This window comes from Solitalea koreensis (assembly GCF_900182575.1).
Taxonomy (GTDB): domain Bacteria; phylum Bacteroidota; class Bacteroidia; order Sphingobacteriales; family Sphingobacteriaceae; genus Solitalea; species Solitalea koreensis.
Genome location: NZ_FXSZ01000001.1, coordinates 634,387 through 692,057, shown reverse-complemented (window position 1 = coordinate 692,057; position 57,671 = coordinate 634,387). Strand labels below are relative to the sequence as shown.

Annotated in this window: 56 protein-coding genes and 1 tRNA gene (2 of these 57 only partly in view); 26 read left to right on the top strand and 31 right to left on the bottom strand. The window is 38.3% G+C overall.

All coding sequences use genetic code 11. The annotated features are described in order from the left end of the window. Positions 1-559, bottom strand: the start of a protein-coding gene (gene thrA / locus FN756_RS03055; protein WP_142601338.1) for a bifunctional aspartate kinase/homoserine dehydrogenase I. The gene continues 1,880 nt to the left of window position 1, outside the view; the window shows 559 of its 2,439 coding nt (coding positions 1-559); it begins with the start codon at positions 557-559; its stop codon lies beyond the left edge, outside the window. A gap of 534 nt (positions 560-1,093) precedes the next feature. Between thrA and FN756_RS03050 the strand changes: the two genes are divergently transcribed. After that, positions 1,094-1,810: a hypothetical protein gene (locus FN756_RS03050; protein ID WP_142601336.1), complete on the top strand. Its 717-nt coding sequence runs from the start codon at positions 1,094-1,096 to the stop codon at positions 1,808-1,810. A 58-nt stretch (positions 1,811-1,868) separates the two neighbouring features. Here FN756_RS03050 and FN756_RS03045 read toward each other — a convergent pair whose 3' ends face one another. Next, positions 1,869-2,408 carry a C40 family peptidase gene (locus FN756_RS03045; RefSeq protein ID WP_246085406.1) on the bottom strand — a complete coding sequence of 180 codons (540 nt, stop codon included), beginning with the start codon at positions 2,406-2,408 and terminating at the stop codon, positions 1,869-1,871. Between the two features lie 284 nt (positions 2,409-2,692). Here FN756_RS03045 and pdhA point away from each other — a divergent pair, with 284 nt between their 5' ends. Both pdhA and FN756_RS03035 read left to right on the top strand, forming a co-directional pair. Then, positions 2,693-3,688 (top strand): pyruvate dehydrogenase (acetyl-transferring) E1 component subunit alpha, encoded by a 996-nt coding sequence (pdhA, locus tag FN756_RS03040; protein ID WP_142601335.1) that lies wholly within the window; start codon positions 2,693-2,695, stop codon positions 3,686-3,688. A 114-nt stretch (positions 3,689-3,802) separates the two neighbouring features. Next, on the top strand, positions 3,803-5,044 hold the full coding sequence (locus tag FN756_RS03035) for a pyruvate dehydrogenase complex dihydrolipoamide acetyltransferase (protein WP_142601333.1): 1,242 nt from the start codon (positions 3,803-3,805) through the stop codon (positions 5,042-5,044). Positions 5,045-5,131: 87 nt separating this feature from the next. Here FN756_RS03035 and FN756_RS03030 read toward each other — a convergent pair whose 3' ends face one another. Then, positions 5,132-5,509, bottom strand: coding sequence for a transposase (locus FN756_RS03030; protein WP_142601331.1), 378 nt, complete (start codon positions 5,507-5,509; stop codon positions 5,132-5,134). Between the two features lie 168 nt (positions 5,510-5,677). On the opposite strand from FN756_RS03030, the gene FN756_RS03025 reads away from it, so the two are divergent. Together FN756_RS03025 and FN756_RS03020 are read left to right on the top strand one after the other, a co-directional pair. Continuing rightward, the gene (locus FN756_RS03025; protein ID WP_142601329.1) at positions 5,678-7,456 is read left to right on the top strand and encodes a DUF885 domain-containing protein; all 1,779 of its coding nucleotides are present in this window, start codon (positions 5,678-5,680) and stop codon (positions 7,454-7,456) included. Positions 7,457-7,680: 224 nt separating this feature from the next. Next, positions 7,681-9,351: a beta-N-acetylhexosaminidase gene (locus tag FN756_RS03020; protein ID WP_142601328.1), complete on the top strand. Its 1,671-nt coding sequence runs from the start codon at positions 7,681-7,683 to the stop codon at positions 9,349-9,351. Between the two features lie 65 nt (positions 9,352-9,416). On the opposite strand, the gene FN756_RS03015 is transcribed toward FN756_RS03020, so the two are convergent. From FN756_RS03015 to lipA, 4 genes are all read right to left on the bottom strand, one after another. Next, complete coding sequence (locus FN756_RS03015) at positions 9,417-11,984, bottom strand: family 20 glycosylhydrolase (RefSeq protein WP_142601326.1); 2,568 nt, start codon at positions 11,982-11,984, stop codon at positions 9,417-9,419. A gap of 267 nt (positions 11,985-12,251) precedes the next feature. Then, the gene (locus FN756_RS03010) at positions 12,252-13,031 is read right to left on the bottom strand and encodes an anti-sigma factor (RefSeq protein ID WP_142601325.1); all 780 of its coding nucleotides are present in this window, start codon (positions 13,029-13,031) and stop codon (positions 12,252-12,254) included. A gap of 7 nt (positions 13,032-13,038) precedes the next feature. Continuing rightward, positions 13,039-13,584, bottom strand: a complete 546-nt coding sequence (locus tag FN756_RS03005; protein WP_246085405.1) for an RNA polymerase sigma factor — start codon at positions 13,582-13,584, stop codon at positions 13,039-13,041. A 3-nt stretch (positions 13,585-13,587) separates the two neighbouring features. After that, positions 13,588-14,472: a lipoyl synthase gene (gene lipA / locus FN756_RS03000; protein WP_142601323.1), complete on the bottom strand. Its 885-nt coding sequence runs from the start codon at positions 14,470-14,472 to the stop codon at positions 13,588-13,590. A 276-nt stretch (positions 14,473-14,748) separates the two neighbouring features. On the opposite strand from lipA, the gene FN756_RS02995 reads away from it, so the two are divergent. Continuing rightward, entirely contained in the window at positions 14,749-15,156 is a 408-nt protein-coding gene (locus FN756_RS02995; RefSeq protein ID WP_142601321.1) for an OsmC family protein, read from the top strand. A gap of 131 nt (positions 15,157-15,287) precedes the next feature. Here the strand turns inward: FN756_RS02995 and ytxJ are convergent, their stop codons facing one another. The 4 genes from ytxJ to FN756_RS02980 all read right to left on the bottom strand — a co-directional run bounded on the left by ytxJ (position 15,288) and on the right by FN756_RS02980 (position 17,311). Then, complete coding sequence (gene ytxJ / locus FN756_RS02990) at positions 15,288-15,617, bottom strand: bacillithiol system redox-active protein YtxJ (RefSeq protein ID WP_142601319.1); 330 nt, start codon at positions 15,615-15,617, stop codon at positions 15,288-15,290. 223 nt (positions 15,618-15,840) lie between these two features. Further along, complete coding sequence (locus FN756_RS14400; protein ID WP_185955164.1) at positions 15,841-15,996, bottom strand: hypothetical protein; 156 nt, start codon at positions 15,994-15,996, stop codon at positions 15,841-15,843. Between the two features lie 34 nt (positions 15,997-16,030). Further along, entirely contained in the window at positions 16,031-16,519 is a 489-nt protein-coding gene (gene ribH, locus FN756_RS02985; RefSeq protein ID WP_142601317.1) for a 6,7-dimethyl-8-ribityllumazine synthase, read from the bottom strand. Positions 16,520-16,624: 105 nt separating this feature from the next. Continuing rightward, the gene (locus tag FN756_RS02980; RefSeq protein ID WP_142601315.1) at positions 16,625-17,311 is read right to left on the bottom strand and encodes a tetratricopeptide repeat protein; all 687 of its coding nucleotides are present in this window, start codon (positions 17,309-17,311) and stop codon (positions 16,625-16,627) included. 88 nt (positions 17,312-17,399) lie between these two features. On the opposite strand from FN756_RS02980, the gene recF reads away from it, so the two are divergent. From recF to arsC, 3 genes are all read left to right on the top strand, one after another. After that, entirely contained in the window at positions 17,400-18,548 is a 1,149-nt protein-coding gene (recF, locus tag FN756_RS02975; protein ID WP_142601314.1) for a DNA replication/repair protein RecF, read from the top strand. Positions 18,549-18,590: 42 nt separating this feature from the next. Then, complete coding sequence (locus FN756_RS02970; RefSeq protein ID WP_142601312.1) at positions 18,591-18,884, top strand: DUF721 domain-containing protein; 294 nt, start codon at positions 18,591-18,593, stop codon at positions 18,882-18,884. A gap of 89 nt (positions 18,885-18,973) precedes the next feature. Beyond that, positions 18,974-19,315: an arsenate reductase (glutaredoxin) gene (gene arsC, locus FN756_RS02965; protein WP_142601310.1), complete on the top strand. Its 342-nt coding sequence runs from the start codon at positions 18,974-18,976 to the stop codon at positions 19,313-19,315. A gap of 51 nt (positions 19,316-19,366) precedes the next feature. On the opposite strand, the gene FN756_RS02960 is transcribed toward arsC, so the two are convergent. From FN756_RS02960 to FN756_RS14395, 4 genes are all read right to left on the bottom strand, one after another. Beyond that, positions 19,367-19,936, bottom strand: coding sequence for an anthranilate synthase component II (locus tag FN756_RS02960; RefSeq protein ID WP_142601308.1), 570 nt, complete (start codon positions 19,934-19,936; stop codon positions 19,367-19,369). Between the two features lie 100 nt (positions 19,937-20,036). Then, a complete protein-coding gene (locus FN756_RS02955) occupies positions 20,037-21,443 on the bottom strand; it encodes an anthranilate synthase component I family protein (RefSeq protein ID WP_142601307.1) in 1,407 nt (468 codons plus the stop codon). Between the two features lie 209 nt (positions 21,444-21,652). Then, entirely contained in the window at positions 21,653-22,096 is a 444-nt protein-coding gene (locus tag FN756_RS02950) for a cytochrome B (protein WP_142601305.1), read from the bottom strand. A gap of 630 nt (positions 22,097-22,726) precedes the next feature. Then, positions 22,727-22,840, bottom strand: a tRNA-Asp gene (locus FN756_RS14395). 126 nt (positions 22,841-22,966) lie between these two features. Here FN756_RS14395 and FN756_RS02945 point away from each other — a divergent pair. Both FN756_RS02945 and bamE read left to right on the top strand, forming a co-directional pair. Continuing rightward, positions 22,967-23,455: an Lrp/AsnC ligand binding domain-containing protein gene (locus tag FN756_RS02945; RefSeq protein ID WP_142601303.1), complete on the top strand. Its 489-nt coding sequence runs from the start codon at positions 22,967-22,969 to the stop codon at positions 23,453-23,455. Positions 23,456-23,459: 4 nt separating this feature from the next. Further along, positions 23,460-23,810 carry an outer membrane protein assembly factor BamE domain-containing protein gene (gene bamE, locus FN756_RS02940; RefSeq protein ID WP_185955163.1) on the top strand — a complete coding sequence of 117 codons (351 nt, stop codon included), beginning with the start codon at positions 23,460-23,462 and terminating at the stop codon, positions 23,808-23,810. A 456-nt stretch (positions 23,811-24,266) separates the two neighbouring features. Here the strand turns inward: bamE and FN756_RS02935 are convergent, their stop codons facing one another. The 4 genes from FN756_RS02935 to nagB form a co-directional block, all read right to left on the bottom strand. After that, positions 24,267-24,776 (bottom strand): O-acetyl-ADP-ribose deacetylase, encoded by a 510-nt coding sequence (locus tag FN756_RS02935; RefSeq protein WP_142601300.1) that lies wholly within the window; start codon positions 24,774-24,776, stop codon positions 24,267-24,269. Positions 24,777-24,909: 133 nt separating this feature from the next. Continuing rightward, entirely contained in the window at positions 24,910-25,893 is a 984-nt protein-coding gene (locus FN756_RS02930) for a pyruvate dehydrogenase complex E1 component subunit beta (protein WP_142601298.1), read from the bottom strand. A gap of 209 nt (positions 25,894-26,102) precedes the next feature. Continuing rightward, complete coding sequence (locus FN756_RS02925; protein WP_246085404.1) at positions 26,103-27,287, bottom strand: acyltransferase family protein; 1,185 nt, start codon at positions 27,285-27,287, stop codon at positions 26,103-26,105. A gap of 109 nt (positions 27,288-27,396) precedes the next feature. Next, a complete protein-coding gene (gene nagB / locus FN756_RS02920; RefSeq protein ID WP_142601296.1) occupies positions 27,397-29,316 on the bottom strand; it encodes a glucosamine-6-phosphate deaminase in 1,920 nt (639 codons plus the stop codon). A 126-nt stretch (positions 29,317-29,442) separates the two neighbouring features. Here nagB and FN756_RS02915 point away from each other — a divergent pair, with 126 nt between their 5' ends. Then, positions 29,443-30,645, top strand: a complete 1,203-nt coding sequence (locus FN756_RS02915) for an anhydro-N-acetylmuramic acid kinase (RefSeq protein ID WP_142601295.1) — start codon at positions 29,443-29,445, stop codon at positions 30,643-30,645. Here FN756_RS02915 and FN756_RS02910 read toward each other — a convergent pair. Beyond that, the gene (locus FN756_RS02910) at positions 30,642-31,901 is read right to left on the bottom strand and encodes an aspartyl protease family protein (protein ID WP_142601293.1); all 1,260 of its coding nucleotides are present in this window, start codon (positions 31,899-31,901) and stop codon (positions 30,642-30,644) included. The two genes, FN756_RS02915 and FN756_RS02910, sit on opposite strands and share 4 nt — an antisense overlap. Positions 31,902-32,038: 137 nt before the next feature. On the opposite strand from FN756_RS02910, the gene FN756_RS02905 reads away from it, so the two are divergent. Continuing rightward, a complete protein-coding gene (locus FN756_RS02905; RefSeq protein ID WP_185955162.1) occupies positions 32,039-32,842 on the top strand; it encodes an alpha/beta hydrolase in 804 nt (267 codons plus the stop codon). A gap of 116 nt (positions 32,843-32,958) precedes the next feature. Here the strand turns inward: FN756_RS02905 and FN756_RS02900 are convergent, their stop codons facing one another. The 4 genes from FN756_RS02900 to porX all read right to left on the bottom strand — a co-directional run bounded on the left by FN756_RS02900 (position 32,959) and on the right by porX (position 37,374). Beyond that, on the bottom strand, positions 32,959-33,657 hold the full coding sequence (locus FN756_RS02900) for a M15 family metallopeptidase (RefSeq protein ID WP_142601290.1): 699 nt from the start codon (positions 33,655-33,657) through the stop codon (positions 32,959-32,961). Between the two features lie 162 nt (positions 33,658-33,819). Continuing rightward, on the bottom strand, positions 33,820-35,046 hold the full coding sequence (locus FN756_RS02895) for an alanine dehydrogenase (RefSeq protein ID WP_246085403.1): 1,227 nt from the start codon (positions 35,044-35,046) through the stop codon (positions 33,820-33,822). A 128-nt stretch (positions 35,047-35,174) separates the two neighbouring features. Beyond that, positions 35,175-35,609: a tRNA (adenosine(37)-N6)-threonylcarbamoyltransferase complex ATPase subunit type 1 TsaE gene (gene tsaE / locus FN756_RS02890; RefSeq protein ID WP_142601288.1), complete on the bottom strand. Its 435-nt coding sequence runs from the start codon at positions 35,607-35,609 to the stop codon at positions 35,175-35,177. Positions 35,610-35,826: 217 nt separating this feature from the next. Continuing rightward, a complete protein-coding gene (gene porX / locus FN756_RS02885; RefSeq protein WP_142601286.1) occupies positions 35,827-37,374 on the bottom strand; it encodes a T9SS response regulator signal transducer PorX in 1,548 nt (515 codons plus the stop codon). Between the two features lie 198 nt (positions 37,375-37,572). Here porX and FN756_RS02880 point away from each other — a divergent pair, with 198 nt between their 5' ends. The 7 genes from FN756_RS02880 (at position 37,573) to FN756_RS02850 (ending at position 44,336) form a co-directional block, all read left to right on the top strand. Further along, positions 37,573-38,796 carry an HD domain-containing protein gene (locus FN756_RS02880; RefSeq protein WP_142601285.1) on the top strand — a complete coding sequence of 408 codons (1,224 nt, stop codon included), beginning with the start codon at positions 37,573-37,575 and terminating at the stop codon, positions 38,794-38,796. Positions 38,797-38,897: 101 nt separating this feature from the next. Next, positions 38,898-39,935 carry a UDP-3-O-(3-hydroxymyristoyl)glucosamine N-acyltransferase gene (gene lpxD, locus FN756_RS02875; RefSeq protein ID WP_142601382.1) on the top strand — a complete coding sequence of 346 codons (1,038 nt, stop codon included), beginning with the start codon at positions 38,898-38,900 and terminating at the stop codon, positions 39,933-39,935. 218 nt (positions 39,936-40,153) lie between these two features. After that, entirely contained in the window at positions 40,154-41,554 is a 1,401-nt protein-coding gene (locus FN756_RS02870; protein WP_142601283.1) for a bifunctional UDP-3-O-[3-hydroxymyristoyl] N-acetylglucosamine deacetylase/3-hydroxyacyl-ACP dehydratase, read from the top strand. Beyond that, positions 41,551-42,333: an acyl-ACP--UDP-N-acetylglucosamine O-acyltransferase gene (lpxA, locus tag FN756_RS02865; RefSeq protein WP_142601281.1), complete on the top strand. Its 783-nt coding sequence runs from the start codon at positions 41,551-41,553 to the stop codon at positions 42,331-42,333. Before FN756_RS02870 ends, lpxA begins: the two co-directional genes overlap by 4 nt. Then, positions 42,333-42,950 carry an ABC transporter ATP-binding protein gene (locus FN756_RS02860; protein WP_142601280.1) on the top strand — a complete coding sequence of 206 codons (618 nt, stop codon included), beginning with the start codon at positions 42,333-42,335 and terminating at the stop codon, positions 42,948-42,950. The genes lpxA and FN756_RS02860 overlap by 1 nt, the downstream gene beginning before the upstream one ends. 118 nt (positions 42,951-43,068) lie before the next feature. Beyond that, positions 43,069-43,629 carry an elongation factor P gene (efp, locus tag FN756_RS02855; protein WP_142601278.1) on the top strand — a complete coding sequence of 187 codons (561 nt, stop codon included), beginning with the start codon at positions 43,069-43,071 and terminating at the stop codon, positions 43,627-43,629. Positions 43,630-43,748: 119 nt separating this feature from the next. Beyond that, the gene (locus FN756_RS02850) at positions 43,749-44,336 is read left to right on the top strand and encodes a 5-formyltetrahydrofolate cyclo-ligase (RefSeq protein ID WP_185955161.1); all 588 of its coding nucleotides are present in this window, start codon (positions 43,749-43,751) and stop codon (positions 44,334-44,336) included. Between the two features lie 47 nt (positions 44,337-44,383). Here the strand turns inward: FN756_RS02850 and FN756_RS02845 are convergent, their stop codons facing one another. The 6 genes from FN756_RS02845 to FN756_RS02820 all read right to left on the bottom strand — a co-directional run bounded on the left by FN756_RS02845 (position 44,384) and on the right by FN756_RS02820 (position 49,139). After that, a complete protein-coding gene (locus tag FN756_RS02845; protein WP_142601275.1) occupies positions 44,384-45,406 on the bottom strand; it encodes a formimidoylglutamase in 1,023 nt (340 codons plus the stop codon). Positions 45,407-45,494: 88 nt separating this feature from the next. Then, positions 45,495-45,830, bottom strand: a complete 336-nt coding sequence (locus FN756_RS02840) for a hypothetical protein (RefSeq protein WP_142601273.1) — start codon at positions 45,828-45,830, stop codon at positions 45,495-45,497. 95 nt (positions 45,831-45,925) lie between these two features. Continuing rightward, on the bottom strand, positions 45,926-47,164 hold the full coding sequence (gene hutI / locus FN756_RS02835; protein ID WP_142601271.1) for an imidazolonepropionase: 1,239 nt from the start codon (positions 47,162-47,164) through the stop codon (positions 45,926-45,928). 29 nt (positions 47,165-47,193) lie between these two features. Then, positions 47,194-47,964 carry an exodeoxyribonuclease III gene (locus tag FN756_RS02830; protein WP_142601269.1) on the bottom strand — a complete coding sequence of 257 codons (771 nt, stop codon included), beginning with the start codon at positions 47,962-47,964 and terminating at the stop codon, positions 47,194-47,196. 93 nt (positions 47,965-48,057) lie between these two features. Further along, complete coding sequence (locus FN756_RS02825; protein ID WP_394344408.1) at positions 48,058-48,795, bottom strand: peptidylprolyl isomerase; 738 nt, start codon at positions 48,793-48,795, stop codon at positions 48,058-48,060. A gap of 5 nt (positions 48,796-48,800) precedes the next feature. Beyond that, positions 48,801-49,139 carry a hypothetical protein gene (locus FN756_RS02820; protein ID WP_142601268.1) on the bottom strand — a complete coding sequence of 113 codons (339 nt, stop codon included), beginning with the start codon at positions 49,137-49,139 and terminating at the stop codon, positions 48,801-48,803. Positions 49,140-49,391: 252 nt separating this feature from the next. On the opposite strand from FN756_RS02820, the gene FN756_RS02815 reads away from it, so the two are divergent. The 4 genes from FN756_RS02815 to FN756_RS02800 all read left to right on the top strand — a co-directional run bounded on the left by FN756_RS02815 (position 49,392) and on the right by FN756_RS02800 (position 52,337). After that, entirely contained in the window at positions 49,392-49,889 is a 498-nt protein-coding gene (locus FN756_RS02815) for a DinB family protein (protein WP_142601266.1), read from the top strand. A 169-nt stretch (positions 49,890-50,058) separates the two neighbouring features. Then, positions 50,059-51,177 carry a DNA polymerase IV gene (gene dinB / locus FN756_RS02810; RefSeq protein WP_142601264.1) on the top strand — a complete coding sequence of 373 codons (1,119 nt, stop codon included), beginning with the start codon at positions 50,059-50,061 and terminating at the stop codon, positions 51,175-51,177. 88 nt (positions 51,178-51,265) lie between these two features. Next, on the top strand, positions 51,266-51,541 hold the full coding sequence (locus tag FN756_RS02805; RefSeq protein ID WP_142601263.1) for a DUF4242 domain-containing protein: 276 nt from the start codon (positions 51,266-51,268) through the stop codon (positions 51,539-51,541). A gap of 202 nt (positions 51,542-51,743) precedes the next feature. Continuing rightward, on the top strand, positions 51,744-52,337 hold the full coding sequence (locus tag FN756_RS02800) for a DUF6249 domain-containing protein (RefSeq protein ID WP_142601261.1): 594 nt from the start codon (positions 51,744-51,746) through the stop codon (positions 52,335-52,337). Here FN756_RS02800 and FN756_RS02795 read toward each other — a convergent pair. Then, a complete protein-coding gene (locus FN756_RS02795; RefSeq protein ID WP_142601259.1) occupies positions 52,327-53,229 on the bottom strand; it encodes a LysR family transcriptional regulator in 903 nt (300 codons plus the stop codon). The genes FN756_RS02800 and FN756_RS02795 overlap by 11 nt on opposite strands. Positions 53,230-53,330: 101 nt before the next feature. On the opposite strand from FN756_RS02795, the gene FN756_RS02790 reads away from it, so the two are divergent. Further along, a complete protein-coding gene (locus FN756_RS02790) occupies positions 53,331-55,331 on the top strand; it encodes a urocanate hydratase (RefSeq protein WP_142601258.1) in 2,001 nt (666 codons plus the stop codon). A 488-nt stretch (positions 55,332-55,819) separates the two neighbouring features. Beyond that, positions 55,820-57,671 carry the 5' portion of a SusC/RagA family TonB-linked outer membrane protein gene (locus FN756_RS02785; RefSeq protein ID WP_142601255.1) on the top strand. 1,295 nt of this gene lie beyond the right edge of the window, so the window shows 1,852 of its 3,147 coding nt (coding positions 1-1,852); it begins with the start codon at positions 55,820-55,822; its stop codon lies off the right edge, out of view.

The window sequence follows — 57,671 nt, the reverse complement described above, 5'->3', positions numbered from 1 at the left end:
CGGGCAATACAGTGATGCGGCTTGACTGATTAAAGTACTGCCAGATAAGCAAGTTGCTGTTATCAAAATCCACATTGGCATTGCCATAATGGGCATCGGTTTTGATGAGCTCACGTGTGTCCTTTAAAGCAACATCTACGCCTTCCGCTTTTAGTTTTTCAGCGATAATCAACGACGAAAGCAATTCTCCGTAACTCATAATACGGTCAAGCGTTTTTTTCGAGAGCTCACCGATTAAGTACACACCTTCACAAATGTTATCTATTTCGTTTAAACGTTTTTTTACCTGACTAAGCACTGAACTTTGCGCTGAAACAGGAATGAGGTTACGAACTTCGGCTAAATGTCGCTCTTCCAATTCAACAAGTATGTGCTTATATTCTTCGTTGCCTGTTGAAGCAAGTTTTCCTGCTGAAATCAATTTATCCGTCACTCTTCCCAAGGCAGAAACCACAATTGCCACATTGCTCTGTTCGGCTTTTTGCTTAACAATTACTACTACCTTTTCAATGTTCTCTGCGGAGGCTACTGATGAGCCTCCAAATTTTAAAACTTTCATATGTTATTCGTTTTAAGTCGCTTCGCAACAAATCGAAGGCGATCGGATTATAAATAGCCTAAATGAGAATATAAATATATTCACCTTCAAACTTCATAATTAAAAAAGAGTGGATTTCGTAGAAAAGTGCCCATACGGGGCGCGGATAATATATACTTGACCCCCTAAGGGGTAATAATTGTAATTATTGTAAAAATGCCGAATACAGTTACAATGCTTGCAACTTCAATATGCTTGGCGATATTTAAAATTAATAATTTCAATTGTTCAGCGTTGTATTACAAACTTATACATTTTTTGCAAAACACAAAATGAATTTTAGCATTTTTAATAAACAGCCTGCATAATTTTAAAAATAATTAAAATATCGTTTGTTTTTGTTGAAAATATCAAAACGTTATCAGGCTCAATAGAACAGACTTCTTTGGTTCACAAGAAACTTTAAGCAAAATTTGTTTGACTATTTTTTTGAGATGGCTAAACATTTATTCTTCTCAAGTGGTTTTATTATTCAAAAGGAAAAGGAGCTGATCTATGATTACATGCTATACACTTCTACAAATTTTAAGTGATGGAGGTCCTATTTATGCAGAAACAAACTTACATAGAACCATTGTAGAGCCATTTAACGCTGCGTCAGGTTTGCTATTCGTTTTTTTAGCCATCTTCTGGTTTTATAAACTTAGAGGGAATTATAAAAAATATCCCTTTTTAAGCATTAGCTTGGTGGTTTTAACGATTGGGGCTATTGGAGGTACTCTTTATCATGCACTGCGCGAGTCAAAAGTATTCTTGTTGATGGACTGGCTTCCTATTGTAATCCTTTCGTTAATGGCCTCTTTCTATTTCCTTATTAGAGTTACAAAAAATGTAGTTCTATCTACTTCAATTTTTGCCCTGCTTATGGGCTTACAGTTTTTGATTTATAAACTTTCGGGAGAAGAAAATTCACATCTTAGCATTAACCTTAATTATATAACTATGGCAATTGTTATTGCGGGACCAACTATTTTCTTTCTTTTAATGCACAAGTTTTATAACTGGAGATTAGTTGCGATAGGCTTTACCGCCTTTGGAGTGGCCTTGTTTTTCAGAATTGCAGATAAATGGGCGATTTTACCGATGGGGACTCATTTTCTCTGGCATCTATTCGGGTTAATTGCCGTTAACTGTATGTTTCAATTTATTTATCATGTCAATACGTACGATGAACGTATTCTTATTCCAAGCCAGCAATCATTTTGGATTTAACTAAAAAAGGCCCCGATGAAGGAGCCTTGCTATATTAGGGTTTTAATACCTGTCCTAATTATTGTTGTTCTATTCTGCCGCCGGTAAAAAAGTAGCGCTTAAAGTAAGGGTCGTCTAAATTTCCTACTGAAACCCCTTTTGAAGAAGCCGAGTGAGCAAATTTTCCACCGCCCAAATATATTCCTATATGAGTAATAACTCTCGATTTAATTTTAAAGAACACGAAATCGCCTTCTTTTAACTCATCTTTCCCAACAGGGATCACATTTTTATAAATATCACGTGAACTTGCGCCGCCAAGGAATACATCATACACATAATCATAAACCTTGTTCACAAATCGAGAGCAATCGATTCCTTTACGCGAGTCTCCTCCAAAACGATAAGGGGTGCCCATCCAATTATAGACAAACTCGAATAGTTTAAGATTTGCTTTTGAGGCTACATTAAATCCAAAAAGTTGAGAATAATAGGTGCTTCCTAATGAATCAGGGTCAGAAATCTCTTTATTCAGAGGAGCTAGAGTTTTATTGATAGATTGACCGGAAACCGTGTTTACGGAAATAATACATATGAAAATAAGTAGGACTTTTCTCAAGGTTATTATTTTTTAATAATGCAAAAAAAGAGAATTAATAATTCAATAACAATGCCAAGGCTCCCTCTTCCCTAAGCCTTAGAATTCCCTTATACGACAAAGTAGTCTAAAAAGTTACGAAAGATCGCGAAGGTACTTAAAAAAAGGCATTAAAAATTACTATTCGTTCAAATAACCACGACATAGATTTAAAGTATTGAACAGATTAGTGTACTCTCGTTAGTGTTTTTTCAATTTTATTGTACATTTGCGTTCACAAAAATATCGCTTATAAACTATCTTTAATGAGTTCTGTAGCAATTACAAAAGAGACCTATTTACATTGGTATGAATCAATGTTATTAATGCGAAAATTTGAAGAGCGTTCAGGTCAACTATATGGTCAACAAAAAATCAGAGGATTTTGTCACTTATACATTGGTCAGGAAGCTGTTGCTGCCGGATCAATTTCGGCAACCCGTCCTGATGACGCATTTATTACTGCTTACCGCGATCATGCACTTGCTTTAGGCAAAGGCATGTCTGCAAGAGAATGTATGGCAGAATTGTTTGGTAAAGAAACCGGCTGTTCAAAAGGCAAAGGAGGATCAATGCACTTCTTTTCAAAAGAACATCGTTTTTTTGGCGGCCACGGTATTGTTGGAGGTCAAATTCCTTTAGGAGCAGGTATCGCTTTCGCTGAAGCATACAAAGGCACTGATACAGTATGTGTTTGTTACATGGGCGACGGCGCTGTTCGTCAAGGGGCTTTGAATGAAACATTCAACATGGCAATGATCTGGAACATTCCAGTAATTTTTGTTTGCGAAAACAATGGTTATGCAATGGGAACTTCAGTAGGTCGTACAACAAACATGCAAGACATTTATAAAATTGGGCTCGGCTTTGACATGCCTTCTGAACCAGTTGACGGAATGAGTTGCGAAGCTGTTCACGAAGCAATGGATCGTGCTGTACAACGTGCGCGCAGAGGCGAAGGTCCATCTTTTCTTGAAATTCGTACTTATCGCTACAAAGGACATTCAATGTCTGACCCGGCAAAATACCGTACCAAAGAAGAAGTAGAAGAGTATAAAGCAAAAGACCCAATTGAGCAAGTTAGAGCGACCATCGAATCGAAAGGCTATGCTGACCAAACTTGGTTTGATGAAGTAGAGGCCCGCGTAAAAGCGACTGTTGAAGATTCAGTAAAATTTGCTGAAGAGTCAAACTACCCAGATCCTTCAGAATTATACACTGATGTGTATGTTCAACAGGATTATCCATTCATTATGGACTAACAATCAGATTTGGACGTTCCAAATCGACAATGATATAGTGAGTTATGAGTGTTTAGCATTGGCTTTTCATTCGTAACTCTTATTTTGTACATCAATTTTAATCTGTAAGATACTATGGCTGAAGTTGTAAGAATGCCAAAGATGAGCGATACCATGAGTGAAGGGGTATTGGCTAAATGGCACAAAAAAGTGGGCGATAAAGTAAAATCCGGTGACTTAGTTGCTGAGGTTGAAACTGACAAGGCCACTATGGACTTTGAATCATTTCAAGAAGGCACTCTTCTTTATATAGGCGTTGAAGAAGGCCAAGCAGTTCCTGTAGATGCGATTATCGCGGTATTAGGAAATGAAGGAGAAGATTATAAATCATTATTAACAGAATCTGCACCAGCAGAATCAAAGGTGGGCTCGGAGCCAGTGGCTTCTGTTGCTGAAGTAACTACGGCAATTAAAGCAACCGCGCCTTCAGCTTCGGCTGCCGAAAGCGATTCGCGTGTTAAAGCATCTCCATTAGCTAAGAAAATTGCGGAAGAAAAAGGCATTGACCTTTCTCAAATTGCAGGCTCTGCTGATGGTGGTCGAATTGTAAAAAAAGACGTTGAAGCATTTACGCCTGCAACAGCATCAGCATCAACTGCTTCTAGCACGATTTCTGCCTCTTCATTCGCAGGACAAGAAAGCTACACTGAAGTACCTGTTTCGCAAATGCGTAAAGTTATCGCCAAACGATTGTCTGAAAGCAAGTTTACTGCGCCTCACTTCTATTTGAAGATGACCATAAACATGGACAAGGCGATTGAAACCCGTAGCAAACTGAATGAAATGTCATCTGTGAAGATTTCATTCAATGATATGGTACTTAAAGCAGTAGCTGTGGCCTTGAAACAACATCCAAATGTTAATTCAAGCTGGTTAGGCGATAAAATCCGTTACAATAATCATGTAAATATTGGTGTTGCTGTAGCTGTTGAAGACGGATTATTAGTTCCTGTAGTTCGCTTTGCAGATGGCAAATCGTTATCAGCGATTTCAACAGAAGTAAAAGATTTCGCTCAACGTGCAAAAGCTAAAAAACTTCAGCCTTCTGATTGGGAAGGATCAACTTTCACCATCTCTAACCTTGGCATGTTTGGCTTAGACGAGTTCACGGCGATCATCAACTCACCTGATTCATGCATTTTAGCTGTTGGTGGTATTAAAGAGGTTCCTGTTGTTAAAAACGGACAAATTGTTCCAGGCAATGAAATGAAAGTAACGCTTTCTTGCGACCACCGAGTAGTAGATGGCGCAACCGGCGCAGCCTTCCTTCAAACGTTGAAAAACTTGCTGGAAGAGCCATTACGCATGTTGGTATAATCTAACGATAATTAAATAAAGCAAAAGCCCCGAACTGTTTACAGCTCGGGGCTTTTGCTTTATGGGATCTACTATAATCATTTTTTACTAAACAGGACGTGTCCCCCTCAGGTTATGTATTTGGCTAATAATTCGGGTCATTTGAGAGACAGGATATAATTCGGATTGAAAACCAGACTCCCATTCTAAGGTTTCCTCAATACCTGTTTTTCTGTTAAGCCAGTTAATATTTGTTTCTTTTATTTCATTAATTAAGTCGTTCAAATGCTGTTCATTGAACATTTCAATAAAAACATGGATTTCAGCCAACGTACAATTAATAGCAAGCAACTTATGCCCGGCTTCACATACCATGTCGGCAATCCGAACAAGCAATTCATCGCACCAACTTTCCAGCTCAAGAGCTGAAATATCCTTCATCGTAAAGATGAGGCGTATTTGCTTTTTAGAATCAATAGGTGTCATATATTATTGCTAAATTAACCGAACAAACCATAAATACGAAGAGTTATTCTATCGATAAATAGATATTTAAGATTAGAAGTTCAACTCTTTAATAAAGGCTCCCTAAAAATGCAATTCATTTAAACAATACTGAACTTTTTATAGCTTTATTTTACAATTTTAAAACGTATGCATAAATTTTCAATAATCGTTTGTTTGGCCCTAATTGTTGGGGGCTGCAAACAATCGCCTGTGAGTGGTGGCGATGACAATACCTCTGTCAAAATCAACAAGATGTTTAATAACTACTGGGAAGACCGAATGAAACTCTACCCATTAGAGGCTACTACTAACGGTGATAATCGCTATAATGATCTATTGCCAAATGATGGAAGTCGTGAATACCTAGCTCAAACCCATTCCTTTTACACTCGCTATCTGGATTCTATAAACACTTTTGATCGCGAGAAACTCAGTGAAAATGACAAAATAAGTTACGATGTATTTAAGCGTGAAATGCAAATGAACTTGGATGGATACAAATACCATACCGAGTACATGCCGCTTCAACAGTTTTGGAGCATGCATTTAACCATGCCGCAATTAGGCTCAGGTGAAGGCAATCAGCCGTTTAAAACCGTTCAGGATTATGACAATTTCCTTAGTCGTATTAAAAGTTTTAACGTTTGGGCTGATACTGCAATTGCCAATATGAGAACAGGGGTTGCCAAAGGTTATGTTCTCCCACAAAAGCTAACTATTAAAGTGATTCCTCAATTAGAGACCATTGTTACGTCCGACGTCACAAAGAACATATTCTACGGTCCAATAAATCATTTTCCGAAAGACTTTTCAGAAGCCGATAAAAAACGCCTTACCGAAGCTTACACCAAGGCTATTAAAGAGGATATTATTCCTACTTATCAAAAGCTGGCTACTTTCATGAAAAATGAATATTTGCCGAAATCAAGAACCAGCACTGGTATCGATGCTATTCCAAATGGCAAGGATTACTATAACTACTTAATTCGCTATTGGACTACGACCAATAAAACTCCTGATGAAATTTTTACGTTAGGGGAGCAGGAAGTAGCTCGTTTGCGAACAGAAATGGAAAATATAAAGGATGAAACTGGTTATAAAGGTGATTTGAAATCATTTTTTACTTATGTAAGTACCGACAAGAAGTTTATGCCTTTTAAAACTCCCAAAGAAGTAATCGACGCTTTTTGGGCGATTAAAGCAAAAGAAGATCCTATGTTAAAGAAGTTGTTCAATCATGTGCCTAAAACCAAATTTGAGATTCGGCAGACAGAGGCCTTCCGAGCGGCTTCTTCATCGGCTGAGTATAGCCAAGGTTCGTCAGACGGGTCACGTCCAGGTATTTTCTACACACCAATTCTTGATGCTACCAAATTTAACTACACCGGTATGGAAACGCTTTTCCTTCATGAAGCCATTCCGGGCCATCATTATCAAATCTCTTTACAACAAGAAAATGATTCCCTGCCAAAATTTCGTCGTTTTAGCTGGTACGGCGCTTACGGCGAAGGCTGGGCCCTTTATGCAGAATCGCTCGGTAAAGAGTTAGGGCTTTTTACAGATCCTTATCAATATTTAGGACATTTAACTGATGCCATCCACAGATGCATCCGTTTAGTGGTAGACGTAGGCATGCACACAAAAGGATGGTCACGTGAAAAAGCAATTCAGTACATGGTAGATAATGAGCGCATCACTGAACCTGAAGCGATTGCCGAAATTGAACGTTATATGGCAATACCGGGCCAGGCCCTTTCTTATAAAATTGGTCAGTTAAAAATCAGAGAATTAAGAACGCGATATGAAAATAGCATGGGCGAGAAGTTTAATGTTGCTGAATTCCATAATCAGGTGTTAAAAGACGGTTGCTTGCCATTAGATGTATTTGAGCAGAAAATGGAAGCCTGGGCGGCCTCACTAAAGTAGAAACAAAAAAAACGTTATAAAACAAAATGGCTACCCTAACAAGTAGCCATTTTGTTTTATTAACTAGCTTAACTCCATTAAAATGAGAATGGAAAGGCGAAGGTTTTAATAAAAAATTAAGCATATTTGATGTTTGATTAACAATAACATAAAACAAGCTTCAAAAGATAACTTGTTTTCCAAATTTTTATGTACGTTATCCATAAACTTATCACGATTCAATTATGAAAAAAACAATTCTGTATCTTTTTTTAGCAATTCTTACGCTCAATTTTAGCGTAAGTAAAGCTCAAACAAATGCTGATCGCTACCCCCTCATTCCAATGCCTGCAAGTTTAGTTGCTAAGAACGGCGCTTTTGAAATTAATTCAAAAACTAAAATTGCATTAAAAAGCAATGATCCTGCACTCAAAACGGCAAGTGACTTTTTAATTGAAACACTGCAGCCATCAACAGGGATTAAACTGAATTACTCAAAGAAAGCTTCTTCTAATTGTATTGTTTTTAACCTTGATAACTCTATTAAGAACAAGGAAGGATATAGACTCAAAATTGCTTCTAACCAAATTACCGTAAGTTCAAAAACTCCTGTCGGTGCTTTTTTGGCAATTCAAACCATTCGTCAGTTGTTGCCAGCTGAAGTGGAACAAAAAGAACTTGTTAGCAACATAAAATGGGTGGTTCCTTGCGCTGATATTGAAGATGCTCCTCGTTTTGAATACCGCGGAATGCACCTGGATGTTGGCCGCCACATGTTTCCTACAGCGTTTATCAAAAAATATATTGATATGCTCGCGTTGTACAAATACAATACTTTTCATTGGCATTTAACAGAAGATCAAGGCTGGAGAATAGAAATTAAACAATACCCTAAATTAACCAGTATTGGCTCATGGAGAAAAGAAACCGCAGTAGGAAGAACTGGTTCAGGTACTCCAATTCTTAATCGCAAATATGACAATACTCCATACCAAGGTTTTTATACACAAGAAGAAGTAAAGGAAATTGTTAAATATGCACAAGATCGTTTTATAACCGTTATACCGGAAATTGAAATGCCTGGTCACTCTTTGGCGGCATTAACGGCTTATCCGCAATTAGGCTGTAGCGGTGGCCCTTATGAGGTTGCTACTCATTGGGGTGTTTTCAATGATGTTTATTGTCCGAAAGAAGAAACCTTTACTTTTCTTGAAAATGTGTTGACCGAAGTAATGGCTCTTTTCCCAAGTAAATACATCCATATTGGTGGTGATGAAAGTCCGAAGGTGCGTTGGAAAAACTGCTATCACTGTCAAATGATGATCAAAGAAAAAGGTTTGAAAGATGAACATGAATTGCAAAGTTATTTCATCCAACGAATGGAGAAATTCATCAATTCTAAGGGCCGTAAAATCATAGGTTGGGATGAAATATTAGAAGGAGGATTAGCTCCTGATGCTACGGTTATGTCGTGGAGAGGGGTTAAAGGAGGCATTGAGGCAGCAAAACAGCACCACGATGTCATCATGACCCCAGGTGAATTTTGCTATTTCGATCATTACCAAGCAAAACCTGAACAAAATGAGCCTTTAGCCATTGGCGGATACCTTCCACTTGACCGAGTGTATTCATATGAACCTATTCCAACGGAATTAAACGCTGAAGAAGCTAAATATATTAAAGGAGCTCAAGCTAACGTTTGGACTGAATACATTCCGACTACAGAACAAGTTGAGTATATGGTTTACCCACGTGCGCTTGCACTTTCAGAAGTTGTTTGGACCGCTAAAGACAAAAAAGACTATTCAAACTTTATACTTCGATTCAAAAAACAAAGTCAACGACTTGATATGCTAAATATTAATTATGCTAAACATGTGTTAGCAGAAGACTATCAGGCTACCCCTTCTAAATAATCATTTTATACAAAAATAAAAACGGGCGACATGATACGTGTCGCCCGTTTTGTTTATGAATATTTCTAGTTGTTTTTAATTTCCTCTACCCGACTGCTTCTTCCTATTCCATCAAATACAGATAGCTTTATACTTCCTTTTTCAGTGATCGGGCCTTTATATAAGGGGCTTTTCACGGTAGGTGTTAATCCGTTTGTTGTATAGCGGATAGCAAATCCAGGGAGTTGCACATTTGCTTTTACTGTTCCGTTTTCGGCAATAACGCCAGGAGTTGGTATCCGGTATTTAAATCCTCCGGCATAATAATTCAAACGAGGAAGTTCACGCTTGCTCACCACATTAATAAACTGCGACCATGATTGGCTATACAGGCTTTCGGCTTTAACTTCATCTTTTTCGGTTGCCCATTCAGGATTTTTAGCCCAGGCTCTTTCTGCTAATCCTAATAACTTAGGAAGGATCATGTATTCCATCCTTTCGGTAGAAGTAATTGTTTCGGAGAACAACAAACCTTGAATGCCAACAATATTCGATTTGCCTACATCCGTTAATTTTTCTTTGTCGTTTTGAAAAGTAGCCGGCAACTTATTGCCCATTCGATCCTGTTTCATGTTTTTCAAATAATCGAGCGGAATAAATGAAAACAGTTTATCGACATCGACAAAACCACCCCAATAATACCCTTGCTCGTCGAACGATTTAGTATATGACATATCAAAATACAAGTTACTTACCGGTGATAAAACAACTTTGTAACCCGCATTTGCCAACTTATACGCTAAATCTTCCGAACCCCAGCCGATAACGTTGTTCCATACATCCAAGTGAATATTTTGATTTGCAAAATCAGGATTAGGAATAGTGATTTTTTGAGCATCGACCCTTGTTTTGCGTAAGCCAACCTCTTCCCATCCATATAAGTAGAGGTTATATGTTTTGAGCAGTTGATTCACATTTTCATAGAAATAGTACCATAAGTCATCTGTAGTTTTTATAGCACTGTTCTCTTGCTTTATTTTTGCGAATGCCGGAGATTTCGCCCAAGATCCGGCAGGAACTTCATCGCCTCCCATGTGAATCGTTTCCAGCTGGGCGCCGGCTTCTTTATACATCAAAACAAGTTCGTCTACCACTTTAGCCAGAAATTTATAGGTTGAGGGCATTGAAACATCCATCACATTATCATTCCAGCCTTGAACGGAATGATGTTCAGATTTATCGTTTATTGCACGTAATAAATAATTTTCCGCCTCCTCTTTTTTACCCGCTTTCAGCAAACGATCATACCGCACCTGCATGGAAATAATTGCAGCACGAGCGTGACCCGGTCCTTCAATTTCTGGAATAACCCTAATATGTCGTTCAGTAGCATATTTTAATATTTCGATAAAATCAGCCTTTGTATAATACCCACTTCCCGAACTGTTATTGTCGGGGCCTGAGCCAAACGATGGAGGCAGTTGAGCTTTATCAAAATCCCGATGCCCGCGCTTTCCTCCAATTTCCGTTAGTTCGGGCAGGCCAGGTATTTCAATTCTCCATCCTTCATCTTCAGTTAAATGAAAATGAAACACATTGATTTTGTAAAGCGCCAATAGATCCAGAGTTTTTAAGATTTCGGATTTCGGCTGAAAATTACGGGCTACATCAAGCATAAAGGCACGCCATGCAAATCGAGGTGCATCTTTTACTTCAACCGCTGGAACAGCAATCGATTTTTGAACGAATGCCCAGGATTGTGCCGGTAATAGTGATTTTAACGATTGTATGCCATAAAACATACCAATGGAAGTAGCCGCAGTAATTACGATTCCTTCGGTGCCAACATTCAACTGATAGGCTTCATTGGCCATATTACCCAGACGCAACTGAATGGAATTTGTCTTTGCAGCAGGAGAAATTATCGGTTTTTTACCTACTACTTTTTGTAGTTCTGCTGATAAATAAGCCGCATCTTTTTTGAAAGCGGGATCAGTAACAATTGTTACGTCCGACTTTAAATTAAATGATCCTGGTTTTTCCTGATAGTCAACCGGCGTGGGAAATATTTTTATGAGTTTTTCGGCTTGGATATCGGCAATTGCCTTGTTAGTATTGTACACAACATCGGCTGTCGAGACCGGAAGAATATCTCCCGCAGTTCGGGTTAATTGACGAATTTCTGTTGAAGGCAGAATTTTATAGTTTGTTAACGGAATGCCTTTATTGGGTTCATTGTCAAAAACTAAATATAAACCCGATGGAGCGTCAGCACTGTTCAGCGACCAATCATTGGCAATCATTTCAAATCGCACCGATTGACCTGGAGCTATTCCCTTAAAATTTGCGGTAGGTTTTATGCGATTTAAATCACCGTTAATGTGTTCTACCTTAAAATCTTTCTGTTCAAAAGTAGTATCAATACCCCTTGGTAAATTAAAATAGATGCTCCAGCCTTTTGCCGGAATTTCTTTTGTGGATGTATTCGTAAAAACAAAAGCGGATAGATATTTCGGCATTCCTTTATAACTATTCTCCACCAATCCCCATTGAACACCAATTTCTTTTGAATTAAGGTTTGATGCTATTTTTTGTGCGTTTGCCGTAAATAAAACACCTGTGCATAACATTAAACTAATGCTGTATTTTCTCATGAGATGTATCTAGGTTTAAGAATGTTAGATCGATGAATATTGAATTAACTATACTAAAAAAGGTATAAATTTTTACAAAACAGAATTTTCATCCTAAAAGATAATGTAAGATGAAGCTTGCTTTCAATGGTTTTTAGATTTCTGAAAGTGTTTCATAATTCTCTATTAAAGGATTAGACTTATGCAAAAAGGATGGTGAACAAAAAACGCCAACCCAAAGGTTAGCGTTTCAGTATCGTGTAATCAATAGTTTCCCGTGTAATTCATTTATATTTTACCCATCACGTACATTTGCTCCATTGTTGGGTTTACGCTTCCTCCTTTAGGTTCAAGGGTTACCGCAAATGCTACTGCATTGTTTATATCTTTCATTTGGAGCATGCCTGAGTTATCGGGTTGAACATCAAAAACACCAGCATCAACCGGCTTTCCATCTACAATAGCCCAAAGCTGATATTGATGGTTGGCATCGTTTTGAGGCAGTTTCATCATATCAATCATTACATGGTTCGATTGTTTGTCCCAATAAACCATCATTTCATTTCCAGGAAACGAAGGAGTAGATTCTAAATGAACCTTTAAAAAAGTCGGTTTACGTAAAACGCCTTGGTACTGAGTGTATTCTTCACGAAGCGAGGCCATGTTAGCCACAATTTTATTGTTGTCATCACGCATTGCAACCAATTCTCTTTCAGCGTTTTTCCATTTTTCCCAAAAAGTAAATGCGGCAACACTGCTGATGAGTAATAACGTAACGCAAGCAGCTAATCCGTAGGCAAATAAGCGCGTTGGATATAATGGAATTACGGGTTTTTCAGCGCGCGGGCCTTCAATTTTGGCCATTATTCGCTCCTTTACGGCCGGAGTTGGCTCAATGGCCATTTTCATGGATACTTGTTCAAGCGTTTCTTCTATTTTGGCGAGTTCGGCAGCAATTTCAGGATGTTCAACGGCCATAGCTTGAACTTTGGCTGCTTCGGCGGCTGTTAGATCACCGAAAACATACATTTCTAATATGCCTGATTCTATGTATTCTTTTACTTCCACCGCTAAATCAATTAAAATATTTACGTAATTCTAGTATAGCCATGCGCAAACGGGTTTTAACCGTTCCCAATGGAATGTCAAGCTCATCTGCTACTTCTTGCTGTTTATAGCCATTGAAGTAAACAAGTTCCACTACGATCTTGTGCTCAGGTTTCAGTTTATTTAGAAGATCTTTAAGGCCAATATGATCGGGCGACATTGATAAATTCTTAAAAACATCTATGGTATCTACGTTGTCTTCAAGATCTTGGTTTTTGACCTCGTTTTTAAACGATTTGGAACGAATTTTATCAATGGCCTGATTGCGGGCTATATTCGCCATCCAGGTAAACAAGCGACCTTTTGTGCTGTCGTAATAAGCGCCGTTATTCCATATTTTCAGAAAGACCTCTTGCAAAACATCTTCGGCTTCTTCATCTACCTGTACAATTCGCGAGATGATACCGTACAAAGCAGCCGAATACATAGCATACAATGCATCCATGGCAATTTTTTGCTTCGCGTGTAAAGCCCGCACTAATTCTTCTTCGGATAGTGTTACTCTTTTTGCCAATGTTTAGCTGTTTAAAGGAAATAAATGCTTTTCAGCATGGTATGATGATCGAACCAGCGGACCGCTTTCTACATATTTAAATCCTTTCTGCAAACCCACCTCTTTGTATTTAGCAAACTGATCAGGGTGTATAAACTCAATAATAGCGTGATGGTTTTTGGTAGGTTGTAAGTATTGGCCTACAGTTAAAATGTGGACACCTGCTTCCAAAAGGTCGTCCATCGCCTCAAAAACTTCTTCTTCTGTTTCTCCGAAGCCCAGCATAATGCCCGATTTGGTACGCAATCCAGCAGCATTAATACGGCGAAGGCATTCCAAGCTACGATCATATTTAGCTTGAATACGGATTTCACGGGTAAGGCGGCGAACGGTTTCAATGTTATGCGAAACTACTTCTGGTTTAACGGCTAATACGCGTTCCAAATTCTCCCAAATTCCTTTAAAGTCAGGAAGCAGTGTTTCCATGGTTGTTTCCGGACTTTTGGCACGAATTGCATTGATCGTTTCAGCCCAGATGGTAGAACCACCATCTTTCAGGTCGTCACGGTCAACCGAAGTAATTACACAGTGTTTTACCTGCATAAGTGCTACGGAAGTTGCTACGCGCTCTGGTTCATCCAATTCAACAGCCAGCGGGCGGCCGGTTGCCACAGCGCAAAATGAACAGGAACGCGTACAAATATTACCTAAAATCATAAATGTAGCCGTTCCTTCTCCCCAACATTCACCCATGTTAGGGCAGTTACCACTTTCACAAATGGTGTGTAACTTATGCTTGTCGACCAATGAACGAACATGTGCGTATTCTTTGCCCGTAGGCAGTTTCACGCGCAACCAGTCTGGTTTTTTTATTTTATTTTCGGCTTTAACAACCGGCAGTTCTATCATAACTAACCCCTTATTCTTATGTGCATAACTCTTTACAACATGAAAATGTTTCTAAAAAAGAGTTATAGTCGTTTTTTTAGCGATTTGCAAATATCCTAATTTATATACTAATACTAAACTTTGAATTGTCTCATTTTAGTCATAAACTTTTTGAGGGTAAATTTCTGATCTAGAATTTAGTTATTGGTTAGCTTGAATTTTATTAAGATCTTATTTTTGCTGGCTAATCATATCTGTTAACTGTTAATCATTTACTAAAAACAAAAAACAAAAAACATGGCAACATCAAAAACGATTTATAAAGGAGATTTAAGAACTGAAGCCACGCATCTTCAATCAGGGACTACAATTGTAACCGATGCGCCAACTGATAATAACGGTAAGGGCGAAGCCTTTTCACCAACTGATTTAGTAGCAACAGCTTTGGGGAGTTGCGCTATGACAATTATGGGCATTGTTGCCAATCGTGAGAATATTGATTTGGCAGGTACAGCATTTGATGTTACTAAGATCATGGGAACCGAACCGCGTCGTATTACAGAAGTTCATGTGAATTTTAATTTTCCACAGCTTAATATTGACGATCGCCAGCGTAAATTATTAGAAAATGCAGCGTTAACATGCCCTGTAGCGAAGAGTTTAAGCCCTGAACTGCTTCAAACTATTAAGTTTAACTGGCAGTAATAGTTCATTGGGAGTATTTGTGAATAGCTTTTCAATCATTGAACTAATGACAATAAAAACAAAGAGTCGCTCTTGTTAAGAAAGCGACTCTTTGTTTATAAATTTATATTCATAGAACTATTCACCAAGCACTAATTCATTTGCTCCAGCAAATCATCAACGCTGATTTCTCCATGAGATGATTCATAGATACATTCTCCATCTTTAATCAACAACATTTGCGGAGATTGGTGATGCACTTGAAAAAGTTCTGCAGTTTTGTTAGAAATGTCTCGATAGGATAATAAATCCAGATAATACACCGGAACATTGTGGGGAATGTCGGCCCCGTATTGTTCAAAACTTCGCTTTGCCATTACACTAATTGAGCAGCGAGTACTGTGTTTAAAAATAACACTATAAGCGTTTGATTGCTTAATTTCTTCAAGCTGTTCAACAGCATCAAGGTTAATCCAATTCATAAAGGTTTAATCTAAGATTTTTTGGGTTTACGAACGGTAGAATATGCAGGGCATTTTTCACCTGTAGAACATCCTTCTAGTACAGCACCTGCAATAAACGAGCAGAGTAAAAATATAGCTAATTTTTTCATCTTAGTTGAGTTGGTTGGGCAAAAGTTAGTGATTAAATGTGGAGTAGACTTTTTGTTCAACAATTATACCAAGTGTTTGATTATCAGTAGTGTTAGTCTTTGAATCGATCCTTCTTCTTTCCTTTTGATGTTACAGCTTTAGCCGGATAATTAGATCTGTAAGCAGGGCAATGTTCACTTGATGAACACGATTCTAAGACAGAGGCAGCCAGAAAAGCCGTAAGTAAAAAGATAGCTGTTTTTTTCATATAACAGTTTATACGAAAAAACAGCGACTAAGTTTTACTTTCTCAGTTTTTTTGCAAGATCAACCATTTTGATGGCAGTAACAGCCGCTTCATCGCCTTTGTTCCCATGTTTCCCTCCTGAACGATCAATCGCTTGCTGCAGGTTGTTGGTAGTTAGCACGCCGAAAATTACAGGTTTGTTGTACTTAACAGCTACTTCAGTAATTCCGGTTGCTACAGCATTGCAAATGAAATCGAAATGGCGGGTTTCTCCTTGTACCACACAGCCTAAGCAGATAATCGCGTCGTAGTTGTTGCTCTCAATCATTAATTGAGCTCCACTGGTAAGTTCATAACTGCCAGGTACGGTAACTGTATGGATGTCTTCAGCACCGTATTTTTTCAGGGTATTTACAGCACCTTCCATTAAGCTGCCTGTTACTTTTTCGTTCCACTCCGAAACTACAATGCCGAATTTCATGCCAATTGCTGAAGGGATTTCGATGCTGGAAAAATCGGATAGGTTTTTAAATACTGTTGCCATATGTGTAAAAATAAAACAGCGGATTAAAACAGTGTGATTTTATACTACTACTGCTTAATCCGCTGCTGTTAAAATTTTGAACTAATTATTTCTTCAAAAGGCTGATTACATTTTCGCTTCGATACGAGCTATGTATTCATCGATTTGACGTGCTTGATAAGAATCAGCGTAGTCAGTCTTAATTTTTTTATAAGCATCTAATGCTTTATCGTTCTCTTTCAATTCTTCATAAACCAAGCCTAATTTCATAAGATAGGTTGCCGAAAAACCTTTCAAGTTTTTATCAGCAGCTTTTTTGTAGAAATCAGCCGCCTTGTTGTAATCTTTCAATTCGCTGTAAGCATCACCAATTGCACCTAACGCGGTAGTGCCAGTGATATCGTCTTTTGCACTATAATCGTTCAGGTTGTCGATCGCTTTTTGAAACTCACCTTTTTTCAAGTAAGAAACACCTGCATAGTAGTAAGCCAAATTAGCTGATTTGGTACCACGGTAGTCTTCAATAATTTTTAAGAAACCAGGGTAGTTACCATCGCCGTTTAATGCTTTGTCTAATGAATCGGCTTCAAAATATTGCTCAGCTCTAAACATATTGTCTTGAGCGTCAATTTCGCGAGGAGCTAAGTAAAATTTTGTATATCCGAAATACAAAAGTACCATTGCTACTACAACACTACCAATAATGGTTAAGCTCTTTTGGTTTTCGGTGATAAAAGTCTCAGTCTTTCCGAATTGCGCCTGTAAATCTAATCCATCTGCTTCCGGATGGGTATTTTGCTGATTTTTTGCCATTTGTAATTAATTAGGATCGCAAAAATACAATTTTATTAATTTCACACAAGTACCTTAAATTAAAACCCATATTCTTAATTTTGGAACGATGTACCTTCAGAAATTAACCCTCCTCAATTTTAAAAATTATATAGAGGCCGAACTTCATTTTAATGACGGAGTTAACTGTTTTGTGGGGAATAATGGGGCCGGGAAAACTAATTTGCTTGATGCTATACATTATCTGTCTCTTTGTAAGAGTTATTTCAACCCTGTGGATAGCCAGCAAATACGTTATGAACAAGACTATTTTATGCTGCAAGGAGTTTTTGAGAAGGGTGGAAACGAAGAAGTTATCTTTTGCGGACTGAAAAAGAATCAGAAAAAGCAGTTCAAGCGCAACAAGAAAGATTATGGCAGATTGGTCGATCACATCGGGCAGTTTCCGCTGGTAATGATATCTCCTTATGATATTAGCTTAGTTATAGAGGGAAGTGAAGAACGTCGGAAGTTTGTTGACAACGTGATATCGCAAACGGATAATCGCTATTTGGATATGCTCATTGTTTACAATAAAAATCTGGCAAACCGTAACAGCCTTTTGCGACAATTTGCTGACAGAGGAGCAGTTGATGAAGACCTGCTTTCCATATATGATGAACAAATAATAAGCGCAGGAACAGCGATTTATCATAAACGGAAAGCATTTTTGGAGACTTTTACAGAAATATTCAATAAGCATTACAAATACATTAGTGCCGAAGCTGAACAAGTAACGTTGGTTTACGAGTCACAATTAAACACTGAGGATTTTGCTGCCGGACTGAAACGGACACTCGCAAAAGATCGTGTTTTACAACGAACCAATTTTGGTATTCATAAGGATGAGCTTGAATTTGGCATTCATGGGTATGCATTGAAAAAGTTTGGTTCACAAGGACAACAAAAATCATTTCTTATTGCCCTTAAACTTGCTCAGTATAGTTACTTGTATCAGGTAAAAGGGTTTAAACCTTTACTGCTGCTTGATGATATCTTTGATAAACTGGATGATTTACGCATTAAAAAATTAATGCAAATGGTGGTTCAGGATAATTTCGGCCAGATTTTTATAACCGACACTAACCGTGAGCGTACTGAAAAGGTTTTCAATGAAATTGGGGTTCCTATTAATGTGTTTGAAGTTTATCGGGGAGAAATAGTCGCGATGGATAAAGATCCAGTTGATAAATCTGAATCAATGAATAAAAAGCAATAAATGCTGCTCATTAAAAATTAAAATCAATCCAATAAAAACCTCATGTTTAAAAAGTCAAACGAGCAAACTATGAAAGAAGCCATCGATTTATTGATGGAAACATATAGGCTCAAGGAGAAGTATGCCGAGGTAAATATTGTTGAATCATGGGCCCAAATTATGGGGCCAACGGTAGCCAACCTTACTACCGAAATTTATATCAGAAATAAAAAATTATACATCTGTTTAGATTCTGCTGTGCTTCGTAAGGAGCTGTCGATGGCTAAAGAAAAGATCATTGAAGTTGTAAATGAAAAGGCCGGAGCGCGTACAATTTTAGATGTAATCTTTTTATAAGTAGAATTTAAAGCAAAGTCATGCAGAGCGCTCGAAGCTCCTAGTAACTAAAGTTTTCGACTCCGCTCAAGCTGGAAATATTAAAAAATATGAAAATACTCCATAATCCCCGTTGTTCAAAAAGCCGGGAGGCGTTAAAGTTATTAGAGGAGAAAGGTGTTAAGCCAGAGGTGATTAAATACATGGATGATCACTTGTCTTTATCCGATTTGAAAAATATTATTGATTTATTAAGGATAAAACCGGTACAGTTAGTCAGGACAAAAGAGTCCTTTTGGAAAGAAAATTTCGCGGGAAAAAATTTAAGCGATGATGAGATTGTTCAGGCGATGATTGATTTTCCTCAACTGATGGAACGCCCAATTGTGATAGAAGGGGACCGCGCAATTATCGGTCGTCCTACTGAAAAAGTGATCGAATTATTACCCTAAAAAGCTTAAAAGTGTTCTTTAAGGTTCTGTCAGCACCTTAAAGAATACTTTTTATTTTGTTAACCAATTGGATAACATTTGCTTACCGCTTTCGGTTAATACCGACTCCGGATGAAACTGAACGCCCCTAACATCATATTCTGAATGGCGCATTGCCATGATGGTTCCATCATCTGATAAAGCGGTAACCTTTAAAACCGCTGGTAAATTTTCATTCGAAATCGCCCATGAATGGTAATGACCGATTTTTACATGCTGCGGAACATCCTGAAATAAAAGTTCATTTTTATCAACGATATTGATTGGAGAGGCTACGCCATGCAACACCCTCGATAGGTTGAAAAGCGTGGCGCCAAATGCTTCGCCAATAGCCTGATGTCCAAGGCAAACGCCAAGGATGGATTTGGTCGGTGCATAGCGTTTGATCAATTCGGGCATGATTCCGGCTTCATCGGGTAAGCCTGGGCCAGGTGAAAGAATAATCTTATCGTAATTTTTCACATCCTCCAAGCTGATTTTATCATTGCGGAATACATCCAATTCTCCAATCCCAATTTCACCCACCAAATGCACAAGGTTGTAGGTGAACGAATCGTAGTTATCTAATATTAATAGTTTCATTGGCCTCCCCTAACCCCTCCGAAAGAGGGAATTCTTATGTTAAGTTTATATAGTTTATTTTATTATCTCAATTAGTCTATTCTCCTGGAGAATAATGCTCTTAAATATCACTAGCCATTAAAATTGCACTTTTCAATGCGGCTAGTTTATTGTTTACTTCCTGTCGTTCGTTCACCAATACTGAATCTGCTACTAAGCCGGCTCCGGCCTGATAATGCAGTGTATTGTTTTTGCTTAAAAATGTTCGAATCATGATAGCGTGATTAAAATCACCGCCAAAGCCTAAATGACCAATAGCGCCACTATAAAAACCACGACGGCCTTTCTCATAACCATCAATTAATTGCATTGCCCGGTATTTTGGTGCCCCTGAAAGTGTTCCTGCCGGGAACGTATCTGCCACTACTTTTAATCCCGGAGTTCCCTTTTTAAGTTTTCCATTCACTTCCGAAACCAAATGAATTACATGGGAGTAATACTGGATTTCACAAAATTTATCAACCTTAACATTTACGCAATGACGGCTCAAGTCATTACGGGCAAGATCTACCAGCATAACGTGTTCGGCATTTTCTTTAGGGTCATTTTTAAGTTGTGCAGCAAGTTCGGCGTCAGCTTCATCATTGCCTGTTCTTCTGAACGTTCCTGCAATAGGATGAATAGTAGCAATCCCGTTTTTGATACCTAATTGGATTTCAGGTGAAGAACCGAAAATCTTAAAATTGCCATAATCAAAATAAAACAAATATGGCGACGGATTGATTGATCGCAACGCTCTATACACATTAAATTCATCACCTAAAAACTCCTGCGAAAAACTGCGTGAAATAACGATTTGAAACACATCTCCTCTGAAAATATTTTTTTGCGCCTTTCCCAATACAGTCAAAAAATCCTCATCACTAAAATTTGAGGTTTCATTGTTCTTTGGTGTGAATTTATATTGGGGAAAATCTTTATGGCGGATTAAGTATTCCAACTTTTCGATCTGTGAGGCACTATCGTCGTAAATATGTTCAAAAATATAAAGTTCGTTTTTGAAATGGTTAATTGCTATCACAAAACGGTAAACATGATACAGCAAGTCGGGTGTTTGTTTACTTTCGGTGTGTTGGTTTTGTAATCGGATGTCTTCAAAATGTTCAATTACATCATAGTTGAAATAACCGAAAAGGCCATTGGTTATGAAATTAAAGGGCTCAATCTTGTTCTCATCAAACCGATTGCAAAAAGCCGTAATTCGTTCAACCATGTTTTCAGAGAAAGCGTCAGAAGTGGTATGTGTGCCATCCGGAAAGCTCTCCGAGTATTGGCCATTTTCGATTTTAATTTCCGCTACAGGGTCGCAGCAGATGTATGACATGCTATTGGCACGTGTATGATAGTCAGAACTTTCGAGTAACAGGCTGTTGGGGAATTCATCGCGCAGGCGCAAATAGATGCTTACTGGAGTAGTTGTATCGGCCAGTAACTTCTTGTAAATGGTTTTACAGGTATATTTTTTCATAGAATAACGTTCTTAAAAATTAGCCATAAAAAAAGCTTGTCGCGGTTTGCGACAAGCTTCATATATTTTAGGTATATTTTAATCAGGTTTATACAAACACAGAGCTTCATCGCGATTAATGATCACGACGCCACCAGTTAATTGTATTTGTATTGATATTGTTCATTATTTCAAATATGTAAAAGCCTGAGTGCTATTCCAAATATATTTTAAAATAGTTTGGTAATGATATTGTAAGGCGCTGCCGACAATGCAACAAGAATAGTGATCAAGCCTAATCCGTAGAAAATAGCAATTTTCTTATGTTTCTCAAAGCCAATGTCTAATCGTTTGGACTTCGAATAGCCTATTGTAATGAATACAATGGCAATGATCATCATAAATACGTGTTCAACGGTAAAGTAGCGGATAGCTGAATCTTTCATCGTAGACGCATTGAACTGAACCTTGTCGCTCAAAAAGTATAATACAAAGCCAACAATTAATTGAGTGTGCATGCTTATTAAAGTGAATAAGTTGAGTTTGCGATCACCTTCAGTATAAATTTTATTGCTGCTGCTCCAAGCGCTTACAGCTTTCGCTACTGATACAATTAATAAAATTAAAGCAAGCCAGCGTAAAATTGAATGAAGATGTAGAATTCCTGTGTACATATTTATTTTTTTTAGTGACCAAATATAGTTTAAATCTCTCTCCATGCCAATCGAAGCCTTTTCGTATTGTATCGGTTTGCCGTTATCGTCTAAATTTTAACCAGGCAGAGTGTTGATAAATTTAATGTAAATGAAAAAATGTGCCTGTTTTTTAATAAAATGATAATTTTTATAGCTGTAATCAGAATAAAATTATTAAAATCGTGGATTGTTTATTGAAAGGTGTAAAAACTAAAAACCCTGCCGGGGAGACAGGGCGTATTAGTACCAATCAATAAACCTTATGAAGTTTGCTGTAGGTAAAGGATTCGAACCTTCGCAGGGCTGAGCAACTAGGTTTTCCTGGTTTTTTCTAAGCCTGTCACCGTGACTACATCTGCTTTGTTGTAACAAATATATAATTAGTATTGTTTTTTTACAAATATTACATATTAATTATACAGAGTTTTTTAATTTTTAAAATTATATTGCAGTTGTATTAGTTTTTTGGTAAAAAATGATTTGAATATGACTTCTGATTTTAGAACTTCTTAATTGACGTTAAGGGATAAAAAAGGGCAAATTATAAACTAAAAACCCCGTCGGGGAGACGGGGCGTTTAGTACCAATCAATAAACCTTATGAAGTTTGCTGTAGGGGAAGGAATCGAACCTTCAAGGAGAGGTTAGTCAGGTTTGCACCTGATTTCCCATGATCTCCGCCACCGAGACAAGGAGGTGTGTCTGCCAGTTTCACCACCCTACATTTTGTTTTTGTTGTTGATACAAACATAAATAAAAAAGAATGTTTGTTGCAAATATTGTATTGAATTAAAGTAAAAAATATTATATTTATAAAATAAGTCTATTTTTGGTATTAAATTAAAAATTTATGTTTGAAAAGAAGCTCCAAATTTTACAAGTTGATAAACTGGATTTGCAGATCTTATCGATGTTAATGAATGATGCTACCATTCCGTATACTGATATCGCAAAAGAATTAATCATTTCGGGAGGTACCGTACATGTTCGTATGAAAAAGCTACAAGAAATGGGAATCGTTACCGGATCCAATCTTGTAGTAAATCCTCAACGCATCGGATTTGATGTTTGCGCCTTCTTGGGTATTTTCCTGGAAAAGGGCTCGCAATATCATGAAGCGGTTGAGCAGATGAAACAAGTTAAAGAGATCGTCGAATTGCACTATACTACCGGTTTGTACAGTATGTTTGCCAAAATCATTTGTAGAGACACGAATCATTTACGAGAGGTGTTAAATGAAAAAGTACAAATTATTAAAGGTATTCAACGTACTGAAACTTTTATTTCATTGGAGGAAAGCATTAAGCGTCAAATTACGCTGTTAGATGATGGTAAATAATTGCATGAAAAAAGCTTTTATGATGATTGGCTTGTTGATATGGATATGCTCGTGCCAGCAAGAAATCAAACATCCTGATTTTAATGAAGTAAAATCAGGCATGACTACTCAGCAAGTTGAAAAATTGGTAGGTAAGCCCGAAAAGGTTAAAAGAATGTTTTTTGTGGTTACATGGAAATATCCAAAGTATAGTAAATCCATTGTTTTCAATAGTGATACAGTTGTTGAAGTATTGAATGATCTGAATGCCTCAGCTGATTCAGTTAAAAAAGCTGTTGAAGGAAGTGTTTCTGGAAAATCAAAAGATTCGGCTTCCATTGAAATGCGAAAGGCTTTACGAAGTCTTCAGCAATAGAAAAGCTTTCTTGTATGCTCTAAAAGCTCTAAATACAATTGTATCGCTTAAATTTTTCTAACTAAAAAAACACCCCGTTGCGCAACGGGGTGTTTTTTTAGTTAGAAAATCTATGAAGTTTGCTGTAGGGGAAGGAGTCGAACCTTCAAGGAGTGGTTAGTCAAACTTGCGTTTGATTTTCCATGATCTCCGCCACCGAGACAAGGAGGTGTGTCTGCCTGTTTCACCACCCTACATTCTGCTTTTTGTTAATACAAAGATAGGTAAAGTAAGCTATTTGTTACAAATTTAATATCATATTTCAATAAAAATTATAATATTGATAAATAAAACAGGTTTTTTGTATTGAATTTTAAATATGATTTTAGTTAAAGGTCTTAAATTTCACAAGTTGATAAGCTAGATGAGCAGTATCTTGTGAATGCTTTTGAATTATTTGAGAAGAGTCAAGGATGTTTATGATTTTTTTACCCCCCTTTGGTATAGCTGATAGTTGTCTTGATCAAAGCATACGAAATATATTTTTTCAATTAAGGGGTGAGTTTTAACGAAATCAAGTGTGGTTGCGATTGCAATGGTTGCAGCAAGCTGTTTCGGAAAACAGTATATGCCGGTACTGATATTGGGAAATGCAATCGACTTGATATTGTGCTTAATGGCCAGCGCAAGTGAGTTTTTATAACAATTCGCCAATAGTTGCTCTTCCTCATGATTGCCTCCTTGCCAAACCGGACCTGCGGTGTGGATTATATATTTTGATGGAAGATTATAGGCCGCAGTAATTTTAGCTTCACCCGTTTTACAACCATTTAGCTTTTTGCATTCTTCCAACAATCCGGGTCCTGCTGCACGCTGAATGGCTCCGTCTACCCCTCCTCCTCCTAATAAGCTTGTATTGGCTGCGTTTACTATTGCATCTACTTCAAGTTTGGTAATATCTCCAATGATTACTTCTAAGTGTGACATGGCTTTGTGCTATATAGCTAAGTTACTAAGCAATCGGGTAGAAAAACTCATGTTGGCTTTGTGTGCAGTATTTTGAAAAGTAAAAAGGTCTCTTGTTTGGCAAGAGACCTTTTTACTTTTTGAGTTTTGTATATTACTTTTTAACGTACATCACTTCTTTAACCGCTTTTACCACTTTTGCGGCATTTGGCAGGCAGGCTTCAATAAGGGTTGGTGCATATGGAAGTGGAACATCTCCGCTGATAACTCTCAATACAGGAGCGTCTAAATAATCAAATGCATTTTTTTGTACTGTGAAAGCGATGTCAGTTGAAATTGATGCTAATGGCCAAGCTTCTTCAACAATAACCAAGCGATTAGTTTTCTTAACTGATTTAATTACGGTTGGGTAATCAATTGGGCGAACAGAACGTAAATCGATAATTTCAACATTGATTCTTTCTTTTTCCAGTTCAGCAGCTGCAGCATAAACCACCTTCATCATTTTTCCGAAAGAAACAATAGTTACATCGGTTCCTTCTTTAACAACATTGGCAACACCAATAGGTAAATAGTATTCACCTTCTGGAACATCACCTTTATCGCCATACATTATTTCCGATTCCATGAAAATAACCGGATCCGGGTCTATAATTGCAGATTTTAATAAACCTTTTGCATCATATGGGTTCGATGGAATGACTACTTTTAAGCCAGGACAGTTCGCATACCAGTTTTCAAAATTCTGTGAATGCTGAGCTCCTAATTGTCCTGCGTTGCCGGTTGGTCCGCGAAAAACAGCTGGACAAGAGAATTGACCGCCACTCATTGAATAAACTTTTGCAGCAGCATTGATCACTTGGTCAATAGCTACCAGTGAAAAGTTGAAAGTCATAAATTCAATGATAGGTTTCAGGCCGTTCATGGCAGCTCCTACGCCAATGCCGGCAAAGCCTAATTCAGAGATTGGAGTATCGATTACTCGCTTTTCGCCAAATTCAGCAAGCATACCTTGACTCACTTTATAAGCACCATTGTACTGAGCAACCTCTTCGCCCATCAAAAATATTGTATCGTCTTTGCGCATCTCTTCGTTCATTGCTTCGCGAAGCGCTTCTCGAAATTGAATTTCTCTCATTGTTTGTTGTTAATTGGAAACTGCCGGTTTTGAGGCTTTTATACAAAGCGTGCAAATATATTAAACGATTGGTAATTTCTTGCCATATTTTATACATCCGGCCTATTTTATTGCGAGTTGCATGCTTTAAGGAAACCGGGTTATTTTGTATAAAGTAAAGCCTATGCAGTTACAAGGCACAAACTGTTTTTATAAATATTAATGGATCATTATACTTTGATAATAATTTTTCGTTTGTACATGAAAAGCATGAGGGCCATTAACAATACAACCCAAATTAATGCATGTATTAAGGATGCATTAATTGGAGAGAAATAAGGCACAATGCAGAGATCATACAGGTATTTTAAAATGTTTACTTGCTCTCCTTTGGCATTTGTAAGTTTGATCAGCCACAGTGTTTTGACGATAAAGGCCGAAAGGAAAAATGCAGTTATGGCATTTACTCCGAAAGCAACAAATGGTTTTGTGAATTGCTTGTGCCCTTGGATATCAATCAGCCAGTAACATAAAGCCAGTGCGGCAGTTGCTAATCCACCTGCATATAATACATAGGAGCTGGTCCATAGTGATTTGTTAATTGGGAAGAACATATCCCAAATTAAACCGGCTACAATGGCAGCAGCGCCGTAAACAAACATCCAAACTACTTTATTTACAGCATCAACATCTTTGCGCTTCATCCAAATGCCAACCAATACCCCAAATAACGCGGTTGATATGGCAGGAACGGTACTTAAAAGACCTTCGGGATCCCAGGTCTTACTTAGTGCCCAGGTATGATTTGTTGTAAGAATAAGACGGTCAATCCATGCGGCCAAATTTGTTTCAGGTTCGAGGTTAGCGGGTCCTGCTCCCGGCACAGGCATAAAATTCATCAGTAGGTAATAAACTACAAGGAAGCTTCCAAACAGCCAAATGATGGTTTTTCGATCTGATTTAAGATAGATTAACGACGCCACTAAGAAAACGATTCCTATGCGTTGCAAAACGCCTAAAATTCGAACGGTTTCAAAGTTAAATTTGGGGTAGAGGCTTAGAAAAAAGCCCAAAGCAAATAATTTTAAACTTCTGATAGCAATACTTTTTATTGCAGCAGGATGCAGTGTGATGTCGTCTTTTTTACCGGAAATCGCATAGACAATGGATACTCCCACTATGAATAGAAAAAATGGAAAAATAAGATCGGTTGGCGTGCAGCCATTCCAGTGTGCATGTTCCAAAGGAGCATAAATATGCGACCAGGAGCCAGGGTTATTGACTAAAATCATAGCTGCTACCGTAATCCCCCTAAAGACATCAAGGGAAACTAAACGATGACTTAGTTTATCTTGTTTTGTTATACTTTGAGCCCTTGGCGCAGATTCAGGTATAATCTTTTCGCTCGTTTGCATTTTGTAATGTTTTAATACTCAGAGATAACAAGATTTTTTAACATTTACTAAAAAAGGCCAGCATTTTTTTGCTGACCTTTTTGAAAAAGTTAACTGTTCTGTGAAGAAACTAGTAATGCCATCTTACAAAGGCTTCCATTGCCGCATAGTCAGCAAGGCCTAAATGGTTGTACAACTCAGCGGTTGCACGGTTGCGTTCTTCAGCACGTTGCCAAAACTCTCTGGCGTCTGATCCTTGAAATACAACGCCATCTTTTTGTGACTGATGTTTGAAGATACCAAAGCGCTTAATAAGTACTTGTTCCGGACTCATTGGTACTGCCATTTCAATTTCATGGATATCCCACTCCGCCCAAGCGCCACGATACAGCCATAACCAACAATCTTTCATGTAATCTTTGTGTTTTAAGCGTTTCAATGCTTCAAAAATTACATCCAAACAAACCTTGTGGGTTCCATGTGGATCGGCAAGATCGCCGGCTGCAAAAATTTGATGAGGTTTTATTTCTTCAATCAAATCCATTACAATTTTTATATCCGCTTCAGTAGGTGGGTTTTTCTGCACTTTACCAGTTTCATAAAACGGCAGGTTAAGGAAGTGTGCATTTTCATCAGGAATGCCTACAAAACGACAAGTCGCTTTCGCTTCCCCCTTACGCATTAATCCTTTTATCGTACGAAGTTCGCGTGTATCAACCTCTCCTTTTTTATCTTTTAAGAAATTGATGGAATCTTCATAAATCTTGTTGGCTGCTTTATCCTCGATACCAAAACGATCGTTGAAATCAACAACGAATTCAGCAAAACGAAGCGCTTCGTCATCGGCTACAGCAATGTTTCCTGAAGTTTGGTAAGCAACGTGTACATCGTGTCCTTGATCGTGCAAACGTTGGAAAGTGCCTCCCATCGAAATAATATCATCATCAGGATGCGGAGAAAAAATAATTACTCGTTTTTTTGCCGGCTCAGCACGTTCCGGACGAGTGCTGTCGTCAGCATTTGGTTTTCCACCCGGCCAGCCTGTAATTGAATGTTGCAATTGGTTAAAAACATCAATGTTGATATCATAACCATTTCCGTATTGAGCGAGCAGGTCGCTCATTCCATTGTCGTTATAGTCTTTATTGGTAAGCTTTAAAATCGATTTGTTAAGCGTTAATGCCAGGTGACAAACCGCTTTTTTGATCATTTGCTTATCCCAAATCACAGAATCAACCAGCCAAGGAGTTTTGATTTTAGTTAATTCATTTGCACAAGGCTCATCAATTACAAATGTGGTATTTGAATGCTGTTGTAAGTAAGAAGCAGGAACTTGATCACTGATAGGGCCTTCCACCGCTTCGCGAACAATCCGTGATTTTCCTTCACCCCAAGCCATTAAAATTACTCTATGTGCATTCATGATATTGCTAACACCCATCGTAATGGCCTTTTTCGGCACACGGCTAATGCCTGAAAAATCACCGGCAGCTGAAGCACGAGTTGAATGATCAAGCGTAATTAAGCGGGTTTTTGTGTTTTGCAATGATCCGGGTTCGTTAAAACCAATGTGACCATTTCCACCAATGCCTAATAATTGTAAATCAATGCCGCCAAGGGCTGCAATATTATTGTCGTATTCTTTACAGAATTCAGCGATGTCTTCTTGTTTGAGTGACCCGTCCGGAATGAAGTAGTTTTCTTTAGGAATGTCAACATGATCAAAAAGTTGCTCTTTCATAAAGTGTACATAACTCTGCGTCGAGTTAGCTTTCATCGGATAGTATTCATCCAAATTAAAAGAGTACACATTAGAAAAGCTGAGCCCTTCTTCTTTATGTAGTCTGATCAGTTCTTTGTAAACCTTGATAGGAGTAGAACCTGTAGCTAAGCCTAAAACTACATGTCTGCCTTCTTGTTGTCTGGTTTTTATAAGGTCTGCTATTTCTTTGGCAACAGCTACTGAAGCTAATTGTGAATTGCTGTAGATTTGGGTAGGAATTCGTTCAAATCTGGCTCTGCCTTGGTCTGTTAATGTACTATAGGTCATTTTGAAGTTTATTGCTAAAGGGGCTTATGAATAAATTTTTCGCAAAGTAAGACGCTCTTTTTTGCACTAGGCTCAAAAATAAGATTTTATTTTTTAATTTATCGTTTATTTAATGGCAAAATCAGTATGAATCAAAATATTGAAAAACTTTATAAAATAGCTTCAAAGTCACAAAGATTCATCATCGGACTCATGTCGGGGACTTCAATGGATGGCTTAGATATAGCATTGTGTAAAATTCAAAATGCTGGCACCAACACAAAAGTGGAATTAGTTGAGTTCGAAAGCGTGGGTTTTCACACCAACTTTAAAGAAGAAGTAAAGAAAATTTTTGCGAAACGCGAAATTGATTTTCAGCATTTATGTGTGTTGAATCCCTGGATAGGAATTGAGCATGGTAAAATGATTTTGGAGTGTTTGAAGAAATGGAAACTTACTCCCAATGATATTGATTTGATTGCCAGTCATGGGCAAACTGTTTTTCATGCCCCAAAGCGCTTGCATGAACTTGAAAAATTTGGAAATGCCACCCTTCAAATTGGCGATGGCGATCATTTAGCAGTAACGACGAACATTATAACCATCAGCGATTTTAGGCAAAAACATATTGCGGCAGGCGGTGAAGGTGCTCCACTGGCAGTTTACGGGGATTATCTTATTTTTTCTACGGAAGATGAAAACCGTATTATGCTTAACATTGGAGGTATTGCCAATTTTACCTACTTGCCCGCTCATCGTGATCCGAAACTGGTTTTTTCTACCGATGTCGGGACGGGAAATACACTAATTGATGCATTTGTACAAAAGCATTTTCCCGGGAAATACTTTGATGAGAATGCTGAATTAGCTCGTAAAGGAATGGTTAATTTCGCATTATTGAAGGAGTTAAAATCGAATGATTTCTTTAATCAAAGTTTTCCAAAAACTACTGGCCCAGAGTTGTTTGGCTTGAATTATTTGCAAACTGCACAAATAAATAGTAATACTGGATCTATTTCCAATGAAGATGTACTAGCAACATTAACAAAATTTTCTGCCGATGGCATTACTGATGCCATCAACAAGTGCTTTACTAAACAGGAAGAGTTGCATGTATATTTGAGTGGAGGGGGCATGCATAATCCGTTAATGGTTGAATTTATAAAGCAGGAGCTTCCGAATTGTAAATTCCATACGACGGATGATTTGGCCATAAAGCCTGATGCCAAGGAGGCAGTATTGTTTGCCATTTTAGCCAACGAAACCGTTGCTGGATCAGGTGATGCATTTGGGAATAAAGAAAGAGGGATACCTGCTGTAACTATGGGTAAGATTTCTTTTCCGAATTAAACGCGTCTTTTCAGCGTTAACACCACGTAATCAGTAGTATTTTTTCTACGGATTTGAAGAAGTAAAATGCGTTTATCTTTAGAGCGTAACAGATTGTCAATTTCTGAAATAGACATTTCACTCACAGGCTTAAAATTGATATAAATAATTTCATCATCTTTTTTTAACCCGCTGAGATCGGCTGGAGATCCTGGTTGAACGGTCGAAATAATATACCGATGATAATCGGTTCCATGTGAGATCAATTCCATACCACTCATGTCGTGTTCAAAAGGTTCATTAAACAACAAATTTGGTTTCAGGAACATCCGAGCGTGTGGATAGTCGAATGTAACAGTAAAGCGTTTTAATAGGTCATTGCCGATGTTTCCGTTTCGTTTGTAATCAACCTTTGCTGCCACATCATTGTATTCAGGGAAAGAAACAATTACATTTTTTAACTCAATGTTTTCGAGGCTTAATTTTTTAATACGCCCGATATGGCCTTCTATCGGGCCACTCAAGCCAACTCCTAAATGAGCATTTAGGCTAGAGTCAGGGATTTTAATTCTAGGGTCAGAGCCTGGTTCAAGAGAAACCGGGTGGCCGGCGCCTGTGTCGACTATTAACTTTGTGCGAATTGTCAGTGTGTCATTCAGTTTAGTGTCGGCAAAAACATAAGCACGTTGGTTTTCGATTAACAATGGAATGAGTTTGGTGTTACCTCTCGGAGCTTTGAATTTACTAGCGTCATAAACGGTGATAGTGCTGCCAACGTAGTTGATCTTAACAACAAAGCTATTAAAGAAGTCATATCCAATAATGCCGGAAATAGGCATTCCAACATAGTTGGATAGTTGCAAAATATCCTTAGAAATAATAGCACCTGCTATATTGGTTGACTCCACGCGGTCAATCCGTATGTCTAATCCGGGTGCAACAAATGCAGTAATATCTTCCCCTTCTCCAAGACCTTTGATGTTTATTTTTTTTCCTAAGGGCACTCCAATGGAGTCTTTTAACGACGGATCCGTAATTAGCAGGATGCTAACGCCGGAGTCAAGGATGAAGTTAAAAGGACCTTTGCCGTTAATTTGAACAGGAATGATAATTAGGTTGCGTTGAAATTGGAACGAAAAACTGGTTTGCTTTTTTTTATCGAGTAAGTTGAACTGATATTGTGAGAAGGCTACATTTGAAATGAAGAGCGATGCGCATACTGTAAAAAATGCGATAAGCCTCGAGCTACGAAATACTATATGGTCGAAACTTGTCATAGCAGTTTTGGTCTAATAAGTCCAAAGCGTAACTTGTAATAGATGTATGATGTTTTTATAAATATAATGAAAGCTATGACCTGAGCCTATTTTTAAATGTAATGTGTTGAGCATAAATTAAAATGTTAAAGGATAAAATGAAACTAAAAATTAGATTACTTTTCATCGTGTTCCTCATCCTAATTGCTTTTAACGAGAGTAAAGCGCAGGATCAATTCGTGTTAAAATCCGCTAAAGTTCCGGGGCCGGATACGGTTTGGGTGTTTAAGCCTGCCGGTTATTCTGCTGAGAAAAACTATCCGACTGTTTTTCTTTTGCACGGTTGGTCAGGAAATTATAAGCAATGGAACAGCATCATGAATGCTCAGCAGTATGCCGATGAGTATGGTTTTATTATTGTTTGCCCCGATGGCTTTTATGATTCCTGGTATTTGAATTCGCCGTTAAAGCCCCACTTTCAGTTTGTTGATTTTTTCTATGAAACACTTTTCCCTGAAATAAAGTCAAGGTACAGGGTCAATGAAAATAACGTTTTTATTACAGGACTAAGTATGGGTGGCCATGGTGCATTAACCATTTTCCTGGAACATCCGGAAGTATTTAAAAGTGCAGGAAGTACAAGCGGCGGTGTCGTGTTAGCTGCATCCGGTGATAAATTCGGGATAAGTAGGCTGTTGGGCGATTTTTCCACCAGCAAAGCCACCTGGGATCAATTCTCAATCGTCAATAAAATTCAAAAAATTGCAGGAACCGATAAGCAAATCATTTTTGATTGCGGAACAGAAGATTTCTTTTACGAGGCCAATAATCAGCTTCGAAAAAAGTGTGACGAGCTTAAAATTAACGCTACCTATATATCACAACCGGGTAGTCACAACCGGCAATACTGGGCAAAAGCTATAAAGCAGGAGTTAGAGTTCTTTAAAGGTCTTGTTGATTGATCAGATTGAAGATTTGTTTGAATCAAGTCAAAATGAGCGAAGTAAAAAAAGAGAACTATACGCTATATCAAGATTGAACCTCCGAACGTTGTTCTTGTTGCTTTGAGTATGCTGGATTAGTGTTTTAAGGATAATAATTGTTCAAACGTTAAATCGGTATGGTCAAATGCTTTCCATCCATTGTAATCATAGTGCCACCATTCTTCTTTGTAAACGGTAAAGCCATATTTGCTCATTATTGACTTTAATAGTTCCCTGTTCTTAATTACATTTTTTGGCAGATCTGCGCAATCAGCATATGCTTTGGTTGAAAAAGAGTCATAAGGTGTTGGCATTTTCAGCTCTTTGCCGTTTTTGAGCTTAACGATCGTAAGATCAATAGCACAGCCTCTGTTATGCCGTGAGCCTTTCGATGGCAAGGCAAGAAAAACGCTGTCTTTTTTCTTTTCAAAAAATGCAACTGTTACGCTATACGGTCGGTATGCGTCAAATATTTTTAAGCCCAAACCTTGCTTGTTTAATTCATGTTGAATTTTTTGCAAGGCTCTAACTACAGGTAGTCGGGTAAATGCGGCGACAGTGGTGTAAACGGGTTCTTCCATGAAATTGTTGGAAGTTGCATAACGTATATCGAGTACAATGTTGGGTATGCACTTTTTGATTTCTACCAATTCATTGGAAGAATCTTTAGCGACCTGCTGCTTATAAACCTCTACATCAGAAACCACCTTTAATCCATATTTATTAGGCTTTATTTCCTGAGCAAAGGCCGTTGCAACGAATAATCCGAAACAAGTTGTAAGTAAGATTTTCATGAAGATACAGGAATTAAGATTCAGGAATCAAGACAATTTGAGACATGAGAATCAAGACGTTAGCTACAGGAATCAAGACTATATTACTGGAAATTTAAAGCTGATTTTTGACTCTTCTTAAGTTTGATCCTAGATTTATTTTTACCTCTACCTCTACTCTTTCTACCGTTGAGCTGCGACAAGTAAATCCAAATCCTTGTAAGGGAGTTTAAATTGCTCGCTGAGGTGTACATTGGTAAGGTGTCCTTGATAAATGTAAACACCCTGGCGTACTCCTTTGCGTATCCACATCATGTTTTTTATCCCTCCATTGTCACCAATATCAGTCAAAATTGGAGTGAAAATATTGGTTAAGGCATACGATGCGGTGCGGGCCACGCGCGATGGGATATTCGGTACACAGTAATGAATAACATCGTGTTTGCGATAAATAGGATTTTCATGATTGGTCATTTGCGAGGTCTCAAAACATCCCCCCTGATCAATACTCACATCAATAATGACCGAATCGGGTTGCATTTCGGTTACCATTTCTTCCGAGACAATGCAGGGACATCTGCCGTCATTCGCGCGCAAAGCTCCTATGGCTACATCACAAGTGCGTAAAGCTTTTACTAAAACTTTGGGCTGAATAACAGAGGTGAAAATGCGTTTACTGAGATTGCTCTGTAACCTGCGAAGGCGATACAATGAATCGTCGAATATTTTTACTTCACAGCCTAAGGCTAAAGCGGCCCGGGCGGCGAACTCGCCTACAGTACCGGCCCCAATGATTACAACTTCAGTGGAAGGAATGCCGGTTACTCCGCCAAACATCATTCCTTTGCCTTGGCGGCTATTGCTTAAGTACTCTGCCGCTACTTGAATGGCTGTATTTCCAACAATTTCACTCATGGAACGAACCACTACTAAGCTTCCGTCTTCGTCTTTTAAATATTCGTAGCCAAGAGCGGTCACTTTTTTATTCATCAGGGCTTTAATATAATCCTCACGTAAGACAGCGATGTTTATGGCAGAAATAAGCGTTTGGCCCATTTTCATCATTCCAATCTCTTCCATAGTAGGAGGAGCAACTTTCATAAGAATGTCAGCGTTGAAAATTTCTTTCCGGTGGTAAATGATTTTGGCCCCGGCATCGCTGTATTTTTTATCTGAAAAATGAGCTCCCTCACCAGCACCTGCTTCTACATATACATCATGTCCGTTACTTACCAGTACTTCAACTGAAGAGGGGGTAATTGCAATGCGTTTTTCCTGAAAAGCAAGTTCTTTTGGAATTCCAATTGCTAACTCTTGTTTCTTTTTCTTGATCTCAAGCAATGATTCCTGAGGCTGTAATAAAGCTTGTTTAGCAACTTCAGAAAAACCGGACATAATACTCGGACTCATTAATGACGTTTTTTGGAATGATAAAGATAATAAAATTGAATGATGAATATGAGAATGAGAGAATGTGCGGATGAAAGAATGAGTGAATGCATAAGAAGTTAATCTATAATTCTATCCTTATCTCAATCTCATTCTGTTATTCCATTCTTCAGTCTTTCTGCATTAATTGTTCTTGAGCCGTCCGTTTGTTCTTCAATGGTTACACTAATTAATTGTTTAGGCAGATAGTTGGGGATTTTGGATGGCCATTCTATAAAGCAATAATCGCCGCTTGAAAAGTACTCTTCACAGCCCATGTCAAGCGCTTCGACTTCATTTTTTAGGCGATAAAAATCAAAATGATAGATTTTAGCACTGGAACTCTGGTATTCATTTACCAATGCAAAACTAGGGCTCGAGACGTTGTTTTTAACGCCTAATGCTTTGCAAATGGTTTTTATGAAAGTGGTTTTGCCCGCTCCCATTTCACCGTTGAATATGAAGATACGCTCGTTTTCAGCAAATGTTAAGAGTTGCTCCGCTGCTGAAAGAAGTTCAGATTCCTGATTTACTGTTAATGTCATGCAAAAAATGAGTGAATGATAGAATTATGGAATGAGTGAATTAAAGGAATAAAAGTAACAATCTCTTTATTTATTCTGTCATCCTAATTATTTACCGTTAATGTCTTTACAAAAAAAGTTAGTGAACGATAGAGTAAATAGTAATCTCTCTGTTTAATGCTCTCATTCAATCCTCTTTCATTCAGTCATTACATCATTCTCTCGCTCAGTCCAAATCTTATTTCGTGCTCAATACCACAAACGGTATTATCATTTCTTCCAACGAAATGCCACCATGCTGGAACGTGTTGTTGTAATAGTTTACAAACTGGTTGTAGTTGTTAGGGTAAATAAAATATTCATCTTCTTTCGCAAAAATAAAACTCTGACTCATGTGCTGCCTCGGTAAAAAAGCGTCTTGAGGGTTTTTAATGTGCAATACTTCTTTGGGCTCAAAGGCCAGATTTTTTCCTTGTTTGTAGCGAAGGTTAGTGTTGGTATTTCTATCGCCAATTACTTTGCTTGGGGTTTTTACTCGGATAGTGCCATGGTCGGTGGTGATAATCAGACGCACTTTTTTCTGGGCTATTTTTTTTAGGGCTTCCAATAATGGCGAATTTTCAAACCATGAAAGGGTTAGTGAGCGATACGCTTTTTCATCAGAGGCTAATTCCCTGATAATTTCCATTTCGGTGCGGGCATGGGAAAGCATATCGACAAAGTTGTACACGATAACATTGAGCTGGTTATTGGCCATTGTGTGAATATTGTCAACAAGGTCTTTGCCCTGATCGTAATTCACAACTTTGGTATAGGAGAACTTATAGTTCTTACGTAGCCTTTTAAGTTGATCTTCTAAAAAAGCTTCTTCGTGCAGGTTCTTACCGCCTTCGTCTTCATCGTTTTGCCATTTGCCCGGAAAGCGTTTTTCCATTTCAGTTGGTAATAATCCTGCGAAAATGGCATTTCGGGCATATTGGGTAGCTGTAGGAAGAATACTGTAATAAGACTCTTCGGTTTCTATTCTGAAATATTCTGAAATAATGGGGCTGATTATTTTCCATTGATCGTAGCGCAAGTTGTCGATCAATAAAAAGAAGGTTGGAGTGCTGTCAATTAATGGAAATACTTTTTGTTTCATTAACTGATGGGATTGCACAGGAGCTATATCAGGGTTGTTTAACCACTTGATGTAATTTTTTTCTACAAATTTGGAAAACTGTGCGTTCGCTTCGGCTTTTTGCTGTGTTAAGATTTCGTGCATGCCAGGGTCTTCCAATCCTTGTAACTCAATTTCCCAAAAAATCAGTTTTTTATATACGTCGGCCCATTCTTCATAACTCAGATTGTCATTCAACGTCATCAAAAGATTGCGAAATTCCTGTTGATAGGCCGATGCTGTTTTGCCATGTACCAATCCTTTTTTATCCAGAATCTTTTTTATGGTCAGTAGTATCTGCTTGGGGTTTACCGGCTTTATGAGATAATCATCGATTTTGGAGCCAATGGCATCTTCCATCAAATATTCTTCTTCGCTTTTGGTGATAAGCACTACCGGAATATCAGGTTTTATGTTTTTTATTTCAACCAGAGTTTCCAGGCCGGTGAGGCCGGGCATATTTTCATCTAAAAATATAATATCAAAATGCTCAGCCTTAAATGCATCCAGAGCATCGCTTCCATTGGTAACCGTTTTTATGTTATAACCTTTATCTTTTAGGAAAAGGATATGTGGTTTTAATAGGTCAATTTCATCGTCGGCCCAAAGTATAGTAGGTTCTTGCATTGTAAATTATTTTAATAATAAGTAATAGGTAACAACCCGTATCTCAAATATTAGCGAAAAACGGATCTTAAAAATTAACCAATGTGATCATTGAAAATTAAATCAACTTTCAGAAAAAAACAGCGCCAAACCACCATTGGGCATTATAGGTAAATTATAAACACTAAATTTAGCAAATTTGCAACTTGTAGGAGGAAAATGATCAATAAGAAAAAAATTGTTAACGACCCGGTGTACGGGTTCATCACTATACAATACGAAATTATCTTCGATTTATTGTCTCATCCGTACTTTCAACGTCTGCGCAATATTAAGCAATGTGCTATGACTCACCTGGTTTATCCGGGAGCTGTACATACTCGTTTTCATCATGCCTTGGGTGCCACGCATCTCATGAATCTTGCCTTGGAAACTTTAAGAAGCAAAGGACATATTATTACGGATGAAGAAGCAGAGGCTGTAACCGTTGCTATTTTATTGCATGATATAGGCCATGGCCCGTTTTCGCATGCCCTTGAAAATTGCATCATCGAAGATATTCATCACGAAACCATCTCGACTTTGATTATGGATAGGTTAAACAAAGAGTTTAAAGGTAAACTAAGTTTGGCCATTGAGATTTTTAATAATCGCTATGAGAAAAAGTTTTTACACCAATTGGTTTCCAGCCAGTTGGACCTTGATCGCATGGATTATTTGAACCGGGATAGTTTCTTTACCGGGGTGTCAGAAGGGGTGATCAGTTTTGATCGTATCATTAAAATGTTAAATGTTGCCGATGATCAAATTGTTGCCGAAGAAAAAGGTATTTATTCAATCGAAAAGTTCATCATAGCCCGCCGGCTGATGTATTGGCAGGTTTATTTGCACAAAACAGTGCTTGCCGCCGAAACTATGCTGATCAAAATTTTAAAGCGTGCTAAAGAACTGGCTTTACAAGGTGTCGAATTGTTTACCACGCCAGCTTTTAAGGAGTTTTTATACAATCGTATTTCTGAAGAACACTTTATTGCGGATGAAAAATATTTAAAACTTTTTGTTCAATTAGACGATGATGATATTTCTGTTTGCATAAAAATATGGGCCGATCATGAAGATAAAATATTGGCGTTTCTTTGCAAGGCTTTGATTAATCGTCAGCTTTTTAGGGTTGAAATCCAGCAAGAACCAATCTCTAAAACAAAGGTCAATGCGGTTAAAAACAAGGTGAAACAGCATTTTGGTTTGAATGATGACGAGGTAAATTATTTTGTTTTTGAAGATACCATCTGGAATAACGCCTATAACCCTAAAGCGGATAAAATAGGAATATTACGTAAGGACCGTTCGGTTGTAGATATTACCGCCGCATCAGATAACTTCAACATCGAATCGCTCTCTAAAACAGTTAAAAAACACTACCTCTGCAGCGTTAAACTTTAAGTATTGCTTGCTGTATATTAGTTCAAAGAAAAAAACGTTTCTGTTTTTATTGACAATTGCTCACATTTGTAAAATTTTCTAAGAACTAATAGATAGATATGATCCGGTTTTCCGCAGCAGAATTGAGTAGGTTATTGAATGGGATTGTTGAAGGCAATCCGGATATAACAGTATCTGACCTGGCAAAGATAGAAGAGGGGGTAGAAGGAACACTCTCGTTTTTGGCTAATCCCAAATATGAATCTTTTCTGTATACTACTAATGCCTCTATTGTAATAATAAATCAAGATTTGCAGTTGACAGCTCCTGTTAATTGTACTTTAATACGGGTTGAAAATGCATATACTGCATTTTCTGTGCTACTCGAAAAATACAATACCATTAAGTCCAATAAAGTTGGGATAGAACAACCTGCATTTATAAGTCCTTCTGCAACTTTAGGAGTTCAGCCGTATGTGGGTGCATTTGCATACATTGGCAATAACGTAAAAATTGGTAACAATGTTAAAATTTATCCACAAGTTTATGTTGGCGACAATGTAACTATTGATGACAATACGGTTCTTTTTGCCGGTGTGAAAATTTATTCTGATTGCGTTTTAGGTAAAAATGTAATTATACATTCCGGTACTGTAATAGGTAGTGATGGTTTTGGTTTTGCACCTCAAGTCGACGGCAGTTATTCAAAAGTGAGCCAGATTGGAAATGTTATTATTGAAGATGATGTAGAAATTGGCTCAAATGCTTCCATCGATCGTGCTACAATGGGTTCAACCATTATTCGCAAAGGTGTAAAACTTGATAACCTGATCCAGATTGCTCACAATGTGGAGATTGGTCAAAACACAGTTATCGCTTCACAATCGGGAGTTTCCGGAAGTACTAAAGTGGGCGAAAATTGTATCATTGGCGGACAAGTTGGTATTGTTGGTCATATTAATATTTCAAAAGGAACGAAAATCAACGCTCAATCAGGGGTTTCTAAAAGTATTGTTGAACAAGACAAGAAATGGAATGGATCTCCAGCCTTTGCATTTAACGATTCTCTTAAAGCCTATGCCGTATATCGCCGATTGCCAGAGCTTGAGCGAAAGCTTCAGGAGATTGAAAAACTGCTCTTAGAGGCTAAGGAGCTCTAAAATAGAGCTTTTTATATCCATTATTGGTTTCAGTATATCGCTTCCATTTCAAAAAAATGAAAATTGATACCTAAAACAATGGTTTTTCATAACTTTGCCCACTTAAAAATAAACCCGTATGAGTGAAGACTCTCAAAAGGCCATTATAAATTTATTAAGCGGGTTCTTGATGTCCTTTTAAAAAACAAATTAATTTTCAGAAAAAAGCATTTTAGCGGATGAATGTAAAGCAAAGAACCCTAAGTTCTCCTGTAACTGTTTCGGGCGTTGGATTGCATACCGGTGCCAAAGTGAGTATGACCTTTAAACCGGCACCCGAAAACCATGGCTACAAGTTTCAACGAATCGACCTTCCTGGTAGCCCTATAATTGATGCGGATGTTGATAATGTTACTGATACCTCAAGAGGAACAACCCTTGAACAAAACGGTGGCAGTGTTAGCACTATTGAACACGTTTTGGCAGCGTTGGTCGGCTCGGAAGTTGATAATGTGCTTATCGAACTTGATGGCCCGGAAGCGCCAATTATGGACGGCAGTTCAATTATGTTTTTAGACGCGATTGATACCGCCGGCATTATTGAGCAAGCTGCTGATCGTGAATATTTCTCAATTAATCAAAATATTCATTACGCTGAAGGTGATCGTAAAGTAGAAATGGTAGCAATGCCATCAGATGATTATCGTTTAACTGTAATGGTTGACTATAATTCACCTGTTTTAGGTACTCAACACGCAAACATCACTCATATTTCAGAATTTCGTAAAGAAATAGCTTCTTGCCGTACGTTCTGTTTCCTGCATGAACTGGAAATGTTGCTTAAACATAACCTTATTAAAGGGGGTGATTTAAATAACGCTATAGTTGTGGTGGATAAAGAAGTGAATGATGATGAATTAGGCCATCTGGCTAAATTGTTTAATCGTGATAAAATAGCTGTCGCTAAAGAAGGTATTTTGAATAATATTTCTTTGCGTCATCAAAATGAGCCCGCTCGACATAAACTACTTGATGTAATTGGCGATTTGGCGCTGGCCGGTATGCCGCTTAAGGCTCATATCATGGCCGCTCGCCCTGGACATGCGGCTAACGTTGCATTTGCCCGTAAAATTAAAGCCCTTATTAAAAAAGAGCGTAGAGGCAAAACAATCCCTGTTTACAACACAAGCGCTAAGCCTATTTATGATGTGAATCAAATTATGGCTCGCCTTCCTCACCGTCCGCCATTTTTATTGGTTGATAAGGTAATGGAATTAAGTGAAACTCATGTAGTAGGGATAAAGAATGTGACCATGAATGAACCATTTTTTGTGGGTCATTTCCCTGGTAGCCCTGTTATGCCTGGAGTTCTTCAAATTGAAGCCTTAGCACAAACTGGAGGTATTTTGGTTTTAAATACGGTTCCTGATCCTGAAAACTACCTTACGTATTTTATGAAGGTTGAAAATGCCCGATTTAAAGAGAAAGTAGTTCCGGGCGATACACTGATTCTTCGTTGCGATCTTTTAGCGCCAATTCGTCGTGGTATTGCTCAAATGAAAGGTACCATTATCGTAGGTGATAAAATTGTTTGTGAATCAGAAATGATGGCCCAAATTGCAAGAAGACCCAACGCATGATCCAACCACTAGCTTATATCCACCCGCAGGCCAAAATTGCCGACAATGTAGTAATTGAGCCATTTGTAACCATTCACAAAGATGTTGAAATTGGTGAAGGCACTTGGATCGGATCGAATGTAACGATCATGAACGGTGCTCGAATTGGTAAAAATTGCAGAATATTTCCTGGTGCTGTAATTTCAGCCATTCCACAGGATTTGAAATTTGGAGGCGAAGAAACCACTGCGGTTATTGGTGATAATACCACTATTCGTGAATGTGTAACCGTAAATCGCGGCACAACTGATCGTATGGAAACACGCATCGGAAGCAACTGCTTACTAATGGCCTACACTCACGTTGCACATGATTGTATAATCGGAAACAACTGTATATTGGCAAACTCAGTTCAGGTTGCCGGTCATGTTTCTATTGACGACTGGGCAATTATTGGAGGCACTTCGGCGATCCATCAGTTTGTTTCAATAGGATCACATGCCATGGTATCAGGCGGATCATTGGTTAAAAAAGACGTTCCTCCATTTACGAAAGCGGGTCGTGAACCTCTTTCGTATGTAGGTATTAACTCTGTTGGTTTACGCAGAAGGGGATTTACTTCTGAACAGATCAACCAAATTCAGGATATCTACCGCATTCTTTACATGAAGAACTATAACAATACCAAAGCATTGGATATTATAGAAACGGATATTACTCCAACTGAAGAGCGCGATGAGATTGTTAATTTCATCCGTAACTCAAACAGGGGTATTATGAAAGGTTTTAGCAGCAATTAATGGAGATTACACTGCAAAATATCGGACGACGTTTTAATCGTGAGTGGATATTTCGCGGAATTGATTATAGTTTCAACGAAGCTGAATCATATGCCATTTTAGGAGCCAACGGGTCGGGCAAGTCAACGCTTGTTCAGATCGTGGCTTCTAATCTGTCTCCTTCCGAAGGCAACATCACTTATACTTTCAAAGGCGAAGCGCTAGAAGTCGAGAATGTTTTCAAACACCTTAGCTTTGCCTCTCCCTATCTCGAATTGGTTGAAGATTTCACCTTAACTGAAATCATTGATTTTCATTTTGGTTTCAAAGAATACTTGCAAGGTTTTGATAATAAAGAAATAATCAACCTGCTCGGATTCGAAAAGTACCGTAACCGTTGCATCAAGAACTTCTCATCGGGTATGAAACAGAGAGTAAAATTAGCCCTGGCTTTCTGCTCTTCCTCTCCAATTTTGCTATTGGATGAGCCTACCGCAAATCTTGACAATCAAGGGATCGATTGGTACCTGTCCTTAATTTCCCGTTTCTCCCAAAACAGGCTTACCCTTATCTGTTCCAACCAGGAACATGAATACAGCTTTTGTAAGAAAAGACTTAATGTTCAGGATTATAAATAAGTAGGCAGGTCATTATTAAAAAGCCAATAGGAAACATTTGCATTCCCGCTTTTGCCATTTGTCTTTATAAAAGTATCTTTGCAACTCGATTTTAATCAATCAATAAGAAGAATTTTTTATGGCAAAGGCATCAGAAGTAAAAACAGGAAATATACTTCGTTTCAATGGGGAATTGGTTTTAGTGGAAGAGTTTGTTCACCGTACACCAGGTAACCTTCGCGCTTTCTACCAAGCAAACATGCGCAATGTAAAAACCGGAAAATTTATAGAGTATCGTTTCCGTACGGATGAGGAGGTAACAATTGCTCGTGTTGAAACTCAAAATTATCAGTACTTATACGAAGAGGGCGATAATTTAGTAGTTATGGACAATAACACTTACGACCAGATTTATGTCCCAAAAGTGATGTTCGGCGATGGCGTGAAATTTTTAACAGAAGGCATGCAAGTAACCGTTGCGATTGAAAATGATGAGCCTATTATGGCGCAAATGCCTAGTCATGTTGAGCTTGTAATTACTTACAGCGAACCGGCAGTAAAAGGGAATACAGCTACCAACGTTACTAAAGCAGCTACGGTAGAAACCGGAGCTGAAATTCGCGTTCCATTGTTCATCAATGAAGGTGATAAAGTACGCATTGATACCCGAACTGGCGACTATATTGAACGTGTGAAATAAGTCCGTCAAGAACTATAAAACAAAACAAGAGGCGTTTCTGTTCGAGGAGCGCCTCTTGTCGTTTATATATATGTGTAAATTTCCAATATGTAAATTATCTTTGGTTAAAGATTATTCATTTGAGAAAAGCAGAACTTCGCAAAATTTACCTTGAAAAACGTAAGCAGTTAAGCGAGCACGATTTCAAACACTTTAACCAGCAGATTGCCCATCGGTTTGGTATGCTTGATCTTTCTGAGGTTAAAGTGCTGCATATTTTTCTGCCGATTATTGAAAGGCACGAAATTAATACCTATTTAATAATTGAATGGCTTGAAGCGAACCATCCCAAAATACAAATCGTAGTTCCGAAGAGTAATTTTTCAGCCTTAACACTCGAACATTTTATCTATAATAATGCACATCTTAAAATAGAAAAGAATAATTGGAATATACCGGAGCCTGTTTCGGGCGACAAAGTTTCTCCTCAAGAAATTGATATGGTGGTTGTTCCCTTATTAGCTTTCGACAAAAAAGGGTATCGGATTGGTTACGGAAAAGGATTCTACGATCGTTTTTTAGCCGAATGCCGTTTAGATGTTCAAATTGTTGGACTATCACAATTTGAACCTATAGAAACGATGGATGATATCAATGAATATGATGTTCCATTGCAACAGTGCATCTGTCCGCAATCGACGTATTCATTTACCCCCCTCTCACCCTAAAAGGGATGTTCCAAAATACTTTGTCCTTTTTAGGGGATTTAAGAGTATTATTTTTTTGCTGCTTTTATAAAATCAGTTACCAGGTAAGCAATAAGTTTGGGAACTGAATTGTCATGAGGCGGAGCAAGCGATGGAGCTCCTTCCGGTAAATGCAAGTAGGTAATGTTTGTCCGTTCGGCTACTCTGCTTAGGTATAAACGTGCTTGCTCTGCGGTTATTCCACTTGGACTTTGAGCGCTTGATGGCATATTCGCCACGCTATCCAGATCAAGCTCCAGCCCACAGGGGCTTCCTTCACTAAACTCCACGGCCTCATCAATGACAGTGTTGAATGTTTTTTGTTGCTGAATAAATATATCTTGAAACCAGGAAAAGCCAATGTTTCTAGAGCTTCGTAAGCGGTTAATTGTAGTTTGTGAATTGTAATTGGTATGTAAGCCGATTACGTAATATTTCTTCAGATAACCATTTTCAAAAGCGTAACTAAAACCATTGCCGCTATGGCGGCCTTCTAAAATACGAAAGTCGGCATGGGCATCGAGATTGATTGCATTAATAGGGTTACCGTTGGCTTCTGCAATTGCCTTTATGATCGGATAACAATTGTTATGTCCTCCGCCGATACAAACCGGTATTTTGCCCGCTTGCGCAATCACTTTAACAACCTCACAAACACGTTCGTCTACCTGTTCTACTAATACTCGCATGGATTGAAGATCGGCAGTATTGTAGATATTTAGTTGGTCAGCCTTGTCTAATAAATCAGTGAAATCAATATGGCCAAGTACCAATAATTGATCACCTTCGAGCCATTCATTACTCTGCACATTCATGAGGGACTGAAAGGCCGTTTGCCATGCCGAACGGGTGCCTTCGCGTCCTAAATTAGCCTTCACGCCAATATCTTCCGGCAATCCTAACAATACAAATTTTGCAGTGCTTGTTAACAGTTCTTCTTTCCAGTTTTCAGGATTGGAAACGGTCTGAACTGTTTCTCCCAACTTGACTTCTTCTGGGCGGGTGAAGGTAAATTGATCAATATAGGAACGGGTATAAGCTCTTAAGTGCATTGATGTATTAAGTTAAAAGTAGAAAGCAAAAGGCAGAACATAAATGTCTACGGTCTATTAATCTATACTCTTGAGTCTTTATTGCCCATTAAAAGTATTTAAAAAATGACCAAGCCTTTCGGTTTTTAAGGTAATTAAGGTTTTTGTCGTTTTGGTAGGCCTCTCGCTCAAAACTAATATTCAGATAAGCTTCGTAATGAGTTTTGTGCTGTATTCTCCTGAAAATATATTCAATTACATACCATAGATAAAACACAATCACTAATAATTCTCGTTGCTGACGATGATGAATGAGCTCATGATTTATAATAGATGCATCATCTTTCAGCTCTTTATACTCCACAATTATGAATGGGTACAATGCTATTGCTTGCGCAAAGTTACCCGTTAATAATTTTAGAAACCGTTTAGAAACAAGTATCATTTTTTTTGTGATTTGAGTATTGACACTTCGACTCTGCTCAGGGTAACAGTGTTATTTTTTAGTCATCCTGAGCGGAATCGAAGGTTTTTTCTAAGCTATACTTTTTTACCATTAATAAACACATTCTCTACCAAATTGGAGCCAAAAGCATACGGCAAATAGGCTAATGAAGGTATTTCTTTGGTTAGAATGAGGTTAGCTTGTTTCCCAACTGTAATGCTGCCATGAGTTGCCGCTAAATCCATAGCGTATGCCCCATTTAAAGTAGCAGCATTGATTGCTTCGGTCGGAAGCATTTTCATGCGGATACAAGCCAGCGCAACTGCCAAATTCATGTTGCCGGTTGGTGTTGTGCCGGGGTTAAAATCGGATGCTAAGGCTACACCCAGCCCTGCGTTGATCATTCCACGAGCATCGGCAAATGGGATGTTGATAAACAATGAGCAAGAGGGAAGTAAAGTCGGCATGGTTTCAGAACCTTTTAAAGATTTAATTACCGCATCATCGGTTACTTCCAAATGATCAACCGATAAAGCACCTTTTTTAATGCAGGCTTCAGTTGCGCCGCTGCTCGTGAATTGATTGGCGTGAATTTTAGCTTTTAGTCCATATTTTGCACCTGCATCAATAATGCGTTCGGTCTCAGCAATAGAAAAATAACCCTGCTCACAAAAAGCATCGATATAGTCCGCTAACCCTTCGTCGGCGATTGTTGGTAAAAGTTGATTGATTAATAAATCGATATAACCTCCGTGATTCTGTTTGAATTCCTGAGGGAAAGCGTGGGCGCCAAGAAAAGTGGCCTTTACAGGGAGAGGATAGTTTTCTTTTAACCTGCGGATTACACGAAGCATTTTTAGTTCAGCTTCGTAACTTAATCCGTAACCGCTTTTAATTTCAATGGCTCCGGTTCCCAGGCTCATTACCTCCTCCAAACGCTTGGCTGCACTTTCGTAAAGTGCATCTTCCGAGGTATTTGCTAGTTTACGCGCGGAGTTTAGGATCCCTCCTCCTGCTGCCGCAATTTCTTCATAGGTTTTGCCTTGAATCTTCATCACAAATTCCTCTTCACGGGGAGCTGCGAAAACAAGATGGGTATGTGAATCACACCAAGCGGGAAGCATAAACTTTCCGGAAGCATCAATAGTATCTTTTGTAGTTAGATGAAAATCATCAGTTGAGGAATTCATCGACCCAAAATCAATAATCTTTCCATCTTGAACCTTTAGCCATGCATTTTTAATAGTTTGCATTTCAGTCATTTCGGCTCCTTGTAAACGTGATTTGCCAGCCGGAAGTATGCCACAAAGTTCTTTTATGTTGATGAACAGCATTGTTAATACAGATTATAGGTTACCCTAATTTATTCAATTTCCAGAAGAATCGGGCAGTGGTCTGAATGTAATGCATCAGGCAAAATGGCAGCTCTTTTTAAACGATGCTCCAATTCTTTTGTGGCCAAATGATAGTCGATACGCCAGCCCAGGTTTTTTGCTCTTGCATTAGCCCGGAAACTCCACCAAGTATAATTGTGCGGCTCTTGATTAAAATGACGGAAGGTGTCAATAAAGCCGCTTTCGATGAAGTTTTCCATCCACAGGCGTTCTTCTGGAAGAAACCCTGAAGATTTTGCATTCGATTTCGGGTTGTGAATATCAATTGGGCGATGACAAATATTGTAATCTCCGCAGATAATCAGTTTAGGGAAGCGTGCTCTTAGTTGAGTAGCATAATCCATAAAGAAGTCCATGAATTCAAATTTCACGCCCTGACGATCTTCACCGCTAGAACCTGAAGGAACGTATAAGCTCATTACCGAAAAATCAGCAAAATCAGCGCGCACCATTCGGCCTTCATGATCATACTGTTCATGACCGCAACCAAATTCGACTGTTACAGGCTGATGTCTTGAAAGCAGGGCCACGCCGCTATACCCCTTTTTTTGTGCAGGATACCAGTATTGATACTTATAACCCATATCTTCCAGTAATTTAAGCTCATCTGTAATGTTTTCAGGCTGAGCTTTAATTTCTTGCAAGCAAACAATGTCGGCATCAGTAGCCTGAAGCCAGGCTAGCCAGCCTTTGTTCATTGCCGATCGAATACCGTTAACGTTATAAGATATAATTTTCATGTGTTAATAATCGTATTGAGATATGGATATTGTGTATTGAGAATGGTTGTTTGATATTAAAGAATCTCAAATCTCAGTACATAAATCGCATATCTATTTTTGTTTTTTTAAATGTTTTTCGAGCTTTTTCGTTTCTTTTTTGGTCAACAACTCAACTTTCATTCGAATATCCTGAGCCGGTCTGTCATTGCCATCCGTTTTTGCAGCAGCAATTTTATCAACCAAATCAATACCTTCTATAACTTCTCCGTAAACTGTATAGTTTTGATCAAGATGAGGAGCTCCGCCGATGGTTTTGTAAACTTCACGCTGTGCAGCAGGAATTTTACGGCCTTTTAAACGGGTTTGTTCCAGCTTGTCCAATTGTTCGTCGGTAAACACTTTTCCCTGAACAATATAGAACTGGCATCCACTTGAAGCTTTTTCCGGATTGTCATCACGTGCAGCAGCCAAGACACCTTTTTTATGAAACAAACTATCGCGAAATTCAGCCGGAATTTTATACCCCATATCTCCATCTCCTAATTGAACACCAGTAGCGGCATGTTTTGAATCAGGATCGCCACCCTGTATCATAAAGTTCTTAATAACACGGTGAAATAGTAAACTGTCATAAAAATGCTGCCCGGTCAGTTTGATGAAATTATCGCGATGTAAGGGAGTTTCATTGTACAAGCGGATGACACAGCTGCCCGAATCGGTGCGGAGTTTTACATACCTGTTTTTTTCTTTCTTTTGAGCAAAAGCAGATGTTAATGATAAAACCGTGAAAATTAATAATAAGCTGATTTGTTTCATGTGGTGGTACTCGTCTTTATTCTTGTTTCTCATCTAAATTAAATCTGCTCAAAATAATCAATGATCAATGATTTCATAACCATTTCTTGTTCAAGCAAGGTGTAATTTGGAATTTGTTTTACCAGTTTCCAATGCGGCCAACCATCCTGATCAAGTCCAACAAGTTCATAAAAGCCCATCTCGCTAAATAAACGACAAGTTGCAATGTGCATTAACTCTTCTTTCTGGCGTTTTGAAAACTTGCGCGGACCTTGCCCCAGTTCTTGTACCCCGATCAGGAATAGAATTACTTTAATATCGGGTTTTTCGCTGTCAAAATCTTTGGCGATTTGCGCTTGCAATTTTGCCCACTTCTCATTTATTTCACTCGGAGTCATTTTTTTAAGGGTTTATAGACCAGTAGAGGCGACTATAAAATCGTGTTATCTCTATTAAAATCTGCAACGTTCAATATTTCTTGCGAAGATATTCATTCCAGCAGATATTTAGAGAAGTGTTCATGCTATAGTGGTGGCACGACTTTAAGTCGCGCCACCACTATAGTCAAAAATATTTTTTCGTAACTTAAGCTCATACTGAAATCTTGTTAATCAGTTATGCCTAACGCATCACATTTAAAACCTAATAAAATGTCAATGATTCAAATGCTCTTAAAGGAGTTGGAGCAGGAAGCTCAAACAACTCGTAAAATGTTGTCGCGTGTGCCTAATGATAAATACGATTGGAAGCCACACGAAAAAAGCATGACCATAAAACAACTGGCAACGCATATAGCTGAACTGCCGGGTTGGATAACCATGACCCTTACTACTGATGAACTTGATTTTGCAGCTACCCCCTATACTCCGGAAAATATAACCAATACCACACAACTGGTTGATTATTTTGAAAAATGCTTAGCAGATGGGAAAACTCATTTATCGAAGGCAACTGATGATCAATTACAGCCGAACTGGACCTTGCGTAATGGCGAGCAAATACTCAGCGTTTCAACAAAAGGAGAAGTAATTCGCATGGTTTTTAGTCAAATTGTGCATCACAGAGCACAGTTAGGAGTATATCTTCGCTTGCTGAATATTCCTATTCCCGGCAGCTATGGGCCTAGCGCTGATGAAATGAATTTTTAACGTCCTATGAAAGGGTTGTCTGAAAAGTTTTAACCTCGTCCCACTGAGCGTAGTCGAAAGGGCTGTACTATTAAGAACAACTATTTCGACTCCGTTCAGCATGACTTAAAGAGGTTGAGTCGACTTTTGAGTCGGTATTTTTTATTTTATAATTTTGTGAGTTGCTGAAATGAACAAAGTGCCGGACCCCAATAAAACTCAGCGTAAAATCATTCACATTGATATGGATGCTTTTTATGCTTCCGTTGAGCAACGTGATAATCCTGAATACAGGGGTAAGCCAATTGTAGTTGGCGGATCGCCTCAAGGCCGGGGCGGAGTGGTGGCAACAGCGAGTTATGAGGCCCGTAAGTTTGGAATCCGATCGGCTATGTCTTCTAAGAAAGCCATGCAACTTTGTCCACATGTTATTTTTGTACGGCCCAGATTTGCTGCCTATAAAGAGGTATCTGTAAAAATCAGGGAAATATTTCAGCGCTATACTGATTTAATTGAACCGCTGTCGTTAGATGAAGCCTATTTAGATGTTACCAATGATAAACTTAATATTGGTTCGGCAATTGAAATTGCGCAACAGATAAAACAGGCTATTAAAGATGAACTTCAGCTAACGGCCTCTGCTGGTGTTTCCATCAATAAGTTTGTTGCAAAGATTGCTTCGGATATTAATAAGCCCGATGGCTTGAAATTTATTGGTCCCTCCAACATCGAAGCATTTATGGAACAATTGCCCGTGGAAAAGTTTTTTGGCGTAGGAAGAGTGACGGCCGAAAAAATGAAGCGTATGCAGTTGTATACTGGTGCCGATCTTAAAAAACTTACTGAAGCTCAACTTGTATTGCATTTCGGTAAAGTAGGCAAGTTTTATTATAAAATTGTTAGAGGGGTGGATGATAGAGAAGTGCAGCCACATCGTGAAACCAAATCGGTAGGAGCCGAAGATACTTTTGCTTACGATTTAACCGAACCGGACGAGATGAATGTGGCACTGGATAAGATTGCGGTAATCGTTTGTGATCGCCTGCATCGTTATCAGCTAAAAGGAAGAACGGTTACCTTGAAAATCAAATACAGCGATTTTAAACAAATTACCCGTAATCATTCATTCGGATATGGTATAGCTGACTTGAAAACCATCTCTCAAACAGCTAAAGAACTTTTGTTAAAAACCGAACCGGCGGATAAAAAGATCCGATTGTTAGGTATTACACTCTCCAACTTTGGCGAAATAGTTCACCCTCTCAATAAGCAAAATAACTCCAGTCAGTTGGAACTTTTTCAGGAATAGCTATGACAAGAACAGTTTGATTTAATGCTTTGTATATGAAAATTTTCATTATATTGACTAACACTCAATTATAAAACAAGGAGGTAATATGCCAAAGTTTGTTATTGAAAGAGAAATCCCAAACGTTGGAAATCTTTCAAAAGTTGAATTGGAAGGTATATCACAAAAATCATGTGATGTATTGCGTTCCATGGGCCCCGAAATTCAATGGGTTCATAGTTATGTTACAGGCGATAAAATTTATTGCGTGTACATCGCCCCGGATGAAGCCACTGTTCGAAAACATGCTGAGCTAGGCGGTTTTCCTGCTAATAAAGTTTCCAAAGTCGCTACAATTATTGACCCGACAACAGCGGAAGTATAGTTTTATAAAAGAAATACAATATAAAAAGGTGGTAAGAATTGATTCTTGTCACCTTTTTTTTAAAATAATGAATGGTGCAGCGAAATATTTATAGAAACAATAAAATTTTTAGAAAGCGAGCTCCGTAGGTAATATTCATTTTCTAGGGCTAACACCTATACCCAAATCTATCTGCATGTTGTTTTTTAGTATATTCAGGTAAATGATGTTATTGACAATTGAAACATGGTATAAAAGCACCGAGGGTATTATTCAGTTAATCGGAATTGCTATTGCATTTTTAGCGTTATATATACCCTTTATTAATTATGTAATAGGGTTAAGGAAAAAAAACGAAGATAACCGATTCGCAATTTATCATAAATTAATTGAAGAATTTGCAGGTGCGGATAAGGCGCCAAAATTAGATAGGCAAATTGCAATTGTTTTTGAATTGGGTAGATTCCCTGAATACTATCCGGTTTCAAGAAGGATATTGGTCGATTGGAAAGCATTGTACCTGAATAAAAGTAATCGAGATCATAAAAGACTTGAAAAAGAAATTGATCTAACAATTAGTAATATGGATAGTTACAAAAGTAGCCGGGCTCTTAAATGGGGTCTTCTGATTATTGGTGTAGGTATTGGTTTGTTATCGGCTTTAATACTAACCCAACGCACATTTGTTGGAATTGATGAAGTCAGTCAGTTGGCCATTTGGTTTGCAATGATCCTTATTTGTGGAGGAATTGGCTTGATTGTATTTTATTGGATTGAAAAACCGGAAAAAAATGCTAAAGGTCAAGTTATCCAGTGACTTTATGTCTTTTAATCAACAACTCCACCACATTTGTCAACGCAGGATTTCTGTTTGATTCTTTCCAAATAACATACAACTCCGTTTTTTGCGGAATATAACTCAGTTCAACAAACTTAACTTTTAAGTCGTACCCGTATTGAAGCCCTGTTGGTACGATGGCGATTCCAAGGCCCTCTTCAACTAATTTATAAATGGTTAATGCATTTGCCGATTTATGAAAAACCTGTGGTCGAAATCCATGGTCTTCGCATATGCCCATGATCAGGTCATGGTAAAAAGGACTGTCTTCGCTGGAGAAAAAAATGAATGGCTCTGAACTCAGGGATTTTATCGTCTCATAACTCGGGTTGGTTAAAGGATGGTCCATCGGCAACACCAATGAAAAGGTATCCTGATGAATGAGATGCTTGGAAATGCCTTCAGCAAATTGCTGCATGCGCACAAATCCCATATCCAACTTATTCTTCTCTAATAAATCAATCTGAAGTTTGTTGGGTAGTTCTTCCAGAATTGTCCGTATCCCGGGGTATTCCTTGCTAAGTCTGAAGACTAATTCAGGAATTACTTTTTGAGCCGCAGATCCTAAAAAACCGATTCGAAGTTCGGTTTCCTTGCCCTGAGCAATGTTATCCAGTTGTTGTTTGATGGTATCAAGGTGATTGAAAATATAATCGACTTCATTTTTTAAATAAATACCAGCAGGCGTTAATTCAACCTTTTTTTTGGTCCTGTCAAATAAGCTAACATTAAATAGTTCCTCCATCTGTTTGATCTGGCGGCTGAGTCCCGGCTGTGATATGTACAACCTTTCCGCGGCCTTTCTGAACTTTAATTCTTCGGCCAGCACTTGAAAATATTTCAGGTGCCGCAATTCTATCTGATAACCCATGGTTATTAATTGATGATGTAATTGGTATTTATAGGTATCAAAAGTAGAGTTTATTTTTGTGTAAACTATTTAGTTTTATTCATTTAGGCTATCAATATATTATGAATTTCAAAGAACAAATACTGCAAGGAATTCCAGCTCAATTGCCGGAACGAAAACCGTATAATATTGCTATTAGTCATGCACCTGTACGAAAACAAGTGCTGAGTAAGGAAGAGAAGAAGCTTGCATTGCGAAATGCATTAAGATATTTTCCGGAGCATTGGCATAAAGAACTAGCTGCCGATTTTTTGGATGAGCTGGAGACTTATGGTCGCATTTATATGTATCGTTTTATGCCCGACTATGCCATGCATGCCCGTCCGATTCATGAGTATCCTTTTAACAGTATTCATGCTGCATCCATAATGCTGATGATTCAGAACAATCTTGACCCTGCTATTGCGCAACACCCGCATGAGTTAATTACCTATGGCGGCAATGGTGCGGTATTTCAGAATTGGGCACAATACCTGTTGACAATGCAGTACCTGGCAACGATGACCGATGAGCAGACGCTGAATATTTACAGCGGACATCCACAGGGTTTATTTCCTTCTGGAGCGTCAGCACCACGCGTTGTGGTGACTAATGGAATGATGATCCCCAATTATTCTTCTCCGGATGATCTTGAAAAATATAATGCCTTAGGTGTTACCCAATACGGTCAAATGACGGCGGGCTCTTACATGTACATTGGCCCGCAAGGGATTGTGCACGGAACCACCATTACTGTTATGAATGCTTTCCGTAAAAAGCTTGGACAAGATTCGAATACCAAAGGGAAAATTTTCCTTACAGCCGGCTTGGGAGGAATGAGTGGAGCTCAACCCAAAGCAGGCAATATTGCCGGCTGTATTACGATATGCGCAGAGATAAATCCGGCGGCCGCCACAAAGCGCCATGAGCAAGGTTGGGTAGATGAGCTTATTGATGATATGGATATGTTGGTAAACCGGGTAAAAGCGGCAAAGGTGCAACAGGAAACGGTTTCGCTCGCTTACATTGGCAATATTGTGGATGTTTGGGAGCGATTTTATCAGGATGAAATTTTTGTTGAAATCGGATCTGATCAAACCTCCCTGCATAATCCATGGTCGGGAGGGTATTATCCTGTTGGTTTCAGTTATGAAGAGTCAAATCAAATGATAGCTGCCCAGCCTGAGCTTTTTAAAGAAAAAGTACAGGAATCACTTAGAAGACATGCGGCAGCAATCAACAGGCATTGCGCAAAAGGAACCTATTTTTTTGATTATGGTAATGCTTTTTTACTGGAATGCAGCAGAGCCGGCGCGGATGTTATGGCCGAAAATGGCATTGATTTTAAATACCCTTCGTATGTAGAAGATATCCTCGGGCCGATGTGTTTCGACTATGGTTTTGGTCCGTTCAGGTGGGTGTGTACATCAGGCAATCCCAACGATTTGCGCACTACCGATCGAATTGCCCGAGAAGTTTTAGAAGAAATCAAGGCTGATGCGCCTGTTGAAATACAGCAGCAATTGCAGGATAATATTATCTGGATTACTGATGCGGAAAAAAATAAATTGGTTGTAGGTTCACAAGCCCGGATCCTGTATGCCGATGCTGAAGGCCGCGCGAAGATTGCTTTAAAGTTTAATGAGGCGATACAATCAGGTGTTTTGTCGGCTCCTGTTGTATTAGGGAGAGACCATCATGATGTAAGCGGAACAGATTCTCCTTTTAGAGAAACCAGCAATATTTATGATGGCAGCAGATTTACAGCCGACATGGCTATCCATAATGTTATTGGCGATAGTTTCAGAGGCGCAACATGGGTGTCGATCCATAACGGTGGCGGCGTTGGCTGGGGAGAGGTAATCAATGGTGGATTCGGAATGCTGCTTGATGGTACTGAAGCTGCTTCTTTGAAATTACAAAACATGCTGTTTTTTGATGTAAACAATGGTATAGCCAGAAGAAGTTGGGCTAGAAACAAAGAAGCTCGCTTTGCTATAACAAGAGAAATGGAGAGAACTCCTGCATTAAAGGTTACGATGCCGAATTTAGTCGATGATAATCTGTTGAATGACCTGTTTTAGCTTTTTATAGGCCGGAGTTTTTAATTCCGGCTTATCTTTTTGAATTTACCCCTTTCTGTTTTTATAAATCGTCGCTTTTTCTGTAAATAACAAAAATAGTTCAGTTTTTGTCGCTATGCGTTTTTGCCATTCTTGAATTAATAGTTAAAATTTTAGATAATATTCTTCTTTTGAATCAGGTTATTCTAAAATAATACGCAAAGTAGCTTGATTTCTTATTCTATTAACCCAATTCCTGCCTTTTAAATTAACAAGGCGAGGGAGATAATGAAATTATCCATTAAAAAAGTCGATTAGTCCATTTTTTTATGCTGACCAATTTCAGTACTTGTGCGCCTAATCAGGCGCTGGAATAATTTTACAAATTGTAAACATCAAGCTTTGATTTAATCTAATTGTTAAAATTTGGTTAATTTCTTTGCAAAGATTGTATACTTCTTTTAAAGTACATTTTTAGTGTCTTTTAAATTTTTTTAAAAAATAATTCTATGAAATTTAAAGCTTTACTAATTTTTTATTGTTTGATGTTAGCTTTTAGGGGGTATGCCCAGCAAGCTGATAAAATAACAGTTACAGGAAAGGTGGCCGATGTACAAGGTATTCCTTTGCCTGGTGCAAGTGTGACCGTAAAAGGTACCCAGATCGGAACCAGTACCGATGCTGATGGTAAATTTAAGATTCAGGTTTCTTCTTCAAAAGATGTACTGGTATTTAGAATGATTGGTTTCGATGACCGTATGGTAACTGTTGCAGAAAACAGACTTCTGAATATCACATTAAAAGAAAACGCTAAGACACTTCAAGAAGTGGTTGTGGTGGGTTACGGTACTCAAAAGAAAGCAAACCTTACCGGTGCTGTTGCTAGAGTGGATGCTAAGGTTTTAGAGAATCGTCCAATTACAAGAGTTTCTCAAGGTTTACAAGGTGCTATCGGTAACTTAAACATTACTACCAATACCAATGGAGGTACACCAAACACCACTCAATCTATTAACATTCGAGGCTTTACAGGTTTTAACTCATTAGGATCTCCTTTGATTGTAATTGATGGAATTGCAGCAAACATGAGTTTGTTCAATAACCTTAATCCTAATGACATTGAAAGTATCAGTGTGCTAAAAGATCTTGCTTCTGCAGCTATTTATGGTGTGGATGGTGTTAACGGTGTTATTTTGGTTACCACCAAGTCAGGTAAAAAAGAGGGTAAACCAAAGATTTCTTATAGCAATGTTTCAGATTATTCACAAATGATGAATATGCCACATCTGGCAAACTCATTACAATGGGCAGAGGTATACAACGATGCGAATAAAAATGCAGGCAATGGCGATTATTATCCTGCCGAGCAAATGCAGCGTATTAAAGATTATATGGATGGTAAGTTAACAACCGAAACTCAACCCAACTCAACTAATAATGGTTGGACAAGCGGAAATGGGAATAACGATTGGTTTGGTGTAATGTTTAAAGATTATGCTATTAATAAGCAACATAACTTGAGTTTGTCAGGTGGAGGGGCTAACACTACCTATTTCTTAGGCTTGGGCTATAATGATAAAAAAGGTATGTTCCGCTATGGTAATGATGAATATAAGCGTTATAATCTTCGTGCCAATCTTACATCAGATGTGACTGATTGGTTAAAAGTTTCATTACGTTCTTCATATACTCGTTCAAATTATGATACTCCATACGGATATGCTGGATTAACAGGAGGTGGATTGTCTGCCTATTTGCATAATGCGGCACGTTTATTTCCAGGAACTGCCCTTTATTTACCGAATGGATATTTTAATACCGCGGGTAGTTTAGTGGCGTTAATGGCTTACGGAGGTAGATCATATAATGACGGTGATGAAACACAATTAAATGGAGAATTTACCTTAAAGCCATTAAAAGGCTGGGAGATTACTGGTAATTATACTTTGTTTTCAAACAATGGTAATTCGATTTCTAACGGTTCTACTATTTCTGTTCCAAATCCGGACGGTAGTATGGCGATAACCGGAGAAAATCCAAATAGTGTTTCTCGTTCATTTACAAATAGCTACACCAATCAAGTGAATTTATATAGCACGTATGAAAAAGAAGTTGCTGGAAATAATTTTAAATTGACTGGTGGTTATACTTCTCGTTACTATCATTTATTATCGATGAATGGTTCTAATAAGAACCTTTATACAGATAATCTTCCTTCATTAGCACTTACTTATGCCTCTACTCCTTCTTTGACGGATAATCTTGATTCTTATGGTATTGCAGGTTTCTTTGGTCGCTTCAACTATAATTTCAAAAGTAAGTATTTAATTGAGTTTAATGGCCGCTATGATGCTACCTCAA

Bases quoted from the DNA above. Each gene is read 5' to 3' on its own strand.
- FN756_RS03050 (WP_142601336.1), top strand. From the start codon at position 1,094: ATGATTACATGCTATACACTTCTACAAATTTTAAGTGATGGAGGTCCT.
- pdhA (WP_142601335.1), top strand. From the start codon at position 2,693: ATGAGTTCTGTAGCAATTACAAAAGAGACCTATTTACATTGGTATGAA.
- FN756_RS03035 (WP_142601333.1), top strand. From the start codon at position 3,803: ATGGCTGAAGTTGTAAGAATGCCAAAGATGAGCGATACCATGAGTGAA.
- FN756_RS03030 (WP_142601331.1), bottom strand. From the start codon at position 5,509: ATGACACCTATTGATTCTAAAAAGCAAATACGCCTCATCTTTACGATG.
- FN756_RS03025 (WP_142601329.1), top strand. From the start codon at position 5,678: ATGCATAAATTTTCAATAATCGTTTGTTTGGCCCTAATTGTTGGGGGC.
- FN756_RS03020 (WP_142601328.1), top strand. From the start codon at position 7,681: ATGAAAAAAACAATTCTGTATCTTTTTTTAGCAATTCTTACGCTCAAT.
- FN756_RS03015 (WP_142601326.1), bottom strand. From the start codon at position 11,984: ATGAGAAAATACAGCATTAGTTTAATGTTATGCACAGGTGTTTTATTT.
- lipA (WP_142601323.1), bottom strand. From the start codon at position 14,472: ATGATAGAACTGCCGGTTGTTAAAGCCGAAAATAAAATAAAAAAACCA.
- FN756_RS02995 (WP_142601321.1), top strand. From the start codon at position 14,749: ATGGCAACATCAAAAACGATTTATAAAGGAGATTTAAGAACTGAAGCC.
- ytxJ (WP_142601319.1), bottom strand. From the start codon at position 15,617: ATGAATTGGATTAACCTTGATGCTGTTGAACAGCTTGAAGAAATTAAG.
- FN756_RS14400 (WP_185955164.1), bottom strand. From the start codon at position 15,996: ATGAAAAAAACAGCTATCTTTTTACTTACGGCTTTTCTGGCTGCCTCT.
- ribH (WP_142601317.1), bottom strand. From the start codon at position 16,519: ATGGCAACAGTATTTAAAAACCTATCCGATTTTTCCAGCATCGAAATC.
- FN756_RS02980 (WP_142601315.1), bottom strand. From the start codon at position 17,311: ATGGCAAAAAATCAGCAAAATACCCATCCGGAAGCAGATGGATTAGAT.
- recF (WP_142601314.1), top strand. From the start codon at position 17,400: ATGTACCTTCAGAAATTAACCCTCCTCAATTTTAAAAATTATATAGAG.
- FN756_RS02970 (WP_142601312.1), top strand. From the start codon at position 18,591: ATGTTTAAAAAGTCAAACGAGCAAACTATGAAAGAAGCCATCGATTTA.
- arsC (WP_142601310.1), top strand. From the start codon at position 18,974: ATGAAAATACTCCATAATCCCCGTTGTTCAAAAAGCCGGGAGGCGTTA.
- FN756_RS02960 (WP_142601308.1), bottom strand. From the start codon at position 19,936: ATGAAACTATTAATATTAGATAACTACGATTCGTTCACCTACAACCTT.
- FN756_RS02955 (WP_142601307.1), bottom strand. From the start codon at position 21,443: ATGAAAAAATATACCTGTAAAACCATTTACAAGAAGTTACTGGCCGAT.
- FN756_RS02950 (WP_142601305.1), bottom strand. From the start codon at position 22,096: ATGTACACAGGAATTCTACATCTTCATTCAATTTTACGCTGGCTTGCT.
- FN756_RS02945 (WP_142601303.1), top strand. From the start codon at position 22,967: ATGTTTGAAAAGAAGCTCCAAATTTTACAAGTTGATAAACTGGATTTG.
- bamE (WP_185955163.1), top strand. From the start codon at position 23,460: ATGAAAAAAGCTTTTATGATGATTGGCTTGTTGATATGGATATGCTCG.
- FN756_RS02935 (WP_142601300.1), bottom strand. From the start codon at position 24,776: ATGTCACACTTAGAAGTAATCATTGGAGATATTACCAAACTTGAAGTA.
- FN756_RS02930 (WP_142601298.1), bottom strand. From the start codon at position 25,893: ATGAGAGAAATTCAATTTCGAGAAGCGCTTCGCGAAGCAATGAACGAA.
- FN756_RS02925 (WP_246085404.1), bottom strand. From the start codon at position 27,287: ATGCAAACGAGCGAAAAGATTATACCTGAATCTGCGCCAAGGGCTCAA.
- nagB (WP_142601296.1), bottom strand. From the start codon at position 29,316: ATGACCTATAGTACATTAACAGACCAAGGCAGAGCCAGATTTGAACGA.
- FN756_RS02915 (WP_142601295.1), top strand. From the start codon at position 29,443: ATGAATCAAAATATTGAAAAACTTTATAAAATAGCTTCAAAGTCACAA.
- FN756_RS02910 (WP_142601293.1), bottom strand. From the start codon at position 31,901: ATGACAAGTTTCGACCATATAGTATTTCGTAGCTCGAGGCTTATCGCA.
- FN756_RS02905 (WP_185955162.1), top strand. From the start codon at position 32,039: ATGAAACTAAAAATTAGATTACTTTTCATCGTGTTCCTCATCCTAATT.
- FN756_RS02900 (WP_142601290.1), bottom strand. From the start codon at position 33,657: ATGAAAATCTTACTTACAACTTGTTTCGGATTATTCGTTGCAACGGCC.
- FN756_RS02895 (WP_246085403.1), bottom strand. From the start codon at position 35,046: ATGAGTCCGAGTATTATGTCCGGTTTTTCTGAAGTTGCTAAACAAGCT.
- tsaE (WP_142601288.1), bottom strand. From the start codon at position 35,609: ATGACATTAACAGTAAATCAGGAATCTGAACTTCTTTCAGCAGCGGAG.
- porX (WP_142601286.1), bottom strand. From the start codon at position 37,374: ATGCAAGAACCTACTATACTTTGGGCCGACGATGAAATTGACCTATTA.
- FN756_RS02880 (WP_142601285.1), top strand. From the start codon at position 37,573: ATGATCAATAAGAAAAAAATTGTTAACGACCCGGTGTACGGGTTCATC.
- FN756_RS02870 (WP_142601283.1), top strand. From the start codon at position 40,154: ATGAATGTAAAGCAAAGAACCCTAAGTTCTCCTGTAACTGTTTCGGGC.
- lpxA (WP_142601281.1), top strand. From the start codon at position 41,551: ATGATCCAACCACTAGCTTATATCCACCCGCAGGCCAAAATTGCCGAC.
- FN756_RS02860 (WP_142601280.1), top strand. From the start codon at position 42,333: ATGGAGATTACACTGCAAAATATCGGACGACGTTTTAATCGTGAGTGG.
- efp (WP_142601278.1), top strand. From the start codon at position 43,069: ATGGCAAAGGCATCAGAAGTAAAAACAGGAAATATACTTCGTTTCAAT.
- FN756_RS02845 (WP_142601275.1), bottom strand. From the start codon at position 45,406: ATGCACTTAAGAGCTTATACCCGTTCCTATATTGATCAATTTACCTTC.
- FN756_RS02840 (WP_142601273.1), bottom strand. From the start codon at position 45,830: ATGATACTTGTTTCTAAACGGTTTCTAAAATTATTAACGGGTAACTTT.
- hutI (WP_142601271.1), bottom strand. From the start codon at position 47,164: ATGCTGTTCATCAACATAAAAGAACTTTGTGGCATACTTCCGGCTGGC.
- FN756_RS02830 (WP_142601269.1), bottom strand. From the start codon at position 47,964: ATGAAAATTATATCTTATAACGTTAACGGTATTCGATCGGCAATGAAC.
- FN756_RS02825 (WP_394344408.1), bottom strand. From the start codon at position 48,795: ATGAGAAACAAGAATAAAGACGAGTACCACCACATGAAACAAATCAGC.
- FN756_RS02820 (WP_142601268.1), bottom strand. From the start codon at position 49,139: ATGACTCCGAGTGAAATAAATGAGAAGTGGGCAAAATTGCAAGCGCAA.
- FN756_RS02815 (WP_142601266.1), top strand. From the start codon at position 49,392: ATGTCAATGATTCAAATGCTCTTAAAGGAGTTGGAGCAGGAAGCTCAA.
- dinB (WP_142601264.1), top strand. From the start codon at position 50,059: ATGAACAAAGTGCCGGACCCCAATAAAACTCAGCGTAAAATCATTCAC.
- FN756_RS02805 (WP_142601263.1), top strand. From the start codon at position 51,266: ATGCCAAAGTTTGTTATTGAAAGAGAAATCCCAAACGTTGGAAATCTT.
- FN756_RS02800 (WP_142601261.1), top strand. From the start codon at position 51,744: ATGATGTTATTGACAATTGAAACATGGTATAAAAGCACCGAGGGTATT.
- FN756_RS02795 (WP_142601259.1), bottom strand. From the start codon at position 53,229: ATGGGTTATCAGATAGAATTGCGGCACCTGAAATATTTTCAAGTGCTG.
- FN756_RS02790 (WP_142601258.1), top strand. From the start codon at position 53,331: ATGAATTTCAAAGAACAAATACTGCAAGGAATTCCAGCTCAATTGCCG.